Below are 45753 nucleotides of genomic sequence, written 5' to 3' on the forward strand. Positions count from 1 at the left end.
TTGGTATTGATGTTCTCACCTTCCAGTCTCATTCTCTTTAATTCACATTAGACGTGAATTTCACCATATTTTTTTATCCATTCTCCACTATTTAAATCGGCCGCAAGTAAATTTACTCCTTGTTTTACTAAATCTTGATTAGCTAACGCAAAAGATGATATACCCGCACGTACTTCGGCTTTCAGATATAATTCTGGTCGTCTCCAAGCTGCGGCGGCGAATAAATCAGACAAGTCGTGTGGTAATAAAAATGGTATGGCTTCAACACGTCTTTTAGTATTCTGCTGAAGTAAATTAATTTGTTCGTTTAGCGGTAAAAATCGTAAAGCATCTTCCCATAAAAAGGGAAAATAATCGTAAAGCCAAATTCTTTGCGCGAGTCTAATATCAAAAGTTAGTAAAATGATTATTCCATCTCTAATAATTCTTTGCATTTCTTGGAAAGATTTTTCGAGATGTGAAAAGTGATGTATCGTTAAAATACTGATAACACCATCAACAGATTTATCTGGTAAAGCTAAATTTTCTGCATAGCCAGTAAACCACTCAACTTGAGGATGTACAACCGCTTGCTGTCGCATCACAACAGAAGGTTCAACCGCATAAACAAACAATCCTTGGTTAGCCAAGGCTACACTATAACCACCAGTACCAGCACCAATATCAGCGATAACGCTACCCTTTGGTAAATTGAGTAGATTAATTATTGCATTGACGATGCGAATATCAGGAACGCGAGTTTGGGAATATTGTTTACCAATGGAATTATAAATAGGCATTTTTTTGAAATATTCAATGGTTAAAAATTATTTAACTAGTTCTAGTAAATTTAAAAGTTGATTGACGATAAATTTTGGTTTAATTTCCTGTGGTAAAGCTTGATTTTTTCTGTTGTAGTAACAAAAATCAATATTGACTTGTGTTGTACCTGCATAGTCATGGCTTAAAGAATCTCCAACATAAAGAACTTGTGCTGGCGTTAAATCTAATTGTGATAAAGCATAGTGAAATATTTCTGGTGATGGTTTAGCAAAACCAATTGCTTCCGAAACTACCACTTCCTCAAAAAAGTAATCAATTCCCGCAGCCTGCATTCTTGGTACTTGTGCTGATACAAAACCATTGGTAATGACGGCTAACCGATAATTGCGTTTCAGGATAGTTAAAAGTTCATATACACCAGATTCTGTTACGGCTGAATGATTAAAAATCTGCCAAAAACTTTGACTGAGGTGATTAGTTTTATCTGTTTTTATATTTAAGTGAGCCAGTGTGCTTTGATAAGATAATTCTGTTATTTCGATAGGTGATAAAACATCTTTCTTTCTCCAATACTGAGAATTATAAGTTTCAAACACTTCTAAAAAATTAGTTTCAGTTATTTCATATATATCTAAAGATACTGCACAATCTGATAACGCGCCAAGGATAGCTTGACGTTCACATAGTTCAAAATTTAATAATGTATTATCGAGGTCGAAAATTATGGCTTGATAACTCATTTTTATTTTATTAGACTCAACTTAAATTTTTATAAATTAATCCAATAACGGGAGATCACTATATCTGAATTTTCCAAAAATTCTTCACTGGTTAATTGACCTTGATTTTTCTGAATTACACGGGCGGAAGAAATATTATCTTTATTACAGGTTAAAAGAACGCGACTCAAACCCATATTTCTAGCTTTTTCTAAAGTCTTAGTCAGTATTTGTGTACCATATCCTTTGCTTCTTTGGAGAGGGCGAATCATATATCCAATATGTCCTCCTCGACGTTCCAATGTAGGTATTAACCAATGACGTAATTGGCTTTCGCCCAAAATAATCTTGCTCTGTGCCACCAACCAAAAAGTTGTTGCAGGTACAAAACCAGGTTTTAAATCAATACCTTTTGAATTATTTTCTAAGTATTGGATGTAGGCTGAAAAATCTTCTTGAATTAACGTTAAATTATTCTGATCGAATAGGCGTGACTCACCATGTTTTTGATATTCTTTCACCATATCAATAAACTCTGAATACAAATCACAAGTTGGCTTAATTAATTCAAGCATTTTACTAATTGAATTATTATAAAGTTTGGTTGATTTTGCATTTTATATAAAAAATAATGTGACTACCAAATAACTAAACGAAAAAATCTAACCCTTCCCACGGATGTGCTTTAGCAGTTTGAATTCTAGTGTCTAAATCAGAAGCATGGATTTCCAGCTTATGATCATTAGGATCAAGAAAATATAAAGAAGCACCTTTGCTTTTATTTTCTTGCCAAATTGTTGCACCTGATTTTTGAATACGTTGACTAAGTACCGGAAAATCTTCAATGGAAACAGTTAGAGCAATGTGGGTATATTCAGGTAGAGGACTTTCTCGAACTTTCTTGTCTAAAATCAATGCCAACCAAATGTCACCAGTTGCAAGATAAGCACCTTTAGTCCATTTTGCTAGTAAGCGAAAAGATAGCACATCTGTATAGAAAGTGATAGATTCCTCTAAATTTCTGACAGATAAAGTAATGTGGTTAACTCCAGTAATCATTGTGCAAAGTATTGATGTTTAAAATTCCATTTTTTAATCAAATCAATTGTAGAATTTTACCTCACAGCTACATTGTATGATTCTTTAACTGTATCTACTTCGACAATGTAAGGCTCTACAGGACGCTTGAATAATATCATTTGTCCTGACTCATCTTTCTTTAGATTGACATGACAGAACCATTCATCATCATTTTTTTCGGGATAATCTAAGCGGTAATGATATAGACCCCAACGAGTTTCTTGGCGATATAATGATGCTCTAGCTGCCATTTCTGCACAGTCTCGAATAAAATGCACTTCTAAAGAACGCATTAATTCATGGGGGTCACGCGCACCCATTAAATCTAAGGTTTGTTGATATTGAACAAACTGTTTCAAGCCAATTTCTATTTTGTTACCTGATTTTGGTGGTTGGAGATAATCATTAACTAAGCGTCTGAGTTTATATTCTACTTGGGTATGAGGTATGCCATTGGGTCGAGTTAATGGGGCATAAATTCTGGCTTTTTCTGTTTCTAAAAACTCTGCATCTGGTTCGACAAAATCCAAATCTTGAATATATTCAATGGCATGGGTTCCAGCTATGCGACCGAAGACAAAAGCCCCAATCATATAATTATGAGGAACGCTGGCCATGTCTCCGGCTGCATATAAACCGGGAACCGTAGTTTGGGCGTTTTCATTTACCCACACCCCAGAAGCACTATGACCACTACATAAGCCGATTTCGGAAATGTGCATCTCTACGCCGTGGGTGCGATAATCTTCGTTTCTACCTTGATGGAAGCGTTCTCTACTTGGTCTTTCATTCGCCCAAAGTATGGATTCAATTTCCGCAATTGTATCTTCATCAAGATGGGTCATTTTGAGTTGGACTGGCCCTTTTCCTGAGTTTAATTCTTTCCAGATTTCCAACATCATTTGACCACTCCAATAGTCGCAACTAATGAAGCGATTTCCTTCGGCGTTGGCTGTATGTGCGCCAAATGGCCCAGCGACATAGGCGCAGGCAGGGCCGTTGTAATCTTTGATTAAGGGATTAATTTGAAAGCATTCAATGTTGCTGAGTTCTGCGCCTGCGTGATAAGCCATTGAATAGCCATCGCCGGCGTTGGTAGGATTTTCATAAGTGCCGTAGAGGTAGCCAGAAGCGGGTAAGCCTAGTCTGCCACAAGCGCCTGTACAGAGGATGACGGCTTTGGCTTGAATGATTATATAGTCGCCGTTTCTCACATCAAATCCTACCGCGCCAACAGCACGTCCGTCTTTGACTAAGACACGGGTAGCCATCACACGATTTGTCACTTTGACTTTGTGGCGTTTAACTTGGCGGGTGAGAATGGTTTTCAGGTCTTTACCTTCTGGCATGGGTAAGACATATTTACCCACACGATGCACTTGTTTTAAGTCATAGTTACCTTGGGCATTTTTTTGGAATTTCACGCCCCAGCTTTCTAATTCTTGGATGACTTCGTGACCTAATTTACCTGTTTGATATACAGCTTTTTGGTTGAGAATGCCATCGTTGGCTAGGGTGATTTCCCTCACATATTGTTCTGGTGTGGAATGGCCGGGGATAACTGCGGTGTTTACGCCATCCATCCCCATTGCGATCGCACCACTCCGACGTATGTTAGCCTTTTCTAATATCAGCACCTCTGCATCAGGATTTGCCTGCTTGGCTTTAATACCTGCCATTGTGCCAGCAGTACCGCCGCCAATGACGAGTACATCAGTTTTTATGCGTTGAGTATTGATATCCATAATTTTTGGGGATTGGGGATTGGGGATTGGGGATTGGGGACTGGGGATTGGGGATTGGGGACTGGGGATTTGGATGGAGAGTGCAGATAGATAGCAATACTAAAATGTTCTTACTCTTGTCCCCCTGCCCCCTGCCCCCTGCCTTATTTACTGCCTTGCCAAACGATGTCTTTTACTTGAATTTGCTGGGGAATGAGTTTGATTTTGTAAAAGGTATCGGCAATATCTTGCTGCTTGCTAATTACTTCATCTGTTAACGGGAGAACACCATACTGTCGGCGTTTCTCGGCAACTTCCAAGGCGGCGGCGGGAATGCCTAGTTCTGGTTCTAAAAATTTAGCTACTTCTTGGGGGTTATTGGCTGCCCATTTATCGACTTTGGTAACTTCATCTAACAGGGTTTTCAATACATCTGCATGATCATTCACAAAGGCTTGACGCACCAGATAGTAACCCCGATTGGGTGCTAAATTTGTGGCATCGGTGAGAATCCTTGCACCTGTAGCCTGTTCAACTGCTGCCAAGAAAGGATCCCAAATTGCCCAAGCATCAACGTTACCACCTTCAAAAGCTGCACGGGCATCTGCGGGGGTGAGATAGGCGGGTTTGATGTCACTATAGTTTAGTCCGGCTGCTTCTAGGGCTTTGACTACTAAATAGTTAGTATTAGAACCTTTGGCAAAGGCGACTCTTTTACCCTTGAGTTCAGCGACGGTTTTAATTGGTGAATTTTTCGGTACGATAATTGCTTCGGCTTTGGGACTCCAAGGGTCGTAAGCTACATACAATAGGGGAACACCACCAGCTTGAGCAAAAATAGGGGGTGATTCTCCTGTATAACCAAAGTCGATACTACCTGCATTCATCGCTTCTAGCATCGGTGGCCCGGCGGGAAATTCTGTCCATGTCACCGTTGCACCGGCAGCAGTCAAGGCTTTTTCTACTTCTCCCCTGCTTCGCATTGCATTGAGAACTGTGGCTGCTTTTTGATAACCAATGCGAATTGCAACACCTTGAGTTGTAGGGGTGGGGCTTGCTGTTGAGGTTACCGCAGAGTTGTTTGTATTGCTAGGAGAACAGGCAGAAATAACCAGACTCAAACTTAGCCCCAATGTAAACCAGCAGATAAATTTACGTATTCTAGACATCTCATAATTTTGAAGAAAGCGGCTGACCATCTTCATTAGTTGAGGCAATACAAACTGACTCCACATAAGCACACTTAACTACATAACCAAAACAAATACTACGATATTTTGAGCAATTTACCGTATTTGAATGGTAAAATATTCACATACATAAGCAGTAAAAGCAAGCGGCTGCCACAGATTTTGATGATTGACAAATAATAATACCAATTAGAAAAAAGAACGCAACAAATAAACCAACTGTAGAGACGCGATTTATCGCGTCTTCACCCGATGATGTGTTGCCGTCATTAATTGAATTGGTATAATTTCTAGGAATATCTGTTGTTTGCATCTTTAGGTGGACTTTTAAAGAAAAGAGACGCGATTAATCGCGTCTCTACAAAATGATCTGGTTTAATACCCCAACCCTTAGTGGGTGGTTTTTACATATCTTTGCCACTGACCACTGACCAAACTCTATCCTCTTGTGGGTGAGTAATTTTAATGACTAAATTGTTCAATAATCCCACCACCCAAAACTTTATCGCCGTCATACCACACTGCCGCTTGTCCGGGGGTGATGCTGAACTGGGGTTCATCAAATACCAAGCGGACGCGGGAGTTTTCCAGAGGAATGACTGTTACTGGTTCAGGTGCAGAACGATAGCGGATTTGTACGGCTGCACGAATTGGGGTGGATGGTTCAGGGATGGAAACCCAATTGACTCGGTTGACAGTACATTCTTCTTGAGTAGCTTTAGTGCGATCGCCTACTACTACTTTATTATTGACTGCATCCAATTCCACCACATACAGTGGTTCAGGTGCTGCAATCCCTAAGCCCTTACGTTGTCCAATTGTGTAATGATGGACACCATCATGTTGACCTAAAACTTTGCCTGCGGTATCCACAATATCGCCTTTTTTCGGTGCGATATACTTATCCAGAAAAGCCCGCATAGAACCGTTACTTTCAACTAGGCACAGGTCTTGGCTTTCTGGCTTATCGGCAGTTTTTAGTCCATGTTCCGTGGCAATGCGACGGGTGTCAGCCTTTTCCATTTCCCCTAGAGGAAATAGCGAGGCTGCAAGTAAATCTTGAGACAAATCATACAGGAAATAAGATTGGTCTTTGTTGCGGTCAACAGCCCTTAATAGTTGGTAACGTCCGGTTGCTTCGTCGTAGCTAATACGGGCATAATGACCTGTAGCGATGCGATCGCATCCCAATTTTTCCCTGGCATACTGTACCATTGGGCCGAACTTCACCGTTTTGTTGCACTGAGAACAAGGCAATGGCGTAATCCCAGCACCATAACCAGTTACTAGATAATCGACAATATGAGTTTGAAACACATCCCGCATATCCACCACTTCATGGGGAATGCCTAACTGTTCACAAATATAAGCCGCGTCGATCATCCCTTCAGAGCAACACTGACCTTTGCCTTTCATTAGCCAAAGGGTTAAACCAATTACTTCATAGCCCTGATTATGGAGGATAGCGGCGGCTGTGGAACTGTCAACGCCACCAGAAAGACCGACGACAACTTTTTTCATAGTTACTAAATTTTGCACAAGACAGTGCTTCGCGGAATTTGAAATTTAAAAATCTACGCTATATAATAATTTCGGCTGTTTTTATCTACTAAATTAATCGTAGGTTGATAAATTTTTAACTGCTCAATTGTAGCATATATCCCTTATAAGCCTTATTAGTAAAGCGCTTCAGTTCCCAATCATAGATAATTTTCGGCGCGTTGAAAATTAAAGGGTTTGACGACGGCATTAACCCTGACTAAATTTGTCTCAAATCTCTGGCATCATTCACAGGAACTGCATATTTTTTCATGTATCCGTTGCCACCTGAGCATAGTCCCTTTAAGCTAGCAGTATAAAGTTCTACTAATTTAGTGTCTCAAGGCAATAGTCCATAAATTTTGTTTCTACCATGTCTATTCAGATAACGAGTAAATATATTACATTGCCGATAATGCCATTGTTATTAGGCAGTTGGTTAACACTAGTTCCTAGCCCAGCAAAAGGACAAATCAACAACAATGATAGGGTTTTGCTAACTCAATCTGGAGTATTTGAAAGTTTACCACCACCACCTAATGTCCCCACCCAGGAACAGGAAGTGGAATTCAACCAATATCAACAGGATTATCAGCCCTATCAACCAGTACAGTATCAATATCAATCTGGACAAAACTTTCAACGTTATTTTGTATATGTTGACAATAATAGTTACGACACTCTACAAAGAGTACGGCGCATTGAACCCAGCGCTTACATCCGCCAGTACAATGGTCGTTCTGTAATTCAGTCGGGAGTTTTTAATAGAGAATCAAATGCCCAACAGCGAGTCAGAGAACTAGAGTCATCTGGTATTTATGGTGCCAGAATTGCGGGTAGTGGCGATGGACAGGGAATACCCAACTCTCCTGGTGGGGGAAATTATGGAAGTGAACGGTCTAGGTATTATGTGACTATCCCCGCAAAACCAGAAGAGGTTCCTTCAATTGCCAATCGTATTAGATTAGCTGTGGGACGAAATAGTTTTGTCAGAGAAAGAAGACAACCTCTAGGGCCACACGTAGCAGTCGGGCCTTTTGTTCAAAGAACAGAAGCAGAACAATGGAGCAATTATCTACGAAATATGGGATTTGCTAATGCTAGGGTTTACTACGGGAAGTAATCCCACAGAGTTAAGACTAGGGGCTAGTACAAGTAGGCAACAGTAAAACTATAATTATGTTTCAAGCCCCTTATCTTCAGCACAACTAAGGGAACAACAAAAAATAAATTATCCGAAATTGATGGTTTGGTAGGGTGCGTCAGTGTCATAGAACCTAACTGTACTCAGAAAATATTCATACTGACCCACTCTACATTTTGGATATTTTTTATCTGGAAGTCCCTAACTCAATTTCTTAACCGAAAGCGCACTGGCATTTTATCGGACGGATAAATTAACAGGTTTTGCTGTAACTGTTCCAGGGAAGAACGACCGTTGACTAACTCCCAGTCGAAGTGACGGAGCAATAATGCTAGCATCATAGTTCCTTCCAGCATTGATAAATGCTCTCCCAAGCAACGATGAGGCCCTGAGCCAAAGTCTATCATTGGCAGCGAACTAGTTTCTTTACTCTTGTCTAACCAACGTTCGGGCAGAAATTCCTCAGGATGAGCATAGACTTCTGGATCTCTTCCAGCAGCAAGCATTGACCAAGATATTCTTGTACCACTAGGGATCACTTTACCCTCAATTACGGTGTCGCGTTGAGCCTCCAAGGAAGTCGAGCCTGAAGCGACTGAATAAAGGCGCAATGTCTCCTTGAGAATTGCGCTAATATAAGCCAATTCCTTAAAGCTTTCTGTATTAATATTGTCTTGACTTTGCCAAGCTTGGTCAACAATGTCCCGTGCTTTCTGAAAAACCCTTGGATTTAAGCTTAACTCTCCTACGGCAAAAGATAGAGTATGAGCTGTTGTATCGGTACCAGCTATTAGGAATTCAACAGATTCTGCTATTAATGTTTGGCGATTATATTTTGGTTCTTTAGCTGCAATTCTGACTAACATTGATTCACGGAACAAAGGACTGACTTGCGGAAAATCAGTTCTTTGTTCTCTCATCTGTAAAGCTAAGTCTACACGGGGAGTTAAAAATTCCTCTAAATATCGTCTTGATGCCCAATAATCTTGTGAATTCTTGGTTGGTAAATATTTCATCCATATCTTTTCACCTGTAGCTTGTCGTAGAAATCGATAACCTACAACACACATAGCTTCGTACACCTTGAGAACTTCCAGGGGCGGCCCTTCATTAGTAGTAATCTTTCTATCCACAGGTATACCTAGTACAAGAGAGGAAATCACCCTCATTGTTAGTTCTACAAACAGGGGATCTACCTCAACTTCTTTTGGTGGTGCAGTTTCCTTGAGTGTGACAATTACTTGTTCACAGGCTTGGTTAATAATTTCCAGATATTTGGCGAGACTGCTAGAACTGAATTCTGGGTTCCAAACTTTGCGTCGCCACTGCCACTCGTTTCCTGTTTCTCCTATAAGAATAGGACCACTGATATCGTTCCAAGCTTGGCGCAATCGTGCGGATCTGATTAAGCTACCATCTCTCATTCCATTGACGATGGTATCTTCGATAACTTTTGGTTTACTTAAAATGACAACCGGAGAACTACCATTCCATACAACATACATCGGGCCTAGCTGCTGGCTCCAATCAAAAAATAATTGGAATAATTTTTTTTGTTTCACTGCTGCTAAAACTTGCGGAAGATTTCCTAACAGCCAGTGTTGAGGAGGGGAGGGGAGTGATTGTAGGGATTTGTATTGTTTCTTTTGTTTCCACCAGCGCCAAGCAAATGTTCCCGCTATGGTAGTAACGCTTAAGACGGTCACTAAATAGGGAACAGAGGAAGAATTATTAATCTGAGCAGTAACGTATTGGAGCATGAATCCGCCTTTGTCAACCAAAAACTTCAAATCACCCAGATACTAACGTATTCTTTCACTCTAAGATAAAACACTGATAATCAAAGGCTTTCAAATCTGTCAACATTCAACAACCAACAGTCAACAGCTATATTTCGTGAAGTTTACTTAGTCAGAATATCTTAACATTACCAATAATATTGGTAATGTTTCCAACTTTTTTGGTATTGTTTTCCTAATGCTTACCACACGTAAGTAACTTCACTGAAGCATTTTCTATGAGCAAGAAAAAATTGATTGCTTGGATGACTGGGGCGATTACCAGCTTAATAGTGGCGATCGCCCTCCCATTGTTGATGTCTGCACCAGTTACAGCACAGACACCCCCCCCAACACCACAGGTGACGACAACCGTCACATCACCAAGTGCTACAGCCAGTCTGAGAGTTTACGCTGCGGTTAGTTTATTGGAAGCACTAACAGACGTGGAGAATGCTTACAATAACAGCACCTCCACACCAAAGATTAACTTTACAAATAGCCTAGATTCTTCAGGGATTTTGCTACAAAACATCAACTATGCACCAAATGAAACAGCTGGGATTCCAGATGTGTTTATTTCGGCTGCTACCTCTCAGATGACTAGTTTGCAGACGGCTGGAAAACTAGCTGCTGGTTGGCCACAGAACATTGCTAGAAATAGGCTCGTATTGATCAAACCAAATACCCCTACTGCACCTGCTCCCACAGGTAACGCTATTTCGAGTTTCAGTACTCTTGTTAATAGTCCTCCAACGAGAGCTGGTATTCGCGGTATTGCTATAGGTAGCCCCTCAACTGTTCCAGCTGGAGAATATGCCAGACAAGTCCTCACCAGTACCGCTAGTGGTTGCGGAGGAGGTACTTACAATACGCTGTTGAATAACCCACTACCTAATAAGCTTATCTTTGCCACTAACGTCCGTAACGTTTTGAGTGCAGTTGAGACTAAAACTCTCGGTGGAAATGTCATTGATGCAGGTATAGTGTACGCGACAGATAAACAGGTTTCTACCCTAGTAACACAAGTAGGACTAGCTGCTCCCTCAACTTGCCTAACTACTCCCATAGTCTATCCAGAAGCTGTACTCAACAGAACGACAAGTGCTACGGCTGCTAATTCTTTTGCTAACTTTCTTGCTACTAATACAGCAGCCAGAAATGCCTTAACCAATCGTGGATTTCTAGCACCTTAAATCATAGGTATTGGATATAAAATCACCAATCCTATCAATAATTTGTTTGCAGAAATATCTATGATCTTTCAGCCAGATTTGGAGAAATTTTTCATGAAATCGACCAACAAAACTTCCAAACATTTGTTACTAACTATTACCAGTGCTTTTGTCGGTACTGCTGTAGGTATAGGTGGTTATGCTTCTCAGGCACAAGCTGCCAGGTTAGGAAATATTGTGCATAATGGCGACTTTACATACTGTCCACAAAACGTCTGTGACCCCAATGAACTATTGAATCCTAACGACCCTACTCGTGCTAATCCTTTTATTAGAGGATGGTTCAATAGTACGCAAAATGAAACTTTCTACACCACTTATCTAGAAAATTATACTGTTGATAGGGAATCTGATTATTCTAGAAGTGTACGTATGGCGGCATCAGCCGACTTTACTTACATATCCCAAAACTTGAACACCAAGAAGAATCAAAGATATCGATTGACCTACTACTTAGCTAACTCAGATGAGGAGAATTTAAGCACTTTTCGGACATATATAGGCGGCAACTTGGTAGAGGAAAGAAGTGATATTCCATTCCAAGATTTTACGCAATACACACTAGATTTTATAGCCACCTCAAAAATCACAGAGTTAAAGTTTGCCAGTCTCCAACAAAAAGCTTGGTACAACATCGATAATATCAGCGTCGTTCGGATTGATGATGACGGTCAACAATCTACTTCTGTACCTGAACCATCAATCATGGCTGGACTAGCAGTTGTAACTATGATGGGAATGCGTCATAGAAAAAACCGTTTGGCTAGTAGTGGTAAGTCCCAAGTTGAGCTTGTTTGATTCTTATGTGATTGCATTTGAATAAGGTGAACAGGTAGGGGCGCAATATATTCGCCCCTCAAAAGATATGTAATCAACTTTATTTTAGAAGTACTTTTTTATACTAAAAATGGCAAAGTTACTAAAGTGAGATGTTACCAAGAATTTTGGTAACAAAAAGTTTATTAAACAGAATTCAGGAGTCAGGAGCCAGAATTCAGTATTAATTCTGTGCGACTGGCGGATGAATATTGGTTAAAACCTCGCCCCTCTGGTGCGTCCGCTACGCGAACGTGGGCGAAACAAATCTGAAACTTTTTCCTTATTTATAGGACTTACGCAAGTGTCATAGTCAAAGTAACTGTAGGGTGCGTCAGCCCCAATAATTTCGTACACATTAGAGGATTTTCCGTATCTGACGCACCCTACTATTGTGCCAGTTACGTAAGTCCTGATTTAAACTCTATCCCTTTCTGGGTGGAGTATTCTGAATTCTGACTCCAGTTTTCTGACTCCTTTTTATCTATTGGCTGCGGTAGATGTAACAATTTGACGCACGAGGGAATCAGTTAAATTTTTATTAGCACTGAGCATCAAAGCGACTACCCCAGCAACATAAGGAGTGGACATAGATGTTCCATTCCAAGAAGCATACTTGTTACCAGGAAGTGTCGAATAAATACCAACACCAGGGGCTGTGACATAGCTCAATAGCTCATTTCCGGCGCGGTTAGAGAAGCTAGCCATAATTCCAGACTTATCAACTGCGCCTACCGCTAGCCCCCAGTCTGTGGCATATCTAGCAGGGTAGTATGGTGTTAGCTGACCACCGTTTCCTGCTGCCGTGACCACGATCGCGCCTTTGCTGCTAGCATATTGAATAGCTGATTGGATATCAATACTAGGTTGCTCTTTACCTAAACTCAAGTTAATCACATTGGCTCCATTGTTTGCCGCATAACGAATACCTTGAGCGATTGCATGATCAGAACCTGAACCATTATCAGCCAAAACCTTCACTGGCATAATCTTGGCATTATAGGCAATACCTGTAACACCAAAGCTATTTCTTACCCCGGCAATAGTCCCAGCTACATGAGTTCCATGTCCATTTTTGTCTAAGGTATTGTTGTTGTTACCAACAAAGTTCCAGCCGTAAACATCATCAATATATCCATTGCCATCATCATCCTTACCGTTACCAGCAATTTCTTTGAGATTTTTCCAGATATTACTGCTCAAATCGGTATGGTTGCGGTCAACCCCGCCATCTACAACAGCTACAGTAATTCCTTGACCTGTAAATCCTTTTGCCCATACTTCTGGTGCGTTAATCAGGTCTGCACCCCAATTGTTACCACCTAAATTAACAACATCACCAAAGGTTGTCTGACCTAAAGCTTGAGCGACTGCGGCAGCAGCATTAATCAAGCCATAGCCATTAGTAGAGCGAAAACTATTCTTGACGTTGATAGCTTTAGCAACAATGTTATTGCCTTCATTGGTTTCAATCAAATTGTTGTTACCATCAGCTTTGTACAGGAGATAATATTTACCTGCGGTGATATTCTTCACAATCCTAAGTGACGTTGTTTGTGAACTATAAGCACCTGCTGGAATACTACCAACATCCTGGGAACCTAAATATAGATCATCATCGCTGATAGTTTTATCTTTAGATATATAAAACATCGTAGAGCTAGGAAAAGCATTACCCAAACTCTGATTTTTAACTCGATAACTAATTCTAAAGCTATAGCCAACAGTTACTGAACTAGGTGCTACAGGATTCTGAACTACTAAATCTGTCTGAATCAGATTAATATTTATGGCTGTAGCTAAAATGTTGTTGGTTTCATTACTTTCAATAAAATCTCCATTGCCATCAGCTTGGCACAATAAATAATAGCTACCAGCGACAATACCATTATCAATTGTGAGTGTGCTTGATTCTGAACTGTAAGCGTCTGCTACAAGACCGTCAACATAGTCTGAACCTAAGTAATAATCATTATCACTCACATTTCTATCTCTCGATAAGAAAAACATAGTATAGCTAGAGAAAGTATTCTCCGAGCCTTGGTTTTTAACTACATAGTTAACCTGAATATTAGTTCCAATTGATGCTGTACTAGGAACTTCAGCATTTTGGATGATTAAGTCTGGTTGACTAGATGTAACATCAATTGTTTGAGCAGCGAGATGAGTATTAGTATTTGAGACAGTTGCCGACAATAATGTATTGTCTTGCTGAGTTGAAAAACTACTACGAAAGTTTGAGCTTAATATATCGTCAATCCTGAGTTCAGAGCCATAATAATCATTATGCTCTGAAAAAGAGTTATCGTTACTAGTAACTCCATGAATAATACTGTTATTTGTTTGTGTAAGTTTCACTTGAATATGATACCGAAAAATCATTAATGAATGCTTGAGTACTATTCAACTTAAAGCTGAACTAGATGCTAATAAATAGATTACCAATATAGTTGAAAAGTATCAATCAATATAAATAATTTGATTTTGCATTTAATCTTTGATCATAGAAGTAGAGTCAAAACAAATGAAGAGTGCTGAGTAATTCTCACTCACTCAACACTCAACAATAAGTTTCTAGCCAGCCTCTAAAATCTAAACGTAGTGCGAACAACACCAGTATAGATAGTATCGTTGTTGCTGTTATTTTCTGGGTTAAATATGACAATTAACCCTGGTGTAATTGAGATATTATTGTTCAGTTGGTAGCGATACAAAGCCTCCACATGGAAAGATGTATCTGTATCTTCACGCCGAGCGCTGGTAGCAGTCAAATTAGCGGGGCCAAAGTCATTACTGGTAACTCTTGGCGGTTGTCCAAAAATTAGACCACCCAAATTCCCCTTTTTCCCCAAATCGGGGAAAGCTAAAGTTACTGCCCAGTTCCAAATATCTGCTTGATCACCACGGTTGACTGTAGTACCGGAACTGGCTTCGGCTATAGCTTGGGTATATCCGACCCATCCAGAGACTATAAACTGGGGATTGAAACGGTAACTCGTTTGTAAACCATAATAATTGGCAGAAGTAGACACCGCAGAACCAAATGGGGTATTAGCGAAAGCACTACCGTAAGCGCCGGAAACGGTAACATCCCCGGCTTCACCACTAAAGTAGGAGTGAGCATAGCTCAAACCCAAAGTTAAGTTTGTGTTTGGTTGAAATTCTAACTGCGCCAAGGCTCCATAACTACCATCAAATAAGCCTCTCCCTGGTGTTGGCTCGCTGCCTCGTCTGGCTAGATATCCCGCCGAGAAAGTCACAGCATTACTCAATTGAAATATGGCGCTAATTCCTGAACCGGTATTGCTAGCAGAACCAGTGTTACTCGCTCGGTAAATAGGCGAGAAGCGACCAAAGCGGGATACTGCACCGGTAGGAGCTGATGCTAACAGGGGATTGATCGTATTGAAGTTATCGTAAAATTCTCCACCAATGGCATCAATAATGATGTTGAGTTTATCACCTACAGGAAAGCGGTAAAATAGCTTGCCTAATTGAACACTGTTATCTAAGTTATTAGTTGCATCCCACCCCAGACGACTCATATTAGTGCCTGTCACTGGAGCATTAAATGCGGTAGTGTTGTTGGCTTCTAGCCGAGCAAACAAGCGGTCTTTGCCAGTGAAACTAGAGACTAAATTCAAGCGGACGCGATCGCTTAAAATAGCATTATCTTGCAGATTCCTTCCTGCGGCTCCATAGGCACTATTTTTGGCATTCTCCCGTGCAGTACCAGCCGGCTGTGCATTGATGGTTCGCCATTGGTCAGAGTTTAACGCTCTATCTCCACCAAACACACTACCAACAGTAAGAATTACCTCTGCATTCAACTTGGTAGTGGTAGAAAATTGTTGACTTTCTAAGATGGCTGTACGCCCTTCTAGTCCATCTACCCTTCCCCGCAGTTCTGCTAGTCCTTCGGCAAACTCTTCTTGCAGTCTTTGTAGTGTGGCTAAATCTTCTTTTGTGACTAAATCCGCCGTACTTGTCCCAATCAGTTCGTTAATCCGATTCAAGCAAGCATTCAAACCAGCAGCAAACTCATAACGAGTTATGGCGCGATTACCCCGAAAGCTGCTGTCGGGATATCCAGCAATACAACCATAACGCTCAACTAAAGATTGTAAAGCTTGAAAAGCCCAGTCTGTCGGTTGCACATCAGATAGTTGCGAAACAGATGTCACCTGAGTGATTGATGAGTTATCATCCGCTTCTTGTTGTGTTTCAACGTCTCCTGCTACCGGAGATGCTGATACAACTTGAGCCATTAACACATTCACTCCCAGCAGTACGGGAGCTATAAACAAAGACTTACATACGATGTTAAACATTTGCCTCACACCTGAACAACTTGCTACCAATCTAGTTGGTATAAAATAAGTTAATATACATTATTAACTGTAAAAAGTACTTTTTGCTACTAATTTTTATAGAGAGATATTTTTGAGGCGATCGCTCAATTGTTGCTATTCCCTGACTTAATGGATTGATTTTTACCAATTACGTTGGTAATGTATTGTTGTCTGTTAAATGACCAGTGTTCCTTTCCAGATGAGGCTTTCAATCTCTAATTAATTACTACTTGAGTGTAATTCACCAGATAATCAAGCAGTGGTTATGAATATTGCGTGATTATATACCAACCATGAAAAAGCAGTTTTGTGCCTTTTCATTGATGGCCTTTGCTATCAATGTTACATTACCAACCCCAGTATCTGCCGTCACTTTATATGGTGCTGGTAGTTTGCGCAATAGCCTGACGGAAGTAGCACAAGCTTTTACAGCAGATTATGGCATCACTGTAGAGACTTATTTTGGCCCTTCAGGTTTAACAAGAGTCAAAATAGAGGATGAATTATCCAGCAATGTGAAAACCGCAGATGTCTTCGCCAGTGCTGATTTAGGAAATCCCCAACAACTATTTCAAAAAGGTTTGAGTAATTCTGGACAGAATTTTACTAGCAATCGTATGGTTGCTATTGTCAGACCAGGTTTAACTGGTGTCACATCAGATAATGTATTAGAATTCTTACTCGATCCAATTATCAAGGTAGGCACATCAACACCATTAGCTGACCCTTCTGGAGACTACGCCTGGCAGATATTTGATAAAGCTGATGTTATTAAACCAGGTAGTTCGCAAACTCTCAAAACTAAAGCCTTGCAATTAGTAGGTGGGAATCCCTCTGCACCGTCAGTTCCCACCGGAGAAAATAATCTCGTCTATTTCCTCAAAACCAATCCCCTTGCAGATATCTTTTTAGCTTATTACACCAGTGGTAAAACTGCTCAAGAACTAGAAGCAGGTAAAGATTTACAAATAGTAGAGTTACCGAATTATTTAGCCACAAAGGCTGATTATGGTTTGACTGTAATTAAAAATGCAGATCCCGACGGAGAGAAATTAGCTGCATATATCCTCTCATCAAAAGGGCAAGCCATCCTAGCAAAATATGGATTTGGTACTCCTTCAACTTCTATTCCAGAACATCAGGGGGCATCTGCTACTTTAATAGCTTTGGTTGTGGCTTTTGTAGTCCAGAAAAAGTTATCTCATAACAGAAAATCAACAGCAACTACCAAAGTTTAACTATCGCTTGTATAGAGAAACTATCAATTTCACAAAGACGCGACTGTGAATCAAATCATCTTGAAAAAAATCTCACAAAACATGAACAAACTATGTCTTTCTTTAATAGCCGGATTAGCATCTAGTTTTTTACTGGCTCAACCTACTCATGCTGCCACACTAGGTCAAAATTTAATTGTCAATGGTGATGCAGAGCAAGGATTAGGAGACTCCATCGGTAATGCAGTCGGTGCTGACATTCCCTTCATTCCAGGTTGGACTACAACTGGTAATTTTAGTGTGTTGGAATATGGAGCAACAGGCTTTGAATTTACTAATGGCCTTGGTAATGTCGTGAGAGTTAACCTACCAGATGTTAATGTTCCTGGCCCAGATGACAGAGGTAAAAATCTCTTTTTTGGTGGTGCTAGTAGAGCCTCATCTAGTGCTTCCCAATCTATTGATGTCAATAGTCTTGCTTCAGTAATTGATGCAGGTAAAGCAGTTTTTGATTTGAGTGGTTGGTTAGGTGGATATGATGATGATGACGATATTGCAACACTCAATATTACTTTCCTTGGGCAGACAAACCAATCTCTAGGAATTGCTAATATTTCTGCGCCAAATGCAGCAGAAAGAAATAACGTTACAGGGTTATTTTTGCGAGAAACTAATGGTTTTGTTCCTACCGGAACACGTCAAATTAATGTAGTCCTGAATGCCAATCATACAGGAGGTCGAGTCAATGATTCCTATGCAGATAACCTCTCATTAGTAATTACTCAAGTCCCAGAACCCACAATATCAAGTTTATCGCTGCTGATTGCATCAGGTTTTATGACTAGAAAATTGCGGAGAAGCCGCCAATTTAATTAATTTTTGCAGTTACATTTGTTCGTAGTAAGGACTTTATTCCTAAATTTCTAAACACTAAAGTGCTTACTACAAACTTTGTGTGTGTGAGGAATTGTTTTAAAGATGTTTTCATTGTTTAGTTTAATTACCAGTAGTGCATTATTTATTTTTCACGAATCTGTAAAAGCACAGACTCAGGTTACATCTACACCCCAAGCTTATATTTTTTAGTCCACAATATTAGACCAGAGCCAATAATGCCAGCGATCGCACCAAATAACAAGTGCATTATTAAAGGATATACATATCCATTGCCAAACACACCAAAGCACTCCTGGTATAAACTCTTTGCCACTAACCACTGACAAAACTCTATCCCCATGTGGTTGGAGTCTTTATTTTGGATTTTGAATTGATTCGTCCGGCTAAAGCCCCTACTAAACAAGAGTTTGGATAACTTTCTGCAAATTTTGTCAAAAATTTTTATCTCTCGCAAGTAAACTAGCGATTTGTATGCTATGCTTTACTTATAGGGAATCAAAAAAGCAAAAGTATTGGGTAAACTCAAACCCACGACTATTGTCTAAGTCAAAGAAGTAAATCCGCCACGGCTTTGCGTAAAGTACAGTAGAAATAAAAAGCCAATGAAGCAGGATAGTGGCCTCCTTAATAACTTGAAAGCAATCAGAACGCGCTTAGGGATGAGCCAGCAAGATTTGGCTAACATTGCTAGTGTAACTCGTCAGACCATTAGTGGTGTAGAATCGGGACAATATGCCCCCTCAGTGGCGATCGCACTACGCATAGCTAAAGCACTTGGTTGTCAAGTTGAGGATCTATTCTGGCTAGACCAAGATTTACCTGCAATTGAAGCAGTCCTGACTAAACCCATACCCACAGATCAGTCCATACGCCTGAGTTTAGCAAGGGTTGCCGGACAATGGGTTGCTTATCCCCTATTGGGTAAAGATGCCTTTCGCCAAGATATGATTCCGGCAGATGGGGAAGGAGTAAGCCAAACAGGAAGCGGTAAAGTGCAGGTGAGGCTGTTAGATGATAACTTAGCCGCACTGCATAACACAGTAGTTATTGCCGGTTGTGCGCCTGTAATTGCACTCTGGGCAAGAGCTACCGAACGCTGGCATCCACAACTACGAGTACATTTTACCTTTGCCAACAGCATAGATGCCCTGCAAAGTCTATGCAGAGGTGAAGCCCACATAGCCGGGATGCACCTGTATGATCCCAAAACTGGTGAACATAACGTGCCGTTTGCCCGTGAAATCTTGGCAGGAAGAGAAGCTGTTTTAGTTACTCTAGGTTTATGGGAAGAAGGGCTGATAGTTCCATCGGGTAATCCCAAGGGTTTTAAAACACTAAATGATGTAGTAGAAGCACAAGCAACCATCGTCAATCGTGAAGTTGGTGCTGGTAGTCGAATGCTCCTAGAACAAAAACTGCAACAAGAACACATACCATTTGCAGCAGTCAAAGGATTTAATCAGATTGCCACTAGCCATCAAGATGTAGCCCAAGCTGTCGCATTAGGGTTTGTGGATGCAGGTATTAGTACATCATCTGTTGCTACTACCTTTGGTTTGGGATTTGTACCTCTGCATCAATCAAGATATGATTTAGTGATTTTGAAGGAATATTTAGAAGAAGCACCTATACAACAATTGTTGAGTACCTTGGGACATCGCATGGTTCACTCGCAACTAGAAGTTCTCGGTGGCTACGACATTACGAAAATTGGGGAAGTTGTAGCAACGGTTTAGATTGGGGATTGGGGACTGGGGATTAGGGACTGGGAAAATTATCCCCTAAACCCCCACACCCCTAAACCCCTCTCTACACCCAAAGCGGCTGCTCTTCAGACATCGCTTGACTAAATACTTGCACTAACACAGGAATATGTTTTGGATTTACACACCTTTTGTTGTAGGACGCGCACCTCCAAAGACGTTCTACAACAAGTCACGACTGTAACTTAACAGTCTGAACGCTTCAGATGACAGACATACCAAAATTACACCATTACTAGGAGACTAAATCATCATGTCCGACGAAAACATTAGACAGATAGCTTTTTACGGTAAAGGCGGTATCGGTAAATCCACCACTTCCCAAAATACCCTCGCAGCAATGGCAGAAGTGGGACAACGTATTCTGATTGTCGGATGTGACCCCAAAGCAGACTCTACCCGCTTGATTCTCCACACCAAAGCACAAACTACCGTACTTCACTTAGCTGCTGAACGCGGTGCAGTAGAAGACTTAGAACTTGATGAAGTAGTACTCAAAGGCTTCCGCGATATCAAATGCGTAGAATCTGGTGGTCCAGAACCAGGTGTAGGTTGCGCTGGTCGTGGTATTATCACCGCTATTAACTTCCTCGAAGAAAACGGTGCATATCAAGACGTAGATTTCGTATCTTACGACGTATTAGGTGACGTTGTATGCGGTGGTTTCGCCATGCCAATTCGGGAAGGGAAAGCGCAAGAAATCTACATTGTTACCTCTGGTGAAATGATGGCGATGTACGCTGCAAACAACATCGCTCGCGGTATTTTGAAATATGCTCACTCCGGCGGTGTACGCTTGGGTGGTCTAATTTGTAACAGCCGTAAAACTGACCGGGAAGACGAACTGATTACCACACTCGCAAACCGGTTAAGTACCCAGATGATTCACTTCGTTCCCCGCGACAACATCGTGCAGCACGCAGAGTTACGCCGGATGACTGTGAACGAATACGCACCTGATAGCAATCAAGCTAATGAATACCGCACATTAGCCGACAAGATTATCAACAATCAAAATATGGCTGTTCCTACACCCATCGAAATGGATGAGTTAGAAGCATTGTTGATTGAGTTCGGTATCCTTGAAAGCGACGAAGACAAGGAAAAATTGGTCGGTATGAGCAAAGCTGAAGAAGAAGCTCTCAAGAAGCAAGAAGAACTCAAAGCTCAAGCACTGGAAGCTGTGCAGAGAGGCAACGTTGAAGTTGTTTCCCGTAACAATAAATAGAGCTATTGTTCATTATTAGCGTCTAAATAAACTATGGGGTGGATTATTTCTATCCACCCTTAAAGACCAAATTCATCAAAATCTGGAGGTACTCTTATAGCTGAAATCAACTCTTTGTTTTTTACACTTCTCGTCTTTACCACATCTTTTTTCTTTTCGCTTTTTTAATGTTGAATTAGTAAATTATCTTATTTTTTCTCCTTCTCTGCTATGTTGGTTTTTTGTTACATAGGGAATTGGGAATTCCTGCTTCCCATTCCCTAATTTTTTTATTTTTAAAATGTTCACAACAAGTTACTTTGTTGGCGAGTTCTGCGTTTACACCAGGGGATATAGAAGAGGTTAAAGAGATTATCGCTGCTTTTGGGTTGGAAGCGTAGGCGTAGCCCGCCGAAGGCATCGCCATTCCTGATCTTTCTGCTTTACTAGATAGTCATGTGGCTCACACATTTAGCCATATTACCACCAGTGGAAAAACTGTAACGCAACTAAGAGCGATCGCCAATTCTGTTTTCACCATCGCGTTAGGTGAGAGTATACGGAACGCTGCAAAGTTCCCCCGTCTTAGAAAAACTAGCAATTTCCTGTGTGAACATCGGTGATTTAGAAGACTTTGAGCAATTAGCCACAGGTGCTGACTTATTAATTGCCAATTCTCATGCAGACACAATCTCTCAACGCTTACAAATCCCCCTTTATCGCCAAGGCATTCCTATTTGCGATGGTCTTCGACCGACCGTAGGTCATCGCGTAGGTAACGCCATGTTAACAAAAGTTGGCTACCAAGGAACAATGCAAACTCTGTTTGCGATCGCCAACCTCCTCCCAACCCCTTAACAATCCACAAAGTACACTCCGCGCCCCTCCGCGTAAACCTCTGCGTTTAAAAACCTCCCAACCTAGAACAAAGCGATACTAAAGTTTAGTATCGCTTAACTAATTAAAAACTTGAATTACTCTTCATCATAAGCATATACCAATTCCTTATTTTCCTCAGATAAAGCCTTACGTAGAAGAGGTGGTGCATCACCATTGAGACTCTGTACCAATACGTGCAAAATATCAGGAATCTTATCATATTCCTGCGCTCTCACAAGAGTTATACCCTGCTTAATTAACTTATTACCTACCGGCTTACCAATAGCTTTAACATAGACAATTTTACAGTCAAGAATTGCCTCCATTTTTGGTGTAATTTTATCCTCATGGGTAGCTTCTTCTAAGTCACCTTCAAAGATTAAAGTTTCCACAAAATTAAATCCATCCTTAGTTACCTCATAAATATCAATTTCCTTGGCCACACCGAAATGAGTGTCAATATGAGTTCCGTCGCTAGTCGTAAAAGCTACTTTCATTGATTTACTCCGTAAAAAAAGTGATTGTTTTTCATCCCATTCCCCTACACCCTGAATTCTTCCTACTCCCAAGGAGCAGGTTGCCTAACTTGTTTCCACACAGGACTATACAAGGCTTCATAAAATTCCCGCGCCATTTCCACCATTCCCGCATAACCAGCGTAAGCATGATGACGCTCATGATTAATATCTAAAAAAGGAATACGTGCTTTAATTGCTGTGTATTGATTACTAGCACCAGCAACTAAAATATCCGCATTCATATCTTCTATTACTTGTAATAAAGCCTTGGGGCCACCCTTAGCCAAAACCATGCCATCTTGACCAAGTAATTCCTTAATTTTAACTTTTTCATCTTGAGTATTCTTCCTATCACTAGTAGCAACAACCTTCATACCCAAGTCTTTTGCTGCTAAAATTACTGACCAACTTTTCACACCCCCACTATATAGAACAATACGTTTTCCTTGTAACTGAGAACGATAAAGAGCAAGGGCAATATCTAAAGCTGCGGTTTCCTCCGCAATTAACCATTCCGTTCTTTCTTGTAAGTATTGATCACCGAATGCTGCTGCAATATTTCGCAAACAAATATTCATGTTCTCTATGCCAAAGAAAGACTCTTCAATATAAGGAATGCCGTAACGCTCCTGCATTGTTTGTGCCATTTTTAGTGACACATTCGAGCAAATTACCACATTTAATTTCGCGCGGTGAGCATAGCAAATTTCTTGATAACGTGCATCACCGGTAATTTTGGAGAGAACCCGAATCCCCAATTTCTGCAACAGTGGTAAAATATTCCAGATTTCCCCAGCAACATTATAATCACCAATAATATTGATATCAAATGGCGTAGTAAATTCTGGTTCGGCTGTTCCCACTACATAATCTAATAAAGCTTCCCCGGCAATACGATTGCCTAAATTTTTACTCCCAAGAAATCCAGGTGCGTTGATATAAACAACCGGAATCCCGACTTGATTTGTAGCTTTTTTACAAACACTTTCGATATCGTCACCAATCAAAGCCGTGACACAAGTAGAATAGACAAAAATAGCAGCCGGATTATAACGTTGAGCAATATGTACAATAGATTTTTCTAGCTTTTTTTCACCGCCAAAAATGATTTCATTCTCACTCAAATCAGTAGAGAAACCCATTTGGTAGAGTTCTGCACCAGAAGAAAGACTACCACGACTACCCCAAGGATTGCGAGTGCAACCAACAGGGCTATGTACTAAATGCACTGCATCAGTAATTGGCCCAAGAGCCACCATTGCCCCCTCAAAAGGACAATTTCCCTGTGCTGCACCTGGTTTTGGTGGTTTTTTACAAGTAGTTTTATTGGGCTTGCTCTGCAATTTCTTAACGTTATATTCGCAGGCTATTTCGTTGAGTAGTTTGTTGATTTCTTCCTGAGTATTTCTCATGTTAGTTAAGATAAATAATTCAATACAGACAACCTATATTTTCTAGCAACTTACTGTTACAAATGTAGGGTGTGTTAGGCGTAAGCCGTAACGCACCAAAGACCTTGATGTTAGGTGCGTTACTGTTAAAGATTCTGGGTGCGTCAGTATAAATAATTGTGGATATAGTTAAGTTTTCTCGTACTGACGCACCTTACTAAAGTGTTAATTTCGGATAATTGATTTTCTGGTGTTCCCTAAATTAAGTTCTCTAAAATTCTAGAAATTAGAGAAAGTGGGAAAGGGTAATTGCCCTTTACCCAAGATAAATGCACCCTAACCAGCAAGCTTTTATATTGAGCGAAAAGTTATCAAGCTAATAGTTGAACATAGCGAAAAAAACTTTTCAATGCCATGTGAAATAGCTAAAAAATCACTCAGATAGAAACAGCCAAGTCTTCTAACGCATTCCGGTATTGTTGGAAGACCTGTTACGCTTTCGCTATTTTTATCCTTTCTAGTGCAAGTATATCATACATATTGCCATATTACTTGCATTTTTTTAAATTTCATTGAAAAAAAACTATATTTTTAGTAAAAATACTTATAAAAATCGGAATTATGCAAGTTAAACTAACATTGTGCTAAAATAATTGCATAACACATATACATTGTCTGCAATGACTTATGATGATGCTTTAGTTCCGGGGAAGAGATCGCCACAGATTAACACTCGTTTTACAGAAGGGTGATTTTAAATAAGGAGCAAAAGCCTTATACAAGCCAACAGAAGCTTTTATTAACCACTGCGATCGCACTTGTCATGGATTAATTCCTCAAGAGGTAGACATATCTTAGTAAGGCATTTGTTTGCCTAAAGTTCATAAGGTCAAATGTGACCGATGTAACACAATCAACAGTTTGGTAATAATATATGCCAAGGAAAGAACAAGGCTGGATTACATTTCAGGCTTCGCCAGAAGAAATAGAATTGTTGGAAGAACTATGCCAAAAGTCTCAACGTACCAAAACAGAGGTTCTGCGAGAACTGCTCAGAAGTCTGAGTGGAAATTACAGGCGATCGCTTCAATCAAAACCAACTAAAAAACTACAAAATAAAAATAATAGGTAATATCAAAGTCAATAATATATATAGAAGATAACAACACTCATATTTATATATTCTGTCTACGCGCATCCATAAAAATGATTAATAGACAGAATAATTTTTTGTTTAAAAATACATAAAATATATTATAAAATTCTCGAATTTATTTTTATAATTGTCATTCTAGTTACTATCACTAATCAACGAGAACATTATTATTTAAATAGTTGAGACGGTGAATTGAATTTCAACGACTTTCAATGAGGCTGAAAAGTAAGTTGGGTTGAACGCGCGCAACCCAACCTTTTTCGACTTTGTTCTGATCTATATTTACAACATTGCTAATTCAAGCTTGTAGTCAGGACTTTAGTCCTTTATGGCATTTTCTACCCTAATAACGGACAAAATTATCTGCGTCTATCTGTGTTAATCTGCGTTTAATTATCCTTACCTATTTTTTAAATTAAAAACTAGCCAAGGAGAATAAAGGAATGCCTCTAAAACTATTAAAGTGCGACGAAACAATTCCAGAAAGGGAGAAGCACGTATACATCTATTGTGTAGAATGTCCCGGATTTACCGGAGTCAGTCAATCCAAAGAACACATTGATGAACAGACTATTTTGGCAATATCTAGTGATAACAGTAATTGTGTAGATGCCAAAGCTTATGTCACTGATATGTCATATCTTTCTACACCAGATAGACAATACCTGAATTTAGAAATTAACAACGTTGCCACTACCGACAATAGGAACATTATGGAAAGCAGACTAGAACAATTAAGGCGCATTGATTTAACTTCCGATGAAGTGATATTAGAATCGGAAGTTGCTCAGGTTGAAGCTCAGGTATTACCAAATAATGAGCAGGTTATTCAATGGATGGAAGTTGGGAAGAATATTTGGGGATTTTTAGCTAAATCCTCTCAATATCTGGGTAATTTCTCTGTAGAATATAAGCGCATCATTATTGGCATTAGCTTAATTTTGGTAATGCTATTTGCGGTAAAACTACTCATGGTTTTACTATACACTGTTAATGATATTCCTGTGGTCAATTTAAGTTTTGAGTTCATTGGCATGGTTTCGGTGACATGGTTTTTCTTGCGCTATTTACTCAAAGCTTCTACACGCAAGGAATTAGCTACAAAAATCCGCTTCATCAAGCAAGAAATTGTTGATGGTGATGAAGGTTAATTAGGGTTTTCAGTCAATTTTCAATTGTCTTATATGTAGGGTGTGTTAGGCGTAAGTCATAACGCACCGAAAGATGTAGGTTGAGTTCAGCACAGCAAAACCCAACATAAATTTTGGAAAATCAACATAGATGTTGGTGTTGGGTTTCTTTACGTCAAACCAACCTACAATTTTTCACACGACTCATTGTCATTGAATATAGGGTCTAAAAGTCTCACGCAGAGGCGCAGAGAATAAACAATATAACTAATATATTAAATAGTGCATAAAATTGATATTGTCAAAAGACAAGCTGTCGAATTATCGTCTTTAAAATGCACTTTTTTAGGAGAAATATTGATGATTTAGTAAGACGAATTGTCGAAGTTTGTCAAACATATAGCAAGGGCAGATCGCTGAATAATAGGGCAGGATTATAGAGGGATTTATTAGGGATTTATTCACTGAAAAATCATAAGATTTAGCATTATTTGGTGGCACTAAATACAGAAAAAGCAACAAAACTTATCTAGTGTAAGATTAATATTCACGTTCAGATTGAGAGAGTTTAAGTTCAAAATCAGGAGATAATTTTTCCTACGAAACACCTGATTGACTTTGAATTTTACTCGTGAATCATCATCCATTCATCTCAAATAATGTGCGTAAATCTCGTGGTGTTTGACGGATTCAAGATTTAGATTTTTCAAAACCGACTCATGGAGAGAATATTGGAGAACACACGATGAATTTTCTTTCAGATACAGTGATGCTGTCGCGTCTTCAATTTGCAGTCACCAGCATCTTTCATATGTTTTGGCCTATTCTGACAATTGGGATGTCTTGGTATTTATTTGTTGTTGAGATTTTATGGCTAAAAACCAAAAATCCTACTTTTTATCACCATGCACGTTTTTGGTCAAAACTCTACATTCTCAATTTTGGTCTAGGTGTGGCTTCTGGTGTGGCGATTGAATTTGAGTTCGGTGCAAACTGGGCCCCATTTTCTCTGGCTGTGGGTGATTTTTTAGGCAGTATTTTAGGCTTTGAAGGTACGATGGCCTTTATGCTAGAAGCTGCTTTTTTGGGGATTATGATTTATGGCTGGAATAAAATACCACCACTAATGCACCTCTTCGCAACCTTATGTGTAGCTGTTGGTGCGAGTCTTTCATCTTTTTGGATTATTGTTGCTAATTCTTGGATGCAAACACCAGCCGGCGGGGAAATGGTAAATGGTAAATTTCTGGTTCACAGTTATCTAGAAGCTATTTTTAACCCCGCAGCTTTGAATAGCTGGTTTCATATGATCTTGGCGATTCTCGAAACCGCTTTGTTTGTGATTGGTGGGATTAGTGCTTGGTACATTCTCAACAAGCGTTATCAAGAGTTTTTTAGTAAGTCTTTCAAGATTGCGATCGCACTTGCTATTCTTGTCACACCCTTACAAATTGTCGTTGGTCACTTCAGTGGTGAAGAAGTATACCACAACCAACCCAGTAAATTAGCTGCGATCGAGGCTTTATGGGACACTGTACCCGCAGGTGAATCAGCACCTTGGAATGTTTTAGTTGCACCTAACGACAAAGAGAATAAGAATAATTGGTCACTCAGTGTCCCAGATGGTTTAGGTATGGTATTGGAAATGAAACCCAAACTTTCTGAACCTGTACTGGGTTTAAATGAGTGGAAACCAGAAGACCGACCCCATGCAGTTTCTTTGATATTTTATACCTTCCGCATCATGGTAGGTATTGCCTTCTTTTTCTTGGGTTTGATGGGTGTCAGCGTCGTCCAATGGTTGCGCGGTAAGCTGAGTGCAGAAAATATTACCACACAAACTTGGTTAATGCGGGCGTGGATATTAGCTGCACCCTTGGGTTATGTCGCCGTCGAATCTGGTTGGATGGTACGAGAAGTTGGTAGACAACCTTGGATTGTGTACGGGCAAATTCGCACAGCCGATGCGGTTTCTAATGTTCCAGCCAGCAACGTCTTAGTTTCACTCTTGGGTTACACCAGTATTTATCTGTTGTTGTTCGCCTGCGCCTTATACTTTGGTCGTCGGATAGTTCTCCAAGGGCCGAATTTCGCACTACCCTTACCCAATCAAGATGCACAGCACAGCGACATAGGACAAATCAGCGAAACCGTACACAATTAATACCAACTAATCACAACTCTCATGGAATCCGTAAGCACCACTCTACCATTGCTCTGGTTTGGCCTTGTTGCCCTGTTCCTCACCTTGTACTTAATTACCGATGGCTTTGATTTAGGCGTAGGAATTTTGACCCTAACTGCTGCTAACGAAGCACGACGAGGGATCATTATCAACACCCTCAGCACCGTTTGGGATGCTAATGAAACTTGGCTAGTGTGTACAGGGGGTTTATTGTATGGAGCATTCCCCCTGGCTTACGCTACTATCGTTAATGCCCTCTACATTCCGATTACCATGATGGTAGTTGGGTTTATCTTCCGCGCCGTCGCCTTTGAATTTCGGGAACATTCCCTAGACAAAACCTTTTGGAACATTGGTTTTGGTGGAGGTAGTTTGTTAGTCGCTTTCTCCCAAGGATTAGTATTAGGCGGCGTAATTGCGGGAATTAAAGTAGATGCAGCCGGAAACTTTATTGGTGGGACTTGGGATTGGTTGAATTTACCATCAATATTAGTAGCATTAACTGTAGTTCAAGGCTATGTTTTGATTGGTTCAACTTATTTGATTACTAAAACAGAAGGTGAACTCAAACGATATCACTACATCACCGCCAAATTTAGTGCTATCACTACATACTTGGGTGCATTAGTGCTGACAATTGCGACACCAATGTTTTACGAACAAGTCAAAGAAAGGCTATTCCATCAACCAGAAGTAGTGATATTTGCTGCTATTCCTGTCTTAGCGACTGGTGCAGCCGGACTACTGATGAATAGTATCAACCGCCGTCAAGAAATTATGCCTTTTATCTGGACAATTGTACTTTTCTTGATCACTATTCTGGCGTTGGCTTTCGTCGTATTTCCCTACATCATCCCTTTCCAAGTCACAATCTATCAGGCTTCTTCTTCTTTGAGTTCTCAAGCCTTTATGATTGCTTTCATCGGCTTTTTTGTCCCGATTCTACTGTTCTACAATATCTATCTTTACCGAGTGTTTAAAGGTAAAGTTGTTAGTCCTCATTATGGGGAGTAGAAACGCAGAGGAACGCTAAGGTAAGCGCAGAGGTACGCAAAGTTCTCTTACTCTCTGCGCCTCCGCGTCTCTGCGTGAGATAAATTCTTTCTATTGGTGAATGTCTATGCGGAAGATTGCTATCTACGGTAAAGGGTGTATCGGTAAGTCTAGCATTACTCAAAACACTGTAGCAGCACTAGCTGAAATGAGTCGTAAAGTGATGGTTGTAGGATGCGACTCCAAAGCAGATTCTACCAGACTGCTTTTAGGAAGATTGCACCCGAAAATTCTACTCAACACACTACGTGAAGAATCAGAAGATGTGCATCTAGAAGATTTTCGTAAAGAAGGATGGGGGAAGACTTTTTGTGTGGAATCAGGAGGGCCTGAACCTGGGGTGGGATGTACTGGACGCAGTGTCATTACATCAATTGGCGTACTGGAACAACTAGGTGCTTACGATGAAAAATTACAGCTTGATTATACTTTTTACGATGGTTTAAGTAGTGTGGTGTGTAGTGGGTTTGTCATGCCTATGCGCGAGAAAAAAGCGCAAGAAGTTTACATTGTGACTTCTGGTGAAAGTTTGTCTTTGTATACCATCAATAATATCTGCCGAGGAATCCAAAAATATGCGTTTCTAGGTGGTGTGCGTTTGGGAGGGTTAATCTATAACTCTCCCAATTTTGATCAAGAAGATGATTTAGTTCAGGCTTTTGCAGAACAATTGGGGACTCAAATTATTTATTCCATACCCAGAGACAATATAGTGCAGCAAGCAGAATTTCACAGTCAGACAGTGATTGCTTATGCTCCTAATTGTGAACAAGCACAACATTATCGTCACCTAGCCAAAGCAATTGACCAGAATACTAATTTTGTCGTTCCCAAACCTTTGTCTAATCAGCAGCTTGAAACATTATTGATGAAGTGGGGAGTTGTGAGTTTTGACTGTTGAGTGCTGAGTGCTGAGTTTTGAGTCATGAGTTTTTCTCCCCTACACCCTCAAAATATTTCAGGAGTATTTCATTATGTTGACTGAAGAAGCTTTAGTGCAGAAATTTACTACTGTTGTTAACGATCGCTGTCCTGAACTTAATACTTTACTAAAATACTGTCATGTCGAGCTTGTCAACTCCTACTGGGGTAAACCCGAACAACTTCTACAGTATTTTGTAATTTACGCTCCTCATCAACTGTTGGCTTCAATCAGTGCTTACAAGGAAACTTTTAGAAGTGTCGCTGAGGATCTGGGAATAGCCAATGCAATTTGTATGGATGCTACACGCATTATCCGCGATCGCTGTTCCACATTAAAACAAAAAGACCCCATCCTCTGGTTAGAACTCCAACTGTTGGTATCACAGTATTTAGAACTGTAGAAATTATCCATCAGTTAATAAACTATCTTCTAGGGTGATTTGTCACCTGCTGGAGTCTTTCTGTCACTGATTGCTGCGCTTTATAAATGTCGGCATCCTCGTCAAACACCACCTGCACCATCGACAGTCCGACTTTGGAGGAAGAACGCACCGTAGTCACCCCCGGCAAACCATTCACCGCGCTTTCAATTGCTATACTAGGGACGATATAGACTTCATCGTCTAAGCAAGCTCGACAACTTTTACTGGTAATTACAGCCGTATGGACAAATTTGAAAATATATCAGTGAGAGGCTTTCGCCGCCTTCGACAAGTTGACCTTGAGATGAAAGATCTTATTGTCATGATTGGGGCGAATGGAGCAGGAAAAACTTCGTTTTTGGATGTTCTTTCAACACTAGCTGCTTCAGCCAATGGCAAGTTGCAAGAAACGTTGCAATCTAAAGGTGGATTAAATGAGATTTTAACCAGAGGCAAAGTGCAGGAGCTTGAAATTGAAGTTTCCATGAAAGTCCCACAAGAGCAACCTTTGAAGTATGGTTTAACCTTATCTCCTAAAGGACTATCTTACGAAATTAGAAACGAAACTTTAACACAGCAAAGAAATCCAAACAAGTCTGAACCGTTTAAATATATTGAATCGTATGGATTAGATATCAAATATTTTCAGGAAGGTAGTGGGCTTTTAAGACCAAATTGGGAACATAATCTGCTTGAAACATCACTCTCTCAAGTTCCTAAAATGTATCGTGAACCTGAGAACTTGAGAAAAAGTCTTGCTTCTTGCACTTACTATGGAGCACTTGATGTTTCTGAGAAAAGCCCGATTCGCTTGCCTCAGCCAATGCGCCCTGCCAAGTTACCTGGTGCAAGTGGTGAGGATTTAGTTTCCTGCCTCTATGATCTTCGGGAAACAGATGGAGATCGTTTTGAAATGATCCAAGATATTGTTTCTGCGGCATTTCCAGATTTTGAGAGGTTAAACTTCCCTCCTGTCGCCGCCGGAACTATTTCCATGACTTGGACAGACAGAAACTTTTCTCAACCCATATATGTGCATGAATTATCAGAAGGAACGCTACGTTTCCTTTGGCTGGTGACCCTTCTACAAAGCCAGAGTTTAACAACAATTACTTTACTAGATGAGCCAGAAGTTAGCTTGCATCCTGAGCTTTTGAGACATCTAGTTTATTTGATGAGAGAAGCTTCAAAATATACACAGCTTATAGTAGCAACCCATTCAGATCGACTCATTAGGTTTCTTGAACCACATGAAGTTTTAATTTGTGATCTTGAGGAAGGTGAGGCAAGAATGACTTGGGCAGATACGCTTGATTTAGATAAATGGTTAGAAGACTACAGCCTTGATCAAGTTTGGGCGATGAATTTAATGGGTGGTCGCCCATGAAAATTGCCATTTTGGTTGAAGGGGCTACTGAGGTAGCTTTTAGAGAAAAACTGCGTAAGTTTCTCCAAACTCGTTTAGGACAACAAATGCCAAGGCTCAAGTTTATTCCGCAAAACGGTCGAATTCCTAAAGAAGAAAAACTCAGGCGTGTAGTTGAAAATTTACTGACCGGGAATAGTGCTTATGATGCTGTAATTGCTCTCACAGACGTTTATACAGGAACTAGAGATTTTCAAGATGCGGCTGATGCTAAAGCCCAAATGATGAAGTGGGTTGGTAACAACCCCAGATTTTATCCTCATACAGCACTGCATGACTTTGAAGCATGGCTCCTCCCGTACTGGACAACTATCCAATCCTTAGCAAAACATAACCGCTCCGCTCCTAGTGGTTCTCCTGAAACCGTGAATCACCAGCAACCGCCTTCCTACCATCTTAAAGAAATTTTCAAATTGGGAGGAAGGCAAGATTATAACAAGCCCATTCATGGCAAAAAAATTTTGGAGAAAAATGATTTGATGGTTGCCATTCAAGCTTGTCCAGAACTGAAAGCTTTTGTAAACCAAATTATTTCTCTTTGTGATGAAAGCAAAGTAATTGCTTAACCCTTGCATTAAGGCGATTAACATACTTTGTACCTGTTTAAAGTAGCGCACACTGCTCTTGTCCTGCCTTAACCTAAACTCAAGGCAGCATAATTGAGCCGTTAAATTGAGCTTAGTTGCTACTTCCAGTTGGTGGTTTTCAGGATTAGCAATGCAGCCGATTTACCAGTCCTATCAGCAACAGCAACAGTTTACCTCTAATGCTGCTCACGAATTGCGATCGCCCCTGGCTAGTCTGTTGGCGACTGTAGAAGCTATCCTCCGCATACCGCCATCCAATCAACAAGATATGCAAATCATGCTTCATACTGTTGAGCGGCAGGGGCGAAGGTTGAGCCATTTGATTGCTGACTTGCTCTTGTTAACCAGTCTGCGCTTTTACCGTGTTGATAGCGATGCCTACGGCGGGCTGCACCTACGCTCTCGTAAAACCGGAGGCACAGGTTTGGGGTTAGCGATAGCTGTGGCGATCGCTCAAAAACATCAAGCGATTCTGAAAGTTGAAAGTCAGGTGGGAAAAGGTAGTGTTTTTACGCTAGAGATGAAAGTTCTATCTTCTAAAGATAGAGAAAATTGACCATATACCAACTTCCGCAGTTGCAGTTTTTAGCTAGTAGTTTGCCAAGAGAAGTTTGCAAGGTTAATAGCAGCAAAAAAATCTCTCTTTCCCCCTGCTTGCCTTAGCCTAGCAATTTTGAGTTGGTGAACTAATAGCTAGATGTCTTAGCTTGTTAAAACTATAAAAGTCACAAATTTCTGTAACTGCATATACACTACTGACAGAAAATACAGGTATAAAAAGTTTTTTCTTTAGCAATTATTTTGGCGAAATGTATGTTAAACTTGCGTTAAGGGGGAAACAAAACCTGTAAATCAACTCGCAATCAATTCAACTGACAAATTATTTGCTGTGAACATAGCAATCCAGCAAGTAATGGAATATCTATGCAGTCATCCAAACTCAATCACCAGTCTTCTCAAATATATAGTAGAAGGCTGTGCTATTACCTCAGCAGATTAAATTTGCTCGTGGTAGCTTCTTGTCACGGAGTAAATAAAGTCTCATGAAGCTAGATATCAATATCTGCAACAACATCAAGTCTATCAGAACCCGTTTAGGCATGAGCCAGCAAGATTTGGCTAATATAGCTGGCGTAACCCGTCAGACGATTAGTGGTGTGGAATCTGGGCAATATGCTCCTTCTGTCGCCATTACTCTACGTTTAGCCAAAGCACTTGGTTGTCAAGTCGAAAACTTATTCTGGTTAGAAGATGATTTACCCGAAGTTGAAGCAGTTCTGGCTAAACCAGTCCCCACTGGACAACAACTGAGAGTCAGTCTAGCAAAGGTTGGCGGTCAATGGATAGCTTATCCTCTCGTGGGCAAGGAAGCTTTTCGGATGGAAATGATTCCTGCTGACGGTGAGACAGTTGCGGTGGACGGGTTTCCCGGCATAAGCAAACTGTCGAACCCGGAGGGTAAGGCAGAGAGTCAGACACATAAGAATAAAGTCCAGGTGCGGCTGCTTGATGATTTGGACAAACTGCAAAATACGGTTGTTATCGCTGGTTGTACACCGGTGATTTCCTTCTTAGCGAGAGCTACTGAACGCTGGCATCCCCAGCTACGGGTTCATTATCATTTTGCTAATAGTATGGCTGCTTTGCGTAGTTTAAATCGGGGTGAAGTCCACATTGCAGGGATGCACTTGTACGATCCGCAAACAGGAGAACATAATATTCCCTTTGCGCGAGAAGCTTTGGATGGTAGAAGTGCAGTTTTAATCACTCTGGGCATTTGGGAAGAGGGGCTAGTAGTTGCGCCTGGGAATCCAATGGAAATCAAATCCTTATCTGACTTGGTAGAACTAGAAGCCACAATCATTAACCGTGAACCAGGTTCTGGTAGTCGGATGCTATTAGAACGCAAACTAAAAGAAGAGCAAGTATCATCCAACACAATTAAAGGATATGAGCATATTGTCCATAGCCATCAGGATGTAGCCTTATCTATCGCCGCAGGTATCGCTGATGCGGGGGTGAGTACGGCTTCCGTGGCGGCGGCTTTCGGTTTGGGATTTATCCCCTTGCATCAAGCACGGTATGACTTAGTGATTCTCAAAGAATACTTGGAAGAAGCACCAGTACAACAATTCTTGAGTATCTTGGGACATCGATTAGTGCAATCACAATTAGAAGTTCTAGGCGGCTATGACATCAGCGACATTGGTGAAGTTGTCGCAACTATTTAGAGTTAAACAATTAGTGATCTATTTACTATGAACAACGTGGCTATTCACATTAACGATACAACCTTGCGAGATGGGGAACAGGCGGCGGGTATAGCCTTTAATGTTGAGGAAAAAATTGCGATCGCCTCTCTACTCGATTCTATAGGTGTCCACGAATTAGAAGTTGGCATTCCCGCAATGGGACATGAAGAAGCAGAATCAATTACAAGGATTGCCAATCTCGGACTAAATGCCAAACTTCTCGGCTGGAATCGGGCGAATTTGTCAGATATCCAAGCATCTATCGATTGTGGTTTAGATAGAGTTCATGTTTCTGTTCCCGTCTCCGATATTCAGATAGCTGCTAAATTCAAAGGACAACGACAGTTAGTCTTAGATAAACTACGAGATGCAATTAATTTTGCGTGCGATCGCGGTTTATCTGTCTCCGTCGGTGGCGAAGATTCTTCGAGAGCCGATGAATCCTTTCTCTTAGAAGTTGCCCAATCTGCCCAAGAATGGGGCGCGTTTCGGTTTCGCTTCTGTGATACCGTAGGAATCCTCGACCCCACAACCACCTACAAAAAAGTTAGCTATCTAGTATCGCACCTATCAATTGTCATAGAAATGCACACACATGACGACTTTGGTATGGCCTTGGCGAACACCTTAGCCGGTGTGAAAGCTGGCGCAATATCTGTGAATACCACCGTCAATGGTATAGGTGAACGAGCCGGAAATGCACCTTTAGAAGAAGTAGTCATGGGACTCAAATATCTCTACGATATACCCACAGGAATTGATACCAAAAGACTCGTAGAAGTATCAAAATTAGTCTCCAAAGCCACTAACTTTCCCGTTCTTCCTTGGAAAGCGATCGTTGGTGAAAATACCTTTGCACACGAATCAGGGATTCATGCTCATGGCGTACTGCAAAACCCCATCACCTATGAACCGTTCGCACCAGAAGATGTAGGTTGGGAACGACGCTTAGTAGTAGGTAAACATTCCGGCCGCCATCTCCTACTCAGCGTCCTGGAACAACACGGTATTACCCTCGGCCAAGCCGAAATTCAATCAGTATTAGATGCAGTCCGCCATCAATCAGTCAAAACCAAACGCAGCCTCACCGTTGAAGAACTACTAAGCTTAGTTCCTCAAAGCTAAAAACCTGAGCAAGTAGAGGTGAAACTATCTCTCAACGCTGCAATTAATTCTGTAATTAATACTTCCTGAGTCAGTAGAAAGACTCAGAATTTCATAAAAAAATTCAAACCCTATTTAAAATACTGGCATTGCGGAATGTGAGGATGAAAATCAAAAACACAATCTCTCAAACTCTTCTTCTCCGCGCCTCTGCGTCTCTGCATGAATAAAAAATCATCCCACAAATCAACAACGCCATAAAAATTCACCCAAATTATCGGCTTAATCTGTGTAAATCCTGAGAGGTTTTATGGTTCAAAGAAGATTCGTCATAGCAGCTTTAGCTTCTTGTTTAGCAATTGTAACTACTAACACTAGTAACTTATTAACACCACAAGCCAACGCTCAATCTGCGAGAAATCGTAATGTCATTGTCGCCATGACAACTAGCATCGAAGATAGTGGATTGCTTGATGATTTAGTACCAGCATTTGAGAAAAAAACAGGCTATCGACTCAAAAAAGTTGCAGTAGGAACTGGACAAGCTTTAGCTTTAGCAGAAAAAGGCGAAGTTGACGCACTATTTGTCAATTCACCCAAAGCCGAACGCAAAGTTTTACAAGGTGGTGCAGTGACTAATCGCCGTTTAGTGATGCACAATGATTTTGTAATTGTAGGGCCAGGTAATCCTGATAAAGCCAAGATTCGAGGTAGTAAAAACGTTGTGCAAGCGTTTAATGCAATTGCCAAAAATCAAGCATTATTTGTATCAAGGGGTGATGATTCAGGTACAAATAAATTAGAGAAAGATTTATGGCAACAAGCGAATATTAAACCTGTTGGTAGTTGGTATCAACAAACAGGTTCAGGAATGGCAAAAACTTTACAAGTCGCTAATCAAAAACTCGGATATACCCTAGCAGATAGGGCAACTTATATATTCCAGAAAAAGAATCTTACTTCTTTACAAGTGTTGGTGGAAGGAGATAGAAAATTATTAAATCTCTACCATGTGATGCAAGTAAATCCGCAGAAATTCCCCAAGGTTAATAGTGCGGGATCTAAAGCTTTTATTGATTTTGTTTTATCTTCTGAAGGACAGAGAATAATTGCTGCTCACGGTAGGAAAGAATTTGGACAGCCATTGTTTTTTGTTGATGGGGGTAAGAGTGAAAAGGATTATGGGTTTTAGTCAATATTGATTAGACTATCCCAAATGTAGGGTGCGTCAGTATGAATAATTTCTTGGTGTAGCTAGTTTTTCGCACACTGACGCACCCTACTAAATTGTATATCTCAGTATTTTTTCGATTCATAAGAGACTTGTGGATACAATCATTGATGGAGTAAATAAGGCTCTAGAGTTATTAATTAGTGGCGATCGCAATGTTATCGAAGTAATGACGATGACATTGCTAGTCTCTGGAGTGGCGACAACTATTAGTGTGTTGTTGGGTGTACCTTTGGGTTTGTGGTTGGCTTTAGAAGATTTCATCGGGAAACCTGTATTAAACAGTGTCGTTAACTTCGGGATGGGATTACCGCCTGTGGTGGTTGGCTTGGTGGTGAGTCTATTTTTGTGGCGTTCTGGCCCTTTGGGTGATTTGGATTTAATGTACACACCTACAGCCATGATTATCGCTCAAACTATTATTGCTTTCCCGATAGTTGCAGGTTTTAGTTTTGCAGCCATTCTTAGTATTAATCCGAAACTACGTTGGCAATTATTATCAATGGGGGCGACACCTTGGCAAGCTCATTGGTTATTAATTAAGGAAGCAAAACTTGGCTTAATAGCTGCTATTATTGCGGGTTTTGGTCGCGTCATTTCGGAAGTTGGAGCATCGATGATGGTGGGGGGAAATATCAAAGGACAGACGCGAGTTTTAACTACAGCTATTGTCACAGAAGTAGAAAAAGGTAACTTTGATGTAGCGATGGCGATCGCTTACATTCTCCTGTTCATCACCTACAGTATTGTTGTGTCGCTGACTATCTTGCAGCACGATAAGAAGATGTTATGAGTAAATTGCATAAGTTAAAGTCGTTTGTCAATTTAGAATCCCCTCCCATAAAAACACCGGAAAATCAGGAGGAAGTCAATCAATATATCCTGAATATGCGTCAGGTGAAGGTTGATAGTAAAAGCCGGAAAAATATCCTATCAATTGATAATTTCGCTGTGCGTCCAGGGGAACTTGTCGCCGTAGTTGGCCCTAATGGTGCGGGTAAAAGTACCCTGTTAAGAACCATCAATATGTTGCAATCCTACCGTGGGGAAATGCAATTGTTTGGACAGGATGCTAGTCAAGTGAATCAAACAGCCTTGCGTCGTCGTTCTGCATTGGTGTTTCAAGAAACATTACTGTTGGATGACACGGTATTTAATAATGTTGCCAAAGTCTTACAGTTTCGCGGTGTACCAAAGCATCAAATCAAACACAGGGTATATACTGCCCTGGAAACATTCGGTTGTGAACATTTAGCACATCGACAAGCCCGCGCCCTTTCTGGTGGTGAAGGTAAGCGCGTATGTATTGCCTGTGGGTTAGTAGCTGATCCAGAATTGCTGTTATTAGATGAGCCTTCCGCCTATTTAGATGTAGCAATTCGTCCGCAAATCATCGAAAAAATTCGCCAATGGGCGGAAGCTAGAGGGGCGGCGGTGATATTAGTCAGCCATAACTTTACAGATATCTTGAATTTTGCTGATCGCGCGATCGCATTATTTGACGGTGGAATTATCCAAGACGATAAGTTAGAAATGCTCATCCGTCGCCCAGCTAACCAACAACTCGCCAGACTTGTCGGTATGGATAACGTCATTCCTTGTCAAATAGAACCAGAACACCGTGGTTATTTGATTAAGTTAGCTAACACTATGGAGTTTTCATATTATGGCGAAATTAACGCACCCATCACAGCCTGTTGTTTATCCGGCGATGCTTTCCATATTGACGATACACGTTCTGCGATTCCACTACAACCCGGTGCAGTCTCCATTCAAGGGCGGGTAGAAAGAATTGTGCGCGGTGTAGGAACTTATACCATCAAGGTAAAGGTGGGCGAACAAACTTTAACAGCGAGGGTTCCTCGTAATGATGTGTCAGAGAATGTTTACCATCACAGTTTGATTAAGTTGGCGTTTCATCCTAGAGATGCACATTTCGTTTAGAAGCACCAAATGATGTAGAGAATAAAGTGCATTTTCATTAAGAAACGGTATGAGAAAAAATAAATTCTACCTTGTCCCCCTTGTCTCCCTTCCAATCCCCCATTCCTAAATCGCCGCCTGAATCAACAGCCCCGCCGCCTTCTTCGCCTGGGATGCGGTTGACCAACTGCCTTCCATCATGGCAACTACGATCGCACCTTGTATGAGCAACAGCAGTTGTCTAGCTAATTGTTCTGGTAATGTAACTTCTGCTGCTTGAGCAAGAGTTTTGATGTAGTGGTAAATCGCCTGTTGATGTTCTAGTGCTACTCGATACCCAGGATGGTCAGGATTAGCTAATTCTACGGAGGCGTTAATAAATGCACAACCTCGAAAATCTGGACTTTCAAACCATTCCCGTAAAGCGTCAAAGATTGCCAAAAGTTGTTTAGCAGGCTCAGAGGTTTGTTGTTCAACAGTGGTTTTTAGCCATTGACACCATTTTTCATCCTCTTGTCGCAACCAAGCTTCAATCAAAGCATCTTTTGATTTGAAATGATTGTACAGCGACATTTTTGCTACACCAGATTCCGCAATGATTCTGTCAATACCGACATTGCGAATACCTTCTCGGTAAAACAAATCTGATGCTGTTTGCAAAATGCGATCGTAGACAGATTTACGTTTTGTTTTTAGTTTAGTCATCTACCTTAACCAAATCATGCTAAATCTCCAATCTATTCGTACCGCAGTCATCCAAAAAGTTCCGTATCATTGGGCTTTAATTAAAGATTTATTATCAAAAGAAGTAAGTCTAGAATTAACCGCCAGTTTTCCCAAACAAGATTTTTTTCTATCAACAGGGGATGGTTACGGCTATTACTGGGGAAAGATAATTGCTTCTAATCAAGATATTCCTTTACTGCTCAAATTTAAAGACGATCGCTGGCGACAAAGGCTTGCACAAGGAAAACTAACTTCTGATTTAAAACACCTTAGTCATGTATGGCGAAATTTGATAGAAGGACTCTGGACAAATGCTTATCGTCAAGCTTTGGGAGATATGACGGGCTTAAATTTGACAGATTGTGTAATGGATATTGGATTTCGTCAATATAAATCAGGACATCAACATTTTCCCCATACAGATGAACCGAATAAGGTTTTAACTCATCTGCTATTTTTCAATCAAGAATGGTCAGAAAATTGGGGCGGTTGTTTGCGGATTCTCAAAGACTCTGAACCGGATTCGGCTTTTAGAGATATTTTACCTCTGAGCCATTCTTCAGTTGTGATTGTACGTTCTGATAATTCTTGGCACATGGTAACTCCGGTTACTTCTCCCATGTCTGAAAGTCGGTTGGCTTTACGAGTAGCTTTTTTTCGGAATGTTTAGTGAATACCTCCTAATTATTCTCTAGGAAAATTTGATGATGAATAGCAAAGTTTATCATTTCTCAAGACTTAGACAAATTATTCCTCTGCTGTTTGTTTTGCTTGTATTTATCTCCTTTGTTATGTCGTTAAGAGAAATATTAGCAATGGATATTTACTCTGATTATTATTCGTCAAAGGAATTGGAATCTTTGACTAAGATTGTGTTTTTGTTTCCAGAGTAGTTGATAAACGCAGAGGGGCGCGGAGGTAAACGCGGAGGAACGCGGAGAGTTTTTTGTAACTTTAAAATATTGGGAGTTTTTAATTATGACTAATCCTGTGGAAGTTTTGCGATCGCGCTACGGTGAAATTCCTTTTGATGTTAATATTCCCTGGAATGATTCTATCGGAACAATATTATCTCACCGTTCAGTGCGGTCTTATTTACCTGAACCTTTACCACCAGGAATCATCGAGTTATTAGTAGCTGCGGCTCAATCTGCGCCTACTTCCGCAAACTTGCAAAGCTGGAGTGTCGTAGCAGTTGAAGATGAAGAACGCAAACAAGAACTATATCGTTTTTCCAATAATCAAGCCCATGTCAAACAAGCTCCGGTATTCTTAGTATGGTTAGCCGATTTAGGTCGTTTGGCTCAAATTGCTGACAGTCGTGGACTAGCTCATGTTGCGTTGGAATACACCGAACTTTTGGTAAAAGCCATAGTTGATGCTTCCGTAGCAGCGCAAAATGTGACTGTAGTCGCTGAATCCTTGGGTTTAGGAACAGTATACATAGGCGCAATCCGCAACCATACCCAAGAAGTAGCCACATTATTGAACTTACCGCCTTTCGTCTTCCCCGTATTTGGACAGTGTTTAGGCTTTCCCAATCCTGAAGTCCAACCAGCAGTAAAACCGCGTTTACCCCAGCAAGCTATATTGCATCGGGAGACTTATAAATTAGCAGAACAAGAAGATGCGATCGCTCACTACAACGATATTATGAAACAGTTCTACACCGAACAAAACATGAACTTCTCCGGTGATTGGTCAGAACACTCCGCCGAGAGAATCGCTACCCTAGACTATCTCAAAGGCTGCAAGAATTTACGCGAGACTCTCAATAACTTCGGCTTCAAGTTATTGTAAATTCATCCAATAGGAAAATTGGGTTTTGAAAATTTTTGAGCGTGGGTTTCCTGCGCTCAACTTTTCACTATGTTTTTATGCTTTGGCAATAAATCAGGTGAAATGACACTTATGTAAGAATGAGTTAAGCTTATTAGATTAAATTGACAGGGTAAAATTAATTATGGCTTTTACAAAAGCACTCTACTATCCTTGGATTGATATAAGAGATGAGGGATGGCTAAAGAATGCAGTTTTATATTGGGATCATGTACACACTATTGTGCCAATCTCAGTTGATAATCCTTATAGTAATGATACTTCCCAAGAATTACTCAATGAGGGCTTGTTATCACCATTTCAAGTGCAATCTGACATGAGAGAGATTCGTGATTTGACTGATGATGTATTTAAGTATCTAGATTCTCAAGAGGGTATAGAAGTACTCTTCGCACAAGAAATCAGTGAAACTCATCGAATTCATTTTGACAAAATACCTGATGAAATTAGAGAGTTAGTTGAAATTCATCCTGATAAATTACCAGAGAGAATAAGAGCAGAATTAAAAGGCGGATTGTTGAGTGAAGGAGACGAATGGATTACTGTTGATAAACGCTTTGCAAGTTTTTACATGACACTTCTAGCAACTCGGCTTTCAGATCAAATTGGGGCGGGTTTATTGACTGATATTCCAGGGAATAATAAATTGGCAAATTCAGCTAAACTTGATTCCAAACTAAATTTACCAAAATCTAGAAGACATAGATATGGTTATGAAGATAATAGAAACCATAAGGATATGCCAGTTTCTCTATCACAAGGTATGCTTGCCGATCTAATTCTTGAAAGGATTAACATTGATCCTGAAACGCCTGTTACTGAAATTATTAAGTTTAGAAGAAGATATGCTGATGAGCTAGGTCGATTTAGAGTCAAGATTGCAAAACTTACTGAAAGTGTTTCTAACGATACATCATTTTCTCGGCTGCACCAACAAATTAATGACTTGTATGTGAATGAGGTTCAACCAGAAATAAATACCCTCAAGCGCATTTTGTCAGAGCAAAGAATAAACTGGGTCGCAGAAAATTTTATTAAAGTTACTTTTTTCTCTACTGGGGCTGTATCTTTACCACATACAGTACTTGGGTTATCTGTACCCCATGCTCTTTTCGTAGGTGCAGGTATTTCCCTAATAGCTTCAGCTATTTTGTATAACCGTGATAAAGCTAACTGTTTGAGACAAAATCCTTTTTCATACCTTCTTGGAGCAGAAAAAGAATTAAAATATAAATGGCTAAATTAATAATTAATGTAGTATATTAACTTATTGCAGTAGACTGATTAATGACAGGAAACCTAGCATTTTTTTCCTTGCCAGCATTGACCAAAAGAGCGATCGCATTTCAGACTGTGACCGTGGAAGCGATCGCCTGTGCTTTGCTAAACATCAGCGATCACGAATTTGGCAGTAATACACCAAGCCTATGGTGATAAAATAATCGCCACGCGCCAATGCAGGTAGTATTGCTGTCTTCATGCCAACAAATGATTCTGATCTACAAGCCCAAGCTCGACATATTATCGATGAAATTGCCTTTATCCCCTTCGAGCAATGTCAACCATTAACCCGTGACTTTAAAAGCCTTCCTCCTCGTCCTGGTATCTATGCAGTCAGACACAGAAATGACGGATTGCTCTACATTGGTAAAACCAAGAATCTGCGGGGGCGTTTCAGTGGTGGACACAAAGCTTTTCTTTGGGCATGGCTCGATAAATATGACGATGAGGACGTTAGGATCGCAGTGCAGATAATTTCGCATTGGGAAAACCCTGCGTTACTATTGGAGCTAGAAGCCATCATTCTCAGAGCCACGGAACCACCTTATAACGTTCAAATCCCAATGGAGATTTAAAGTTATGCAGGCCAAACTTCAAGAGCAACTTACAAGTGCTGATGCTGAGGTGATTTTAGGAAGATTGCCTGAGCGAATCCGCACAGCCTTAATTGCGCGTGCTGCTGAAATTGAATATCCAATCGAAGCCGTGGTTGAGATGGCGATCGCAAGTTTTCTTGACTCAGAGGCGTTGGGTTTTGCAGATTGTAAACCAGGACGAGGCCAGTAACGCATTGTAGTTATTGTTTTTCTTACCATTACTGACCAAAAGAGCGATCGCATTTCAGACTGTGACCGTGGAAGCGATCGCCATACTGTTTAGGCAAAATGTTACTGGGATAAACTAGAAGCTATACATTTTCAATTTTGTGGTATGTCACTCCAAGAAATTTTACCTACCATTAATCAGCTGTCTCATCAGGATAAATTACGCTTGATTCATTTTCTTCTACTTGAGGTAGCCAGAGAAGATGGGTGTACCTTGGAGCTTAATGATGATGAAGTAACCAAACAAGCCCTTCTCAAGCAACTTACATCAACTGAAGCAGTTGTGTGGTCTCCACAAGCCGATTCTGCCTCAGTTCAAGCCTTATCAGACCTTTTAGCTGAGGCTCAGTCAATAGCCAATGCTTGATGGTCAAAGTTTTTCATTTACAGAACGTACTGATAGCTTGGGACGCTCAGTAATTATGCCATATCTGCCCTTGACTCTCTCGTCTGGCAACTCTTCTGTTGAGGTGATGGCATTACTTGACACTGGTGCGAGCGTTAATGTTTTACCCTTGGGCTACGCCCCGGCGTAGGCGATCGCCCAGATTAAAATGAAAGGGTGATCTTTAAGTTAGTTTTCTTATGAGTGTTGTCATCTCAGATGAAATCCTGCAAGCCTCACAACTGATACCATTTCACAAAATAAATGATACAAATAATTTCTCCTTTGCTCCCATGCCCCCTGCTCCTCTGCGGCCTATTTGTATCAAACTTAAAGTGAAACGGTATGACACCAAGTGAGTTTCGCCAGGAAATTGCCATATATCTGTTCCAAAGTGGTCGTTTAACCCTTGGCTACGCCAGCCGTTTAGCAGATATGCCACTCAATGCGTTTCGCCAACTGCTGAAACAGCGAAAAATTGCGCTGTATTCCTATGATGTTGAAGATTTTGAGTTAGATTTGAAAAATTTACAGGAGTTGGGGCGATTGTGATTGTCATTAGCGACACATCAGCAATCACGAACTTGGCAGCAATAGACCAGCTAAGGCTTCTGCCTCTTCTCTACAAGCAAATCATAATTCCAGAGGCAGTGTATCGTGAACTTGTAGACATCGATCCGCCCGTACCAGGAACTGTGGAAGTCCAAACAGCTACTTGGTTAGAAGTCAAATTAATTGCTAACCGTGAGATTGTTGAACGACTTCAAAGTGAGGTGAGATTAGATCCTGGGGAATCTGAAGCAATTGCCCTAGCTTTGGAACTTAAAGCCGATTTACTACTAATTGATGAGCGTCGCGGTAGAGCAGAAGCCGACCGTTTAGGAATCAAAATTACTGGGCTACTGGGTATTTTGGTTGAGGCAAAACGAAAAAATTTAATTTTAGCTGTGAAACCTCTGATGGATGCTTTGATTGCTACCTCAGAGTTTGGAGTATCTTCAGCCCTGTACAACCAAATTTTGATTATAGTCAACAAAACTTATCCCTCTTTTGTTACTACGGGGAGAGTATAATCAGGAAGAAAGCAGACAAAG

General features: G+C 40.6%; 45 protein-coding genes and 2 pseudogenes. 32 read left to right on the forward strand and 15 right to left on the reverse strand.

From position 1 onward, the window contains the following. Positions 1-47: 47 nt before the first annotated feature. From ACM5QX_RS25025 to mnmA, 7 genes are all read right to left on the reverse strand, one after another. Positions 48-779 carry a class I SAM-dependent methyltransferase gene (locus ACM5QX_RS25025; RefSeq protein WP_414755998.1) on the reverse strand — a complete coding sequence of 244 codons (732 nt, stop codon included), beginning with the start codon at positions 777-779 and terminating at the stop codon, positions 48-50. A 27-nt stretch (positions 780-806) separates the two neighbouring features. Further along, on the reverse strand, positions 807-1502 hold the full coding sequence (locus ACM5QX_RS25030; protein WP_414755999.1) for an HAD family hydrolase: 696 nt from the start codon (positions 1500-1502) through the stop codon (positions 807-809). 29 nt (positions 1503-1531) lie between these two features. Next, positions 1532-2056, reverse strand: coding sequence for a GNAT family N-acetyltransferase (locus tag ACM5QX_RS25035; protein WP_414756000.1), 525 nt, complete (start codon positions 2054-2056; stop codon positions 1532-1534). Between the two features lie 73 nt (positions 2057-2129). Further along, complete coding sequence (locus ACM5QX_RS25040) at positions 2130-2540, reverse strand: VOC family protein (protein ID WP_414756001.1); 411 nt, start codon at positions 2538-2540, stop codon at positions 2130-2132. Between the two features lie 56 nt (positions 2541-2596). Beyond that, the gene (locus ACM5QX_RS25045; protein WP_414756002.1) at positions 2597-4306 is read right to left on the reverse strand and encodes a fumarate reductase/succinate dehydrogenase flavoprotein subunit; all 1710 of its coding nucleotides are present in this window, start codon (positions 4304-4306) and stop codon (positions 2597-2599) included. Positions 4307-4449: 143 nt separating this feature from the next. Continuing rightward, positions 4450-5454, reverse strand: coding sequence for a sulfonate ABC transporter substrate-binding protein (locus ACM5QX_RS25050; protein ID WP_414756003.1), 1005 nt, complete (start codon positions 5452-5454; stop codon positions 4450-4452). A gap of 483 nt (positions 5455-5937) precedes the next feature. Further along, a complete protein-coding gene (mnmA, locus tag ACM5QX_RS25055) occupies positions 5938-6996 on the reverse strand; it encodes a tRNA 2-thiouridine(34) synthase MnmA (RefSeq protein ID WP_414756004.1) in 1059 nt (352 codons plus the stop codon). 433 nt (positions 6997-7429) lie between these two features. Here mnmA and ACM5QX_RS25060 point away from each other — a divergent pair, with 433 nt between their 5' ends. Beyond that, positions 7430-8137, forward strand: a complete 708-nt coding sequence (locus tag ACM5QX_RS25060) for a hypothetical protein (RefSeq protein ID WP_414756005.1) — start codon at positions 7430-7432, stop codon at positions 8135-8137. A 227-nt stretch (positions 8138-8364) separates the two neighbouring features. On the opposite strand, the gene ACM5QX_RS25065 is transcribed toward ACM5QX_RS25060, so the two are convergent. Beyond that, positions 8365-9918, reverse strand: coding sequence for a cytochrome P450 (locus tag ACM5QX_RS25065; protein ID WP_414756006.1), 1554 nt, complete (start codon positions 9916-9918; stop codon positions 8365-8367). 257 nt (positions 9919-10175) lie between these two features. On the opposite strand from ACM5QX_RS25065, the gene modA reads away from it, so the two are divergent. Beyond that, positions 10176-11132: a molybdate ABC transporter substrate-binding protein gene (gene modA / locus ACM5QX_RS25070; RefSeq protein WP_414756007.1), complete on the forward strand. Its 957-nt coding sequence runs from the start codon at positions 10176-10178 to the stop codon at positions 11130-11132. A gap of 93 nt (positions 11133-11225) precedes the next feature. Further along, entirely contained in the window at positions 11226-11969 is a 744-nt protein-coding gene (locus ACM5QX_RS25075) for a PEP-CTERM sorting domain-containing protein (RefSeq protein WP_414756008.1), read from the forward strand. Positions 11970-12467: 498 nt separating this feature from the next. Here ACM5QX_RS25075 and ACM5QX_RS25080 read toward each other — a convergent pair whose 3' ends face one another. Beyond that, a complete protein-coding gene (locus ACM5QX_RS25080; protein ID WP_414756009.1) occupies positions 12468-14369 on the reverse strand; it encodes a S8 family serine peptidase in 1902 nt (633 codons plus the stop codon). Between the two features lie 203 nt (positions 14370-14572). Further along, the gene (locus ACM5QX_RS25085) at positions 14573-16318 is read right to left on the reverse strand and encodes an iron uptake porin (protein ID WP_414756010.1); all 1746 of its coding nucleotides are present in this window, start codon (positions 16316-16318) and stop codon (positions 14573-14575) included. Positions 16319-16632: 314 nt separating this feature from the next. On the opposite strand from ACM5QX_RS25085, the gene ACM5QX_RS25090 reads away from it, so the two are divergent. Both ACM5QX_RS25090 and ACM5QX_RS25095 read left to right on the forward strand, forming a co-directional pair. After that, complete coding sequence (locus ACM5QX_RS25090; RefSeq protein WP_414756011.1) at positions 16633-17577, forward strand: molybdate ABC transporter substrate-binding protein; 945 nt, start codon at positions 16633-16635, stop codon at positions 17575-17577. Between the two features lie 81 nt (positions 17578-17658). Further along, positions 17659-18432, forward strand: coding sequence for a PEP-CTERM sorting domain-containing protein (locus ACM5QX_RS25095; RefSeq protein ID WP_414756012.1), 774 nt, complete (start codon positions 17659-17661; stop codon positions 18430-18432). A 184-nt stretch (positions 18433-18616) separates the two neighbouring features. Here ACM5QX_RS25095 and ACM5QX_RS25100 read toward each other — a convergent pair whose 3' ends face one another. After that, positions 18617-18793 carry a hypothetical protein gene (locus ACM5QX_RS25100; protein WP_414756013.1) on the reverse strand — a complete coding sequence of 59 codons (177 nt, stop codon included), beginning with the start codon at positions 18791-18793 and terminating at the stop codon, positions 18617-18619. Positions 18794-19055: 262 nt separating this feature from the next. Between ACM5QX_RS25100 and ACM5QX_RS25105 the strand changes: the two genes are divergently transcribed. The 3 genes and pseudogenes from ACM5QX_RS25105 to ACM5QX_RS25115 all read left to right on the forward strand — a co-directional run. Then, positions 19056-20189: a substrate-binding domain-containing protein gene (locus tag ACM5QX_RS25105; RefSeq protein ID WP_414756014.1), complete on the forward strand. Its 1134-nt coding sequence runs from the start codon at positions 19056-19058 to the stop codon at positions 20187-20189. A gap of 280 nt (positions 20190-20469) precedes the next feature. Continuing rightward, positions 20470-21444 (forward strand): nitrogenase iron protein, encoded by a 975-nt coding sequence (gene nifH, locus ACM5QX_RS25110; RefSeq protein ID WP_414756015.1) that lies wholly within the window; start codon positions 20470-20472, stop codon positions 21442-21444. A 284-nt stretch (positions 21445-21728) separates the two neighbouring features. Continuing rightward, positions 21729-22281, forward strand: a pseudogene (locus tag ACM5QX_RS25115) (nitrogenase component 1); the annotation flags it as partial. A 116-nt stretch (positions 22282-22397) separates the two neighbouring features. On the opposite strand, the gene nifX reads toward ACM5QX_RS25115, so the two are convergent. Together nifX and nifE are read right to left on the reverse strand one after the other, a co-directional pair. Further along, positions 22398-22799 carry a nitrogen fixation protein NifX gene (gene nifX, locus ACM5QX_RS25120; RefSeq protein WP_414756016.1) on the reverse strand — a complete coding sequence of 134 codons (402 nt, stop codon included), beginning with the start codon at positions 22797-22799 and terminating at the stop codon, positions 22398-22400. Positions 22800-22861: 62 nt separating this feature from the next. Beyond that, complete coding sequence (nifE, locus tag ACM5QX_RS25125; RefSeq protein ID WP_414756017.1) at positions 22862-24232, reverse strand: nitrogenase iron-molybdenum cofactor biosynthesis protein NifE; 1371 nt, start codon at positions 24230-24232, stop codon at positions 22862-22864. Positions 24233-25145: 913 nt separating this feature from the next. Here nifE and ACM5QX_RS25130 point away from each other — a divergent pair. From ACM5QX_RS25130 to ACM5QX_RS25155, 6 genes and pseudogenes are all read left to right on the forward strand, one after another. Beyond that, positions 25146-25277: pseudogene (locus ACM5QX_RS25130) on the forward strand (ribbon-helix-helix protein, CopG family); the annotation flags it as partial. 533 nt (positions 25278-25810) lie between these two features. Next, positions 25811-26518: a CAAD domain-containing protein gene (locus tag ACM5QX_RS25135; protein ID WP_414756018.1), complete on the forward strand. Its 708-nt coding sequence runs from the start codon at positions 25811-25813 to the stop codon at positions 26516-26518. Between the two features lie 724 nt (positions 26519-27242). Further along, entirely contained in the window at positions 27243-28661 is a 1419-nt protein-coding gene (locus ACM5QX_RS25140) for a cytochrome ubiquinol oxidase subunit I (protein WP_414756019.1), read from the forward strand. 21 nt (positions 28662-28682) lie between these two features. Beyond that, entirely contained in the window at positions 28683-29696 is a 1014-nt protein-coding gene (gene cydB, locus ACM5QX_RS25145) for a cytochrome d ubiquinol oxidase subunit II (protein WP_414756020.1), read from the forward strand. A gap of 100 nt (positions 29697-29796) precedes the next feature. Continuing rightward, positions 29797-30636: a nitrogenase reductase gene (gene nifH / locus ACM5QX_RS25150; protein ID WP_414756021.1), complete on the forward strand. Its 840-nt coding sequence runs from the start codon at positions 29797-29799 to the stop codon at positions 30634-30636. Between the two features lie 73 nt (positions 30637-30709). Beyond that, positions 30710-31060: a hypothetical protein gene (locus tag ACM5QX_RS25155; protein ID WP_414756022.1), complete on the forward strand. Its 351-nt coding sequence runs from the start codon at positions 30710-30712 to the stop codon at positions 31058-31060. A gap of 22 nt (positions 31061-31082) precedes the next feature. Here ACM5QX_RS25155 and ACM5QX_RS25160 read toward each other — a convergent pair whose 3' ends face one another. Next, entirely contained in the window at positions 31083-31340 is a 258-nt protein-coding gene (locus ACM5QX_RS25160) for an efflux RND transporter permease subunit (RefSeq protein ID WP_414756040.1), read from the reverse strand. On the opposite strand from ACM5QX_RS25160, the gene ACM5QX_RS25165 reads away from it, so the two are divergent. From ACM5QX_RS25165 to ACM5QX_RS25200, 8 genes are all read left to right on the forward strand, one after another. Continuing rightward, complete coding sequence (locus ACM5QX_RS25165; protein WP_414756023.1) at positions 31323-32468, forward strand: AAA family ATPase; 1146 nt, start codon at positions 31323-31325, stop codon at positions 32466-32468. The two genes, ACM5QX_RS25160 and ACM5QX_RS25165, sit on opposite strands and share 18 nt — an antisense overlap. Further along, a complete protein-coding gene (locus ACM5QX_RS25170; protein ID WP_414756024.1) occupies positions 32465-33073 on the forward strand; it encodes a DUF4276 family protein in 609 nt (202 codons plus the stop codon). The genes ACM5QX_RS25165 and ACM5QX_RS25170 overlap by 4 nt, the downstream gene beginning before the upstream one ends. A gap of 106 nt (positions 33074-33179) precedes the next feature. Then, positions 33180-33650 carry a histidine kinase dimerization/phospho-acceptor domain-containing protein gene (locus ACM5QX_RS25175; protein ID WP_414756025.1) on the forward strand — a complete coding sequence of 157 codons (471 nt, stop codon included), beginning with the start codon at positions 33180-33182 and terminating at the stop codon, positions 33648-33650. A 487-nt stretch (positions 33651-34137) separates the two neighbouring features. Continuing rightward, positions 34138-35325 (forward strand): substrate-binding domain-containing protein, encoded by a 1188-nt coding sequence (locus tag ACM5QX_RS25180; RefSeq protein ID WP_414756026.1) that lies wholly within the window; start codon positions 34138-34140, stop codon positions 35323-35325. A 27-nt stretch (positions 35326-35352) separates the two neighbouring features. Continuing rightward, entirely contained in the window at positions 35353-36471 is a 1119-nt protein-coding gene (gene nifV / locus ACM5QX_RS25185; RefSeq protein WP_414756027.1) for a homocitrate synthase, read from the forward strand. Positions 36472-36760: 289 nt separating this feature from the next. Then, positions 36761-37642 (forward strand): substrate-binding domain-containing protein, encoded by an 882-nt coding sequence (locus tag ACM5QX_RS25190; RefSeq protein WP_414756028.1) that lies wholly within the window; start codon positions 36761-36763, stop codon positions 37640-37642. Between the two features lie 133 nt (positions 37643-37775). Further along, positions 37776-38474: an ABC transporter permease gene (locus ACM5QX_RS25195; protein ID WP_414756029.1), complete on the forward strand. Its 699-nt coding sequence runs from the start codon at positions 37776-37778 to the stop codon at positions 38472-38474. Beyond that, positions 38471-39625 (forward strand): ABC transporter ATP-binding protein, encoded by a 1155-nt coding sequence (locus ACM5QX_RS25200; protein WP_414756030.1) that lies wholly within the window; start codon positions 38471-38473, stop codon positions 39623-39625. Before ACM5QX_RS25195 ends, ACM5QX_RS25200 begins: the two co-directional genes overlap by 4 nt. 105 nt (positions 39626-39730) lie before the next feature. Here the strand turns inward: ACM5QX_RS25200 and ACM5QX_RS25205 are convergent, their stop codons facing one another. Continuing rightward, a complete protein-coding gene (locus ACM5QX_RS25205; RefSeq protein WP_414756031.1) occupies positions 39731-40309 on the reverse strand; it encodes a TetR/AcrR family transcriptional regulator in 579 nt (192 codons plus the stop codon). Between the two features lie 16 nt (positions 40310-40325). Here ACM5QX_RS25205 and ACM5QX_RS25210 point away from each other — a divergent pair, with 16 nt between their 5' ends. From ACM5QX_RS25210 to ACM5QX_RS25255, 10 genes are all read left to right on the forward strand, one after another. Beyond that, complete coding sequence (locus ACM5QX_RS25210; RefSeq protein ID WP_414756032.1) at positions 40326-41000, forward strand: 2OG-Fe(II) oxygenase; 675 nt, start codon at positions 40326-40328, stop codon at positions 40998-41000. 308 nt (positions 41001-41308) lie between these two features. Beyond that, positions 41309-42130, forward strand: coding sequence for an NADPH-dependent oxidoreductase (locus ACM5QX_RS25215; RefSeq protein ID WP_414756033.1), 822 nt, complete (start codon positions 41309-41311; stop codon positions 42128-42130). Positions 42131-42293: 163 nt separating this feature from the next. Further along, positions 42294-43415 carry a DUF6236 family protein gene (locus tag ACM5QX_RS25220; protein ID WP_414756034.1) on the forward strand — a complete coding sequence of 374 codons (1122 nt, stop codon included), beginning with the start codon at positions 42294-42296 and terminating at the stop codon, positions 43413-43415. A 41-nt stretch (positions 43416-43456) separates the two neighbouring features. After that, a complete protein-coding gene (locus tag ACM5QX_RS25225; protein ID WP_414756035.1) occupies positions 43457-43603 on the forward strand; it encodes a hypothetical protein in 147 nt (48 codons plus the stop codon). A 44-nt stretch (positions 43604-43647) separates the two neighbouring features. Next, a complete protein-coding gene (locus ACM5QX_RS25230; RefSeq protein ID WP_414756036.1) occupies positions 43648-44025 on the forward strand; it encodes a GIY-YIG nuclease family protein in 378 nt (125 codons plus the stop codon). Between the two features lie 4 nt (positions 44026-44029). Next, positions 44030-44236 carry a hypothetical protein gene (locus ACM5QX_RS25235; RefSeq protein WP_190966515.1) on the forward strand — a complete coding sequence of 69 codons (207 nt, stop codon included), beginning with the start codon at positions 44030-44032 and terminating at the stop codon, positions 44234-44236. A gap of 144 nt (positions 44237-44380) precedes the next feature. Beyond that, entirely contained in the window at positions 44381-44641 is a 261-nt protein-coding gene (locus tag ACM5QX_RS25240; RefSeq protein WP_414756037.1) for a hypothetical protein, read from the forward strand. Further along, positions 44634-44810, forward strand: coding sequence for a hypothetical protein (locus ACM5QX_RS25245; protein WP_414756041.1), 177 nt, complete (start codon positions 44634-44636; stop codon positions 44808-44810). Before ACM5QX_RS25240 ends, ACM5QX_RS25245 begins: the two co-directional genes overlap by 8 nt. Before the next feature lie 194 nt (positions 44811-45004). After that, positions 45005-45211, forward strand: a complete 207-nt coding sequence (locus tag ACM5QX_RS25250; protein WP_414756038.1) for a UPF0175 family protein — start codon at positions 45005-45007, stop codon at positions 45209-45211. Then, positions 45208-45732, forward strand: coding sequence for a DUF3368 domain-containing protein (locus ACM5QX_RS25255; protein WP_414756039.1), 525 nt, complete (start codon positions 45208-45210; stop codon positions 45730-45732). Before ACM5QX_RS25250 ends, ACM5QX_RS25255 begins: the two co-directional genes overlap by 4 nt. The last annotated feature ends 21 nt before the right edge of the window (positions 45733-45753 follow it).

The organism is Anabaena sp. CCY 9910, from assembly GCF_963920875.1.
Lineage (GTDB): Bacteria > Cyanobacteriota > Cyanobacteriia > Cyanobacteriales > Nostocaceae > Trichormus > Trichormus variabilis.

Excerpts from the sequence above, each read along its gene's own strand:
- ACM5QX_RS25025 (WP_414755998.1), bottom strand. The coding sequence starts at position 779 with ATGCCTATTTATAATTCCATTGGTAAACAATATTCCCAAACTCGCGTT.
- ACM5QX_RS25030 (WP_414755999.1), bottom strand. The coding sequence starts at position 1,502 with ATGAGTTATCAAGCCATAATTTTCGACCTCGATAATACATTATTAAAT.
- ACM5QX_RS25035 (WP_414756000.1), bottom strand. The coding sequence starts at position 2,056 with ATGCTTGAATTAATTAAGCCAACTTGTGATTTGTATTCAGAGTTTATT.
- ACM5QX_RS25040 (WP_414756001.1), bottom strand. The coding sequence starts at position 2,540 with ATGATTACTGGAGTTAACCACATTACTTTATCTGTCAGAAATTTAGAG.
- ACM5QX_RS25045 (WP_414756002.1), bottom strand. The coding sequence starts at position 4,306 with ATGGATATCAATACTCAACGCATAAAAACTGATGTACTCGTCATTGGC.
- ACM5QX_RS25050 (WP_414756003.1), bottom strand. The coding sequence starts at position 5,454 with ATGTCTAGAATACGTAAATTTATCTGCTGGTTTACATTGGGGCTAAGT.
- mnmA (WP_414756004.1), bottom strand. The coding sequence starts at position 6,996 with ATGAAAAAAGTTGTCGTCGGTCTTTCTGGTGGCGTTGACAGTTCCACA.
- ACM5QX_RS25060 (WP_414756005.1), top strand. The coding sequence starts at position 7,430 with ATGCCATTGTTATTAGGCAGTTGGTTAACACTAGTTCCTAGCCCAGCA.
- ACM5QX_RS25065 (WP_414756006.1), bottom strand. The coding sequence starts at position 9,918 with ATGCTCCAATACGTTACTGCTCAGATTAATAATTCTTCCTCTGTTCCC.
- modA (WP_414756007.1), top strand. The coding sequence starts at position 10,176 with ATGAGCAAGAAAAAATTGATTGCTTGGATGACTGGGGCGATTACCAGC.
- ACM5QX_RS25075 (WP_414756008.1), top strand. The coding sequence starts at position 11,226 with ATGAAATCGACCAACAAAACTTCCAAACATTTGTTACTAACTATTACC.
- ACM5QX_RS25080 (WP_414756009.1), bottom strand. The coding sequence starts at position 14,369 with ATGATTTTTCGGTATCATATTCAAGTGAAACTTACACAAACAAATAAC.
- ACM5QX_RS25085 (WP_414756010.1), bottom strand. The coding sequence starts at position 16,318 with ATGTTTAACATCGTATGTAAGTCTTTGTTTATAGCTCCCGTACTGCTG.
- ACM5QX_RS25090 (WP_414756011.1), top strand. The coding sequence starts at position 16,633 with ATGAAAAAGCAGTTTTGTGCCTTTTCATTGATGGCCTTTGCTATCAAT.
- ACM5QX_RS25095 (WP_414756012.1), top strand. The coding sequence starts at position 17,659 with ATGAACAAACTATGTCTTTCTTTAATAGCCGGATTAGCATCTAGTTTT.
- ACM5QX_RS25100 (WP_414756013.1), bottom strand. The coding sequence starts at position 18,793 with ATGGGGATAGAGTTTTGTCAGTGGTTAGTGGCAAAGAGTTTATACCAG.
- ACM5QX_RS25105 (WP_414756014.1), top strand. The coding sequence starts at position 19,056 with ATGAAGCAGGATAGTGGCCTCCTTAATAACTTGAAAGCAATCAGAACG.
- nifH (WP_414756015.1), top strand. The coding sequence starts at position 20,470 with ATGTCCGACGAAAACATTAGACAGATAGCTTTTTACGGTAAAGGCGGT.
- nifX (WP_414756016.1), bottom strand. The coding sequence starts at position 22,799 with ATGAAAGTAGCTTTTACGACTAGCGACGGAACTCATATTGACACTCAT.
- nifE (WP_414756017.1), bottom strand. The coding sequence starts at position 24,232 with ATGAGAAATACTCAGGAAGAAATCAACAAACTACTCAACGAAATAGCC.
- ACM5QX_RS25135 (WP_414756018.1), top strand. The coding sequence starts at position 25,811 with ATGCCTCTAAAACTATTAAAGTGCGACGAAACAATTCCAGAAAGGGAG.
- ACM5QX_RS25140 (WP_414756019.1), top strand. The coding sequence starts at position 27,243 with ATGAATTTTCTTTCAGATACAGTGATGCTGTCGCGTCTTCAATTTGCA.
- cydB (WP_414756020.1), top strand. The coding sequence starts at position 28,683 with ATGGAATCCGTAAGCACCACTCTACCATTGCTCTGGTTTGGCCTTGTT.
- nifH (WP_414756021.1), top strand. The coding sequence starts at position 29,797 with ATGTCTATGCGGAAGATTGCTATCTACGGTAAAGGGTGTATCGGTAAG.
- ACM5QX_RS25155 (WP_414756022.1), top strand. The coding sequence starts at position 30,710 with ATGTTGACTGAAGAAGCTTTAGTGCAGAAATTTACTACTGTTGTTAAC.
- ACM5QX_RS25165 (WP_414756023.1), top strand. The coding sequence starts at position 31,323 with ATGGACAAATTTGAAAATATATCAGTGAGAGGCTTTCGCCGCCTTCGA.
- ACM5QX_RS25170 (WP_414756024.1), top strand. The coding sequence starts at position 32,465 with ATGAAAATTGCCATTTTGGTTGAAGGGGCTACTGAGGTAGCTTTTAGA.
- ACM5QX_RS25180 (WP_414756026.1), top strand. The coding sequence starts at position 34,138 with ATGAAGCTAGATATCAATATCTGCAACAACATCAAGTCTATCAGAACC.
- nifV (WP_414756027.1), top strand. The coding sequence starts at position 35,353 with ATGAACAACGTGGCTATTCACATTAACGATACAACCTTGCGAGATGGG.
- ACM5QX_RS25190 (WP_414756028.1), top strand. The coding sequence starts at position 36,761 with ATGGTTCAAAGAAGATTCGTCATAGCAGCTTTAGCTTCTTGTTTAGCA.
- ACM5QX_RS25200 (WP_414756030.1), top strand. The coding sequence starts at position 38,471 with ATGAGTAAATTGCATAAGTTAAAGTCGTTTGTCAATTTAGAATCCCCT.
- ACM5QX_RS25205 (WP_414756031.1), bottom strand. The coding sequence starts at position 40,309 with ATGACTAAACTAAAAACAAAACGTAAATCTGTCTACGATCGCATTTTG.
- ACM5QX_RS25210 (WP_414756032.1), top strand. The coding sequence starts at position 40,326 with ATGCTAAATCTCCAATCTATTCGTACCGCAGTCATCCAAAAAGTTCCG.
- ACM5QX_RS25215 (WP_414756033.1), top strand. The coding sequence starts at position 41,309 with ATGACTAATCCTGTGGAAGTTTTGCGATCGCGCTACGGTGAAATTCCT.
- ACM5QX_RS25220 (WP_414756034.1), top strand. The coding sequence starts at position 42,294 with ATGGCTTTTACAAAAGCACTCTACTATCCTTGGATTGATATAAGAGAT.
- ACM5QX_RS25225 (WP_414756035.1), top strand. The coding sequence starts at position 43,457 with ATGACAGGAAACCTAGCATTTTTTTCCTTGCCAGCATTGACCAAAAGA.
- ACM5QX_RS25230 (WP_414756036.1), top strand. The coding sequence starts at position 43,648 with ATGCCAACAAATGATTCTGATCTACAAGCCCAAGCTCGACATATTATC.
- ACM5QX_RS25235 (WP_190966515.1), top strand. The coding sequence starts at position 44,030 with ATGCAGGCCAAACTTCAAGAGCAACTTACAAGTGCTGATGCTGAGGTG.
- ACM5QX_RS25240 (WP_414756037.1), top strand. The coding sequence starts at position 44,381 with ATGTCACTCCAAGAAATTTTACCTACCATTAATCAGCTGTCTCATCAG.
- ACM5QX_RS25245 (WP_414756041.1), top strand. The coding sequence starts at position 44,634 with ATGCTTGATGGTCAAAGTTTTTCATTTACAGAACGTACTGATAGCTTG.
- ACM5QX_RS25250 (WP_414756038.1), top strand. The coding sequence starts at position 45,005 with ATGACACCAAGTGAGTTTCGCCAGGAAATTGCCATATATCTGTTCCAA.